The 57,671-nt window shown below is 46.9% G+C and carries 50 protein-coding genes (2 of these 50 cut by a window edge); 18 read left to right on the top strand and 32 right to left on the bottom strand.

Annotated features, from left to right (window positions below; genetic code table 11):
- A protein-coding gene (locus R8O11_RS03430; protein WP_031778865.1) for a CAP domain-containing protein crosses the window boundary here: on the top strand, positions 1–119 show its end. The gene continues 421 nt to the left of window position 1, outside the view; 119 of the gene's 540 nt are visible here — the last part of the coding sequence; the start codon falls outside the window, past its left edge; it ends in the stop codon at positions 117–119.
- Between the two features lie 79 nt (positions 120–198).
- Here R8O11_RS03430 and R8O11_RS03425 read toward each other — a convergent pair whose 3' ends face one another.
- Positions 199–618, bottom strand: coding sequence for a VOC family protein (locus R8O11_RS03425; RefSeq protein WP_005374615.1), 420 nt, complete (start codon positions 616–618; stop codon positions 199–201).
- Between the two features lie 229 nt (positions 619–847).
- On the opposite strand from R8O11_RS03425, the gene R8O11_RS03420 reads away from it, so the two are divergent.
- Positions 848–1,417 (top strand): hypothetical protein, encoded by a 570-nt coding sequence (locus R8O11_RS03420; RefSeq protein WP_033906616.1) that lies wholly within the window; start codon positions 848–850, stop codon positions 1,415–1,417.
- Between the two features lie 245 nt (positions 1,418–1,662).
- Here R8O11_RS03420 and ahpF read toward each other — a convergent pair whose 3' ends face one another.
- The 3 genes from ahpF to R8O11_RS03405 form a co-directional block, all read right to left on the bottom strand.
- On the bottom strand, positions 1,663–3,231 hold the full coding sequence (gene ahpF / locus R8O11_RS03415; RefSeq protein ID WP_015313693.1) for an alkyl hydroperoxide reductase subunit F: 1,569 nt from the start codon (positions 3,229–3,231) through the stop codon (positions 1,663–1,665).
- A 157-nt stretch (positions 3,232–3,388) separates the two neighbouring features.
- Positions 3,389–3,946: an alkyl hydroperoxide reductase subunit C gene (gene ahpC / locus R8O11_RS03410; protein WP_005395542.1), complete on the bottom strand. Its 558-nt coding sequence runs from the start codon at positions 3,944–3,946 to the stop codon at positions 3,389–3,391.
- A 305-nt stretch (positions 3,947–4,251) separates the two neighbouring features.
- Positions 4,252–4,710 (bottom strand): MarR family winged helix-turn-helix transcriptional regulator, encoded by a 459-nt coding sequence (locus R8O11_RS03405; RefSeq protein WP_020195556.1) that lies wholly within the window; start codon positions 4,708–4,710, stop codon positions 4,252–4,254.
- Between the two features lie 137 nt (positions 4,711–4,847).
- On the opposite strand from R8O11_RS03405, the gene R8O11_RS03400 reads away from it, so the two are divergent.
- The 3 genes from R8O11_RS03400 (at position 4,848) to R8O11_RS03390 (ending at position 6,126) form a co-directional block, all read left to right on the top strand.
- Positions 4,848–5,270, top strand: a complete 423-nt coding sequence (locus tag R8O11_RS03400) for an organic hydroperoxide resistance protein (RefSeq protein WP_005374640.1) — start codon at positions 4,848–4,850, stop codon at positions 5,268–5,270.
- A gap of 264 nt (positions 5,271–5,534) precedes the next feature.
- Positions 5,535–5,777 (top strand): type II toxin-antitoxin system Phd/YefM family antitoxin, encoded by a 243-nt coding sequence (locus R8O11_RS03395; RefSeq protein ID WP_005383516.1) that lies wholly within the window; start codon positions 5,535–5,537, stop codon positions 5,775–5,777.
- A gap of 13 nt (positions 5,778–5,790) precedes the next feature.
- On the top strand, positions 5,791–6,126 hold the full coding sequence (locus R8O11_RS03390) for a type II toxin-antitoxin system RelE/ParE family toxin (RefSeq protein WP_020195558.1): 336 nt from the start codon (positions 5,791–5,793) through the stop codon (positions 6,124–6,126).
- A 53-nt stretch (positions 6,127–6,179) separates the two neighbouring features.
- Here R8O11_RS03390 and R8O11_RS03385 read toward each other — a convergent pair whose 3' ends face one another.
- Both R8O11_RS03385 and R8O11_RS03380 read right to left on the bottom strand, forming a co-directional pair.
- Complete coding sequence (locus R8O11_RS03385) at positions 6,180–7,277, bottom strand: YdcF family protein (RefSeq protein ID WP_318193918.1); 1,098 nt, start codon at positions 7,275–7,277, stop codon at positions 6,180–6,182.
- A 298-nt stretch (positions 7,278–7,575) separates the two neighbouring features.
- Complete coding sequence (locus R8O11_RS03380; RefSeq protein ID WP_020195560.1) at positions 7,576–8,475, bottom strand: AraC family transcriptional regulator; 900 nt, start codon at positions 8,473–8,475, stop codon at positions 7,576–7,578.
- A gap of 184 nt (positions 8,476–8,659) precedes the next feature.
- On the opposite strand from R8O11_RS03380, the gene R8O11_RS03375 reads away from it, so the two are divergent.
- The gene (locus R8O11_RS03375; protein ID WP_318193917.1) at positions 8,660–9,520 is read left to right on the top strand and encodes a helix-turn-helix transcriptional regulator; all 861 of its coding nucleotides are present in this window, start codon (positions 8,660–8,662) and stop codon (positions 9,518–9,520) included.
- Between the two features lie 91 nt (positions 9,521–9,611).
- Positions 9,612–10,199, top strand: coding sequence for a GNAT family N-acetyltransferase (locus R8O11_RS03370; RefSeq protein ID WP_172563952.1), 588 nt, complete (start codon positions 9,612–9,614; stop codon positions 10,197–10,199).
- A gap of 110 nt (positions 10,200–10,309) precedes the next feature.
- On the opposite strand, the gene R8O11_RS03365 is transcribed toward R8O11_RS03370, so the two are convergent.
- From R8O11_RS03365 to R8O11_RS03340, 6 genes are all read right to left on the bottom strand, one after another.
- A complete protein-coding gene (locus tag R8O11_RS03365) occupies positions 10,310–10,576 on the bottom strand; it encodes a DUF2999 family protein (RefSeq protein WP_004746427.1) in 267 nt (88 codons plus the stop codon).
- Positions 10,577–10,679: 103 nt separating this feature from the next.
- On the bottom strand, positions 10,680–11,804 hold the full coding sequence (locus tag R8O11_RS03360; RefSeq protein WP_033906621.1) for a lipocalin-like domain-containing protein: 1,125 nt from the start codon (positions 11,802–11,804) through the stop codon (positions 10,680–10,682).
- Complete coding sequence (locus R8O11_RS03355) at positions 11,804–14,314, bottom strand: ABC transporter permease (RefSeq protein ID WP_033906622.1); 2,511 nt, start codon at positions 14,312–14,314, stop codon at positions 11,804–11,806. The genes R8O11_RS03360 and R8O11_RS03355 overlap by 1 nt, the downstream gene beginning before the upstream one ends.
- Entirely contained in the window at positions 14,301–15,011 is a 711-nt protein-coding gene (locus tag R8O11_RS03350) for an ABC transporter ATP-binding protein (RefSeq protein ID WP_318193916.1), read from the bottom strand. The genes R8O11_RS03355 and R8O11_RS03350 overlap by 14 nt, the downstream gene beginning before the upstream one ends.
- A gap of 226 nt (positions 15,012–15,237) precedes the next feature.
- Positions 15,238–15,483 (bottom strand): DUF3297 family protein, encoded by a 246-nt coding sequence (locus R8O11_RS03345; protein ID WP_025768686.1) that lies wholly within the window; start codon positions 15,481–15,483, stop codon positions 15,238–15,240.
- A 105-nt stretch (positions 15,484–15,588) separates the two neighbouring features.
- Positions 15,589–17,580 (bottom strand): U32 family peptidase, encoded by a 1,992-nt coding sequence (locus R8O11_RS03340; protein WP_318193915.1) that lies wholly within the window; start codon positions 17,578–17,580, stop codon positions 15,589–15,591.
- Positions 17,581–17,807: 227 nt separating this feature from the next.
- On the opposite strand from R8O11_RS03340, the gene R8O11_RS03335 reads away from it, so the two are divergent.
- On the top strand, positions 17,808–18,254 hold the full coding sequence (locus tag R8O11_RS03335; protein WP_318193914.1) for a DUF302 domain-containing protein: 447 nt from the start codon (positions 17,808–17,810) through the stop codon (positions 18,252–18,254).
- Between the two features lie 82 nt (positions 18,255–18,336).
- Here R8O11_RS03335 and R8O11_RS03330 read toward each other — a convergent pair whose 3' ends face one another.
- The 5 genes from R8O11_RS03330 to R8O11_RS03310 are packed head-to-tail and all read right to left on the bottom strand — an operon-like array spanning position 18,337 to position 25,585.
- On the bottom strand, positions 18,337–19,539 hold the full coding sequence (locus tag R8O11_RS03330) for a type III PLP-dependent enzyme (protein ID WP_318193913.1): 1,203 nt from the start codon (positions 19,537–19,539) through the stop codon (positions 18,337–18,339).
- On the bottom strand, positions 19,532–21,361 hold the full coding sequence (locus R8O11_RS03325; protein WP_054578600.1) for an IucA/IucC family protein: 1,830 nt from the start codon (positions 21,359–21,361) through the stop codon (positions 19,532–19,534). Before R8O11_RS03325 ends, R8O11_RS03330 begins: the two co-directional genes overlap by 8 nt.
- On the bottom strand, positions 21,333–22,538 hold the full coding sequence (locus R8O11_RS03320; protein WP_005374702.1) for an MFS transporter: 1,206 nt from the start codon (positions 22,536–22,538) through the stop codon (positions 21,333–21,335). The genes R8O11_RS03325 and R8O11_RS03320 overlap by 29 nt, the downstream gene beginning before the upstream one ends.
- 6 nt (positions 22,539–22,544) lie before the next feature.
- The gene (locus tag R8O11_RS03315) at positions 22,545–24,377 is read right to left on the bottom strand and encodes a siderophore biosynthesis protein PsvB (RefSeq protein ID WP_005383472.1); all 1,833 of its coding nucleotides are present in this window, start codon (positions 24,375–24,377) and stop codon (positions 22,545–22,547) included.
- Complete coding sequence (locus R8O11_RS03310) at positions 24,374–25,585, bottom strand: ATP-grasp domain-containing protein (protein WP_005383468.1); 1,212 nt, start codon at positions 25,583–25,585, stop codon at positions 24,374–24,376. The genes R8O11_RS03315 and R8O11_RS03310 overlap by 4 nt, the downstream gene beginning before the upstream one ends.
- A 251-nt stretch (positions 25,586–25,836) precedes the next feature.
- Between R8O11_RS03310 and R8O11_RS03305 the strand changes: the two genes are divergently transcribed.
- The 6 genes from R8O11_RS03305 to fecE all read left to right on the top strand — a co-directional run bounded on the left by R8O11_RS03305 (position 25,837) and on the right by fecE (position 33,926).
- The gene (locus R8O11_RS03305) at positions 25,837–27,873 is read left to right on the top strand and encodes a TonB-dependent receptor (RefSeq protein WP_213901539.1); all 2,037 of its coding nucleotides are present in this window, start codon (positions 25,837–25,839) and stop codon (positions 27,871–27,873) included.
- A gap of 120 nt (positions 27,874–27,993) precedes the next feature.
- Entirely contained in the window at positions 27,994–30,132 is a 2,139-nt protein-coding gene (gene pvuA, locus R8O11_RS03300; protein WP_017634503.1) for a TonB-dependent siderophore vibrioferrin receptor PvuA, read from the top strand.
- Positions 30,133–30,233: 101 nt separating this feature from the next.
- Entirely contained in the window at positions 30,234–31,157 is a 924-nt protein-coding gene (locus tag R8O11_RS03295; RefSeq protein WP_053308093.1) for a Fe(3+) dicitrate ABC transporter substrate-binding protein FecB, read from the top strand.
- A gap of 74 nt (positions 31,158–31,231) precedes the next feature.
- A complete protein-coding gene (locus R8O11_RS03290; RefSeq protein WP_373417389.1) occupies positions 31,232–32,191 on the top strand; it encodes a FecCD family ABC transporter permease in 960 nt (319 codons plus the stop codon).
- Positions 32,188–33,159: a FecCD family ABC transporter permease gene (locus tag R8O11_RS03285; RefSeq protein WP_017634500.1), complete on the top strand. Its 972-nt coding sequence runs from the start codon at positions 32,188–32,190 to the stop codon at positions 33,157–33,159. The genes R8O11_RS03290 and R8O11_RS03285 overlap by 4 nt, the downstream gene beginning before the upstream one ends.
- Before the next feature lie 2 nt (positions 33,160–33,161).
- Complete coding sequence (fecE, locus tag R8O11_RS03280) at positions 33,162–33,926, top strand: Fe(3+) dicitrate ABC transporter ATP-binding protein FecE (RefSeq protein ID WP_318193912.1); 765 nt, start codon at positions 33,162–33,164, stop codon at positions 33,924–33,926.
- A 113-nt stretch (positions 33,927–34,039) separates the two neighbouring features.
- Here fecE and R8O11_RS03275 read toward each other — a convergent pair whose 3' ends face one another.
- Complete coding sequence (locus R8O11_RS03275; protein WP_318193911.1) at positions 34,040–35,926, bottom strand: methyl-accepting chemotaxis protein; 1,887 nt, start codon at positions 35,924–35,926, stop codon at positions 34,040–34,042.
- 364 nt (positions 35,927–36,290) lie between these two features.
- Here R8O11_RS03275 and R8O11_RS03270 point away from each other — a divergent pair, with 364 nt between their 5' ends.
- Entirely contained in the window at positions 36,291–39,041 is a 2,751-nt protein-coding gene (locus R8O11_RS03270) for a M16 family metallopeptidase (RefSeq protein ID WP_262651630.1), read from the top strand.
- Between the two features lie 87 nt (positions 39,042–39,128).
- Here R8O11_RS03270 and R8O11_RS03265 read toward each other — a convergent pair whose 3' ends face one another.
- Both R8O11_RS03265 and R8O11_RS03260 read right to left on the bottom strand, forming a co-directional pair.
- On the bottom strand, positions 39,129–39,581 hold the full coding sequence (locus R8O11_RS03265; protein WP_081007941.1) for a bactofilin family protein: 453 nt from the start codon (positions 39,579–39,581) through the stop codon (positions 39,129–39,131).
- Positions 39,485–40,438, bottom strand: coding sequence for a M23 family metallopeptidase (locus R8O11_RS03260; RefSeq protein WP_213873729.1), 954 nt, complete (start codon positions 40,436–40,438; stop codon positions 39,485–39,487). The genes R8O11_RS03265 and R8O11_RS03260 overlap by 97 nt, the downstream gene beginning before the upstream one ends.
- Before the next feature lie 427 nt (positions 40,439–40,865).
- On the opposite strand from R8O11_RS03260, the gene R8O11_RS03255 reads away from it, so the two are divergent.
- A complete protein-coding gene (locus tag R8O11_RS03255; RefSeq protein ID WP_318146563.1) occupies positions 40,866–42,620 on the top strand; it encodes a hypothetical protein in 1,755 nt (584 codons plus the stop codon).
- A gap of 81 nt (positions 42,621–42,701) precedes the next feature.
- Here R8O11_RS03255 and R8O11_RS03250 read toward each other — a convergent pair whose 3' ends face one another.
- The 12 genes from R8O11_RS03250 to R8O11_RS03195 all read right to left on the bottom strand — a co-directional run bounded on the left by R8O11_RS03250 (position 42,702) and on the right by R8O11_RS03195 (position 55,907).
- Entirely contained in the window at positions 42,702–43,346 is a 645-nt protein-coding gene (locus R8O11_RS03250) for an START domain-containing protein (RefSeq protein WP_318193910.1), read from the bottom strand.
- A 77-nt stretch (positions 43,347–43,423) separates the two neighbouring features.
- Positions 43,424–44,608 (bottom strand): multidrug effflux MFS transporter, encoded by a 1,185-nt coding sequence (locus R8O11_RS03245; protein ID WP_318193909.1) that lies wholly within the window; start codon positions 44,606–44,608, stop codon positions 43,424–43,426.
- Entirely contained in the window at positions 44,605–45,249 is a 645-nt protein-coding gene (locus R8O11_RS03240; RefSeq protein ID WP_213970686.1) for a recombinase family protein, read from the bottom strand. Before R8O11_RS03240 ends, R8O11_RS03245 begins: the two co-directional genes overlap by 4 nt.
- A gap of 146 nt (positions 45,250–45,395) precedes the next feature.
- A complete protein-coding gene (locus R8O11_RS03235) occupies positions 45,396–46,403 on the bottom strand; it encodes a LacI family DNA-binding transcriptional regulator (protein ID WP_005374731.1) in 1,008 nt (335 codons plus the stop codon).
- A 217-nt stretch (positions 46,404–46,620) separates the two neighbouring features.
- Entirely contained in the window at positions 46,621–48,354 is a 1,734-nt protein-coding gene (locus R8O11_RS03230; protein WP_005383442.1) for a sodium:solute symporter family transporter, read from the bottom strand.
- Positions 48,347–49,342 carry an ester cyclase gene (locus tag R8O11_RS03225; RefSeq protein ID WP_258669765.1) on the bottom strand — a complete coding sequence of 332 codons (996 nt, stop codon included), beginning with the start codon at positions 49,340–49,342 and terminating at the stop codon, positions 48,347–48,349. The genes R8O11_RS03230 and R8O11_RS03225 overlap by 8 nt, the downstream gene beginning before the upstream one ends.
- A gap of 49 nt (positions 49,343–49,391) precedes the next feature.
- Complete coding sequence (locus R8O11_RS03220; RefSeq protein ID WP_064369573.1) at positions 49,392–50,366, bottom strand: ester cyclase; 975 nt, start codon at positions 50,364–50,366, stop codon at positions 49,392–49,394.
- 523 nt (positions 50,367–50,889) lie between these two features.
- Positions 50,890–52,170 carry a TRAP transporter large permease gene (locus R8O11_RS03215; RefSeq protein WP_041059739.1) on the bottom strand — a complete coding sequence of 427 codons (1,281 nt, stop codon included), beginning with the start codon at positions 52,168–52,170 and terminating at the stop codon, positions 50,890–50,892.
- The gene (locus R8O11_RS03210; protein WP_025768663.1) at positions 52,167–52,730 is read right to left on the bottom strand and encodes a TRAP transporter small permease; all 564 of its coding nucleotides are present in this window, start codon (positions 52,728–52,730) and stop codon (positions 52,167–52,169) included. The genes R8O11_RS03215 and R8O11_RS03210 overlap by 4 nt, the downstream gene beginning before the upstream one ends.
- 58 nt (positions 52,731–52,788) lie before the next feature.
- On the bottom strand, positions 52,789–53,784 hold the full coding sequence (locus tag R8O11_RS03205) for a TRAP transporter substrate-binding protein (protein WP_226082730.1): 996 nt from the start codon (positions 53,782–53,784) through the stop codon (positions 52,789–52,791).
- A gap of 266 nt (positions 53,785–54,050) precedes the next feature.
- Complete coding sequence (locus R8O11_RS03200; protein ID WP_025768661.1) at positions 54,051–55,007, bottom strand: LacI family DNA-binding transcriptional regulator; 957 nt, start codon at positions 55,005–55,007, stop codon at positions 54,051–54,053.
- 150 nt (positions 55,008–55,157) lie between these two features.
- Positions 55,158–55,907, bottom strand: a complete 750-nt coding sequence (locus R8O11_RS03195) for an HpcH/HpaI aldolase family protein (protein ID WP_005374748.1) — start codon at positions 55,905–55,907, stop codon at positions 55,158–55,160.
- Positions 55,908–56,196: 289 nt separating this feature from the next.
- Here R8O11_RS03195 and hisD point away from each other — a divergent pair, with 289 nt between their 5' ends.
- Both hisD and R8O11_RS03185 read left to right on the top strand, forming a co-directional pair.
- Positions 56,197–57,489, top strand: coding sequence for a histidinol dehydrogenase (gene hisD / locus R8O11_RS03190; protein ID WP_315957342.1), 1,293 nt, complete (start codon positions 56,197–56,199; stop codon positions 57,487–57,489).
- Between the two features lies 1 nt (position 57,490).
- On the top strand, positions 57,491–57,671 hold the start of the coding sequence (locus tag R8O11_RS03185; protein WP_025768659.1) for an SDR family NAD(P)-dependent oxidoreductase. It continues 554 nt past the right edge of the window; the window shows 181 of its 735 coding nt (coding positions 1–181); its start codon is at positions 57,491–57,493; the stop codon falls past the right edge of the window.

The raw sequence follows: 57,671 nt of genomic DNA, 5'->3' as shown, positions 1-57,671 counted from the left end.
AAGGCCACTGCCTTAATATCATGAGTGCGGATTTTGATCAGATGGGCGCGTCGCTTGTCGAAAATCACTCTGCACGCTACGGGTATTACTGGACTCAGGTTTTTGCCAAACAGCGCTAATGCGATAAAGAAGCCCGATAGATAAAAAATAAAACGCCAGCAGTCACTATCTGCTGGCGTTTTATTATTTACATCTCTTTTAGCTTGTCAGGTTACGAAGTTTTGGGTCATCCGCCAGGTATTCAACAAATTCAATCTCAAAACCGGCAGGGTCAACAAAATACACATTCTTGCGGTATGGTTCATCAGCACCAGGTTGGGCAATCGGATAACCTGCATCGGTTAGTCTTTTGATGATTGCATCGACGTTGTTGGTCACATAAGCAAAATGCGCTAGCCCAACTTGGTGCCCGCTCAACTCGCGGTTTTCTCCTTCGCCATGGTCACTCATGGCTATGTATTGATACTCGTCGCCAAAATGTAGCCAGTTTCTTGGCTTGCCACTCCATTCGCCTTTACCTTCATCACGCACGTACCAATGTGGAAATGCAGTTTGGTAAAACTTCAGCATTTCAGGGATATCTTTCACGACTAAGTTAATATGTTCTAGTTGGATCATGATGTGCTCCTTTTTGTCATTTTCTAGCCAACGATGAATATGCTAAAACCTCAAGTAAAGTTGAGGTAAAGGGCTTTTTTGATTTTATTTGTAGACGCCATGTATAAAGGTCAGGCCGCTGACACTGAAGAGTTGGCTCACACAGAAATCATTGAAACCTTGTGCAAGATTGGAAAGATGTTACATGATGGGGACTTCCAGTTAACCGTTTGATTTAAGTAAGCAAAAGATGAAGGTTTTTACACTTAATCATGATGTTGAGAATTTCCCTTTTTTACAAGAAACTCAACTAGAGATTTCTATACAATACTCGGATGGCGATTTGCGGGAGTTATGTGGTGAGCGTGTCGCTGATACTTGGATGATTATTGATTTGGAGTGGGTGAGTGATAACCACATGCTTACAACAAAACCTGATTTTGCAATCTGGCGTGCAGGCGAGTTTGCTTGTTCTGAGTCCGCATATAATCAAATAAACGAAGCTCTTGATTCCAGTTGTGAGTTTTTGCCATTACGCGTCGCTGGCGAGCGTTGGTATGCTATAAACATATTCAAAACTTGCGATGCCATTGATAAGGATCGCACTGTGTTAAATGTAAGAGCTAATGGTAAGCCAAGTCGTGTAAAGCGGTTTAAAAAATTAGTGTTGAGTAGTAAATCAATCAAATCCGGAGGCTTGTTCAGGATTGAAAATAACGGAAGCGGTGTTTACTGCAATGATGAATTAGGTGGTTTGTATGAAATTTACCATCGTTGTCAGCTAAAAGGTCTGATATTTGAAGCAGTAGAAACGAGTTAAAGCCCGCAATGTTTCACCCTAAGTGTATTTCGGCAGCTTTATTTTACTCTGTTATTTCTAGCAATAATTTGTTTTCCCCCCCAAAAAACCAAAAAAGCCAGCATTTAGTACCTGCTGGCAAAGTCTTTGGGCTTCTAGGTTTTTTGATTTTATTTCTTGTTACTCATCGCTGTCACGGTGCCCCGATTGGTTTTCAGGGGAAGAAAACACTGCACCGTGCGCTTTGTGTTCAAGAAATTTGGAGATTAACCTTGCTTACGGATTAGGTAGTCAAACGCGCCTAAGCTTGCTTTTGCACCTTCACCCATCGCAATGATGATCTGTTTGTAAGGAACCGTCGTTGCGTCACCCGCTGCGAAGACACCTTCCAGGCTGGTTTCACCACGGCTACCAACTTCAATTTCGCCGCGCTCAGAAAGCGCTACTTCTGAATCTTTTAACCATTCTGTGTTTGGTACTAGACCGATTTGGACAAAGATACCTGACAGTTCAATCTCTTTGATTTCATCTGTGTTACGGTCTTTGTACTTCAAGCTTGTTACGCGAGTACCGTCGCCCACTACTTCTGTGGTTTGCGCCATCGTGATGATGTCGATGTTTGGTAGAGAGTTCGCTTTGTCGATAAGCACTTGGTCTGCGCGAAGTACGTCTGCAAATTCAAGAACGGTTACGTGCTCAACAATACCTGCTAGGTCGATAGCCGCTTCGATGCCTGAGTTACCACCACCGATAACCGCAGTTTTCTTGCCTTTGAATAGCGGGCCGTCACAGTGTGGGCAGTACGCGACGCCTTTGTTGCGGTACTCTTGCTCACCCGGAACGTTCATTTCACGCCAGCGAGCTCCAGGGCTTAGGATGACACTCTTACTTTTCAGCGTTGCGCCGCTTTCAAGTTGGATATGAATCAAGCCATCATCTGTGTGTGCTGCGCCCATCAGTTTTTGCGCTTGTTGCTCAGTCACGACGTCTACGTCGTATTCTTTTAGGTGCTCTGCTAGGTCAGTCGCCAGTTTTGGACCTTCAGTACGTTTTACCGAGATAAAGTTCTCGATTGCCATGGTGTCCATCACCTGACCACCGAAGCGTTTAGCGACAACACCAGTGCGAATACCTTTACGCGCTGCGTATAGTGCTGCTGCACTACCACCAGGGCCACCGCCGACAACTAGCACGTCGTATGGGTCTTTTTCGTTCAGTGCTTTGGCGGCTTTCTCGCTCGCACCGTCATCCACTTTGTTTAGGATTTCAGTCAGAGACATACGGCCTTGACCGAATAGCTCTCCGTTTACGAATACGCTTGGTACTGCCATGATGTCACGTTGTTTCACTTCATCTTGGAAGAGTGCACCGTCGATCATGGTTGCTTTCACTTTCGGGTTGATCGCCGCCATCATGTTGAACGCTTGAACCACGTCTGGACAGTTTTGGCACGACAGTGAAATGAACACTTCAACTTCCAACTCTTTATCTAGCGCTGCGATTTGTTCAATCACTTCCGGCTCTAGTTTGATTGGGTGACCACCAGAGTGCAGCAATGCCAATACCAGAGAGGTAAATTCGTGACCCATTGGTAAGCCAGCAAAGCGAAGTGCTGTGCCTTTTACTGGATTGGTCACCGTCATCACTGGTTTACGTGCGCTTGCGTTGTCGTCACGTTCAACGGTGATAAAGTCGCTCATCTCTGCGATTTGGTTCGCCAGAGACAGAATGTCATTCGATGCTTTGCTTTCATCTAGACTAACCACTAGACGAACGTCTTCTTTTACATTAGCCAGATATTGTTTGAGTTGTTGTTGGATCGCTTGGTCTAACATAGTTGTTGTTACCTTAAATAAACAAAAGAGTGGTTACTCTGGATAAAATCAGTAGGGAGAGAGCAAACCAGGCAGAAGGTCGTCAAGGTATCTAACCTGGAATGCTCTCTAAGTTAAGCGTCAATTAGCATGTCAAATTGAGCTTAAATTCAGTGGCTTAGATTTTGCCTACTAGGTCTAGAGAAGGAGCTAGCGTCTCTTCGCCTTCTTTCCATTTTGCTGGGCAAACTTCGCCTGGGTGTGCTGCTACGTACTGAGCTGCTTTCACTTTGCGTAGTAGGTCTTCTGCGTCACGACCGATACCTTCAGCAGTGATTTCCATTGCTTGGATAGTACCTTCTGGGTCGATTAGGAACGTTGCACGGTCTGCAAGGCCTTGACCTTCACGCATCACACCGAAGTTGTTTGTGATGTTGCCTGTTTGGTCGCCAAGCATGTAGTACTGGATCTTGCCGATTGTTTCTGAGCTATCGTGCCAAGCTTTGTGAGTGAAGTGTGTGTCTGTTGATACTGAGTACACTTCAACGCCGCGTTTTTGTAGCTCTTCGTAGTGGTCTGCTAGGTCACCTAGTTCTGTCGGACATACGAATGTGAAGTCTGCTGGGTAGAAGAAGAATACAGCCCATTTGCCTAGAACATCTTGTTCTGTTACTTCAACGAATTCGCCGTTTTTGTATGCTGTAGCTGCAAATGGTTTGATCTTTGTATTAATCATTTTTTACTTTCCTCAGAATGTTTTAGGGTGAGCAGTTCTTGCTTTCGGAAAGTATATTCGCATCGGATTGTGTTTAAGGAAAATTGCTTGTAACTATCCTATTGATAGCCATTTCCTATTTCACTTGATAGGGAAATCCGATGTAAGTGAGTTTGCTTTGATAGGTTTTATTGAAGATGAAGGCAGATTAGCAATAGAGAATACCGATGATGACCTTAAGTGGATCGTCTGGCTAAGATCGAAAGAGCCTGCATCTCGGCAGGCTCTTTCTAATAGGAAGTGGGGAAGCGGATGCTTCTATTTTGTTAGCTCAGATTGTCGAGCACTTTGCCACACAACTTCTTCAGCATGATCATTTCATCTAGCTCTAAGGTGATTTTACACATCATGGCGTTTGGCACTGACTTGGCTTGTTCTTTGAGGACACGACCTTGTTCTGTTAGGTTTAGTACGCGAACGCGTTCATCGGTTTCACTTCGGCCGCGTTCCACATAGCCTTTTGCTTCTAAGCGTTTAAGCAGAGGTGTGAGTGTGCCTGAGTCCAAATGCAGTTGTGACCCCAATTCTTTCACGCTGGCACCGTCTTTCTCCCACAGCACCATCATCACTAAGTACTGCGAATAAGTCAGACCAAGCTCATCCAACAACGGGCGGTACGCTCGGATCACTGCATTTGCTGCGCTGTAGAGCGGGAAGCAAACTTGGTTTTCGAGTAAGAGTTTATCGTCGTTGGTCATGGTGTTGTCGGTGTAACACTGGCTCATTGGCGTTGCCTACCTGCTCATAGAGAAAGAGAGTCATAAAATAAATTGTGCACAATATAGTTGCGAACGATCTTTACTTCGATATAAGATTGCAAGCAATTAAATTGTGCACAACTTAAATTAAGAAGGACACTCGCATGACTACTCTATACAAAACTCAAGCTACTGCTTTGGCTGGTCGTAATGGTCAAGTAAAAACAGATGACGGTCTTCTCGATCTAGAGCTGTCATACCCGAAGGAAATGGGTGGCACAGGCGCAGCAACTAACCCAGAACAGCTTTTTGCAGCGGGCTATTCAGCGTGTTTTTCTAACGCGATTCTTCACGTAGCGCGTGAAGGTAAAGTAAACCTGAAAAGCGCACCCGTAACCGCGGAAGTAGGCATCGGTCCTAACGATAACGGTGGCTTTGCACTAACAGTGAGCCTAGCGGTAGAGCTAGACATGCCACAAGAACAAGCGCTAGAGCTAACGCGCATTGCACACCAAGTTTGCCCATATTCAAACGCAGTTCGTGGCAACATTGATGTGGCAGTAACGGTAAACGGCGAAGCAATTTAAGCGGTTCTTATCACTGCACAAAGACAAGAAAGCCTGCAAATACGCAGGCTTTTTCTATATTTGAAGTAGAAGTCTAAATTTAAACTTAATTTGGTTTGTTCGAAATGCACAGGTATAGTTGGCAAGATTAGGTCAAAATCTAAACGAAAAATAGAATGTGATTAGCACTTTCTATTGATTCAAATATTTCGGTCAAACCTGCAGTATAGCTCGGCTGGGTTCGCTTGTTGTTACACCAGCGAGGTTGCCGATAGGAGTCATGTGATGAGCACTGAAACGGTAAGTTATTTAAAAAAGAATGCTGCGAAGCTTGAACTGGATGAACCAATGACGATTACGCAAAATGGTAAGCCTATTTATGTCGTTGAGTCTTATGAAGAACGTCAGAAGCGTGATGAAGCCATTGCTTTAATGAAGTTTGTTAGCTTTGCTCAAAATGATGTTGCGAATGAACGTGTAAAGTCATCAGAAGATATGAAGAGCACGTTAGCAGCACTCAAAGATTGAGTTTGATACGAGCATGGAAGCAAAAGTTCTCTATACACAAACCTTTGAAAATACGGCTATTCAGAGTATTAACTATTTATCGAACTGGAGCGCTCGCAACGATGTGATTGATAGATTAATTGCGGTTCAGCAGAGGTTTGAACACAACGTTTTGAATAACCCGTCTATCTATCCCCCTTGTTATGAACTGACAACAATCGGTGTTTACGACATCCGGCAATTTAGCTTTGATGGATTCAAGCTGCTTTACCGAATTGGTGACAAAAATACTATCTATGCTCTAGTGATTCTGAGTGATAAACAAAACCTACAAAACGCATTGATTGACCATTGCATCATGTTCAAATGATTCTATGAGAGACCGCATTAACGCGGTCTCTTTTGCTTTCTGGCTCTAGTGTATTAACGCGACTCTAGCGGGTAGGAGCGGTAGCTCCACATACCGTAGGTACGCAGTGCATCGCGGTAGATACCAAGCAATTCGCCATCGCTGGCTTTGGCTAAGTCTTTCAGTGGCTTGTCTGGGTAGCTCACAGTGTCGAAAGTGATGCCTTGTGGGCCGGTTTGCCAGCTTGCGATTTCAAACAATGTTTGTCCACGGCGTACATGGCTCGCTGAGCTTATGATGGTCGCGTGTTTGATGTTATGACGCGCCAACGCGTAGCTGCTGAATAGGGCGTTACCTACCGTGCTGGTGGCGTAGTTTTCTTCAATGATGCGATCTTTGCTGATGCCTTTTTCAATCAGCCAATCCGCCATTAACTTGCCTTCGGTTTTGTGGTTCTTCGGTACGCCGCCCGTCAACACGATCAACGCGTCTGGGTTTGCCTTCGCCATGGCTAACGTGGTTTCCAAACGCTCAACCAAGATCTGGTGCATAGAACCATCTGGGTTCAGAGCGTATCCCAATGTGACGATTGCGCCTTTGTCATCCAATTTGCCTTTGTCGGCTTTCTCTTTTAGTGGCGTAGCGAGTACGCGGTCTACGGTGTCGAAGATGCGTTGGATGTCTGCCGCTTTACCTGCATTGAGCTTAGTGAGCGTAGCCATGTGTTTCGCTGATTCCGTTTGGTTGCCCTCAAAGCGCTGCCATACCGCTAAGTAAGCGTGCAAATCCACATCGTCCGGTGCGACCGAAAGAGCTTGTTCAAACAGTTCAATCGCGCGGTCTGCATTCTTGTTGTAGATCTGCGCGTTTGCCGCAGAAATCAGTAGGTCAGTGCGGTACGGCTCAAGTTTGTACGCTTCTAATAAGCGGTCGGTAACAATTTCCATGTTGCTCGGCATTTTGGCGGTAAAACCCGCATGCGAGATACGCGCAGGAGATTTGAATGCTTGTACCGCGTCATTAAGCAGTTGGTCGACAACCTGACGTTTGGTGACGATCTGTGAGTAGTCGGCGGAAGATTGGATAGCAGCATCGTTAGCCGCGATAGAGTATGGGGCAGCAGTCAGCGCAATCACGCTACCAAGAGCAATGGCAAGTAAGTTCTTCTTCATGGAATGTCCTAGAGGTGCTGTAGTACCTAGTTTTTATTGTGCCTAGCGTTGTAGGTCGAACGGGGTCGATAGAATTTTTTCAGTCTAGGTTCGCTTCATGAATAATCTGTGAAATGAATCCCAACTCAGCCGAGCGAATGAATGCGCGTGGCCAAAACGCGAAGTAGGATCACGAAAATACTGAGGTATTCGTTCGTGTTCTAAGTAATTGGATTAAAAGATAAACAGCGTTTGGAAGAACGAATTTAAGCAACCAGAGTAAGAAATGAAAAAGCCTGCAACGATGCAGGCTTTTGGTTTATTTGATGGCAGTGCAGAAGCTAACGTCTGCATGGTGCGTTTGTGGGTCGAAGCTGTGGTAAAGCTCAAAGCAAGGACGGTCGTCGTTCTCAATACCGGATTCAATCACTTTGCTCATGACATCATCCCACGCTTTTGAGTATTGGCTTGGGTCAGTAATGTGCTGGCGCATCACCGCATATTGACCGCCGGGGAAGTCTTGCAGCTCAATGCCTTTCGGAACTTCCGTGTCTTCTGGCACCATGAGACAGATGTCAGTACGACACTTCTCGTCTGGCGTGATTTCTGGGTTGTCGTGGTAGATGAAGATGCAGGTATTGCCTGCCAAACCTTTCATTCCTGCCCATTGATACAAGCGACCTGATGGCTCTTCATAGCCTTGGCCGTAAGGGCCGTTTACGCGAATGTAAGCCAGTTTTGCTTTTTCAAAGTTTTGCGTTTCCATTGTCGTGCTCCATTTGGTGAGTTCAGAGCCAGTATATGAATCGCTTGGTGTCACTTCGTTTCCATTCTTGCGCAACGTGTGTCCAATCTTGCTGTTTCGTGCTAATTCAGAAAATTGCTGATAGTTTTCGCAGTCACGAAAGGCCGTAGGTGTAACGCCATAATGTTGTTTGAAGGCTTTGGCTAAGCTCTGTGAGCTAGAAAATCCGTACTCTAGGGCAATGTTTAATACCGGTTGCTTGGATTTGAATAAGTCATCGGCGGCGGCTTCTAAACGTAAACGTCGAATGAAATCAGCCAATGTCTCGCCTTGCACGGCTTTGAAGGTACGATGAAAGTGATAAGGGGAAAGGTTCGCCAGCGCGGCCACTTCTGGCAAGTTGAGTGGTTCATTAAAGTGTTGTTCTAAATAACGAATCACAGGAACCAGTCGTTGGTGGTAGTCGACGCGCATCGGGGGATTTCCTTGTTCTGTTCAGCTTGTATTCTCTGCTCAAAGCCTACCGCAATCCAACAAGCTTGCAAGGGAGCTGGGTGAGAAATGCGTGGCGAGATGCGCGCCAATCAGTCACACTCAACGAGCAAGTGTTTAAGTAAAAACGTTGCGCCCATTATCTTTACTAACCGCTAGGACAATCATGATCGCTTGGAAACAGTCTCTGCCAGAGTACGAATGGTTCATTCATCAAGTGTGGTACTTGGAAGTGCCAGAGGGTGAAGTCATTGACCCCAAGCCGCACCTTATCCCAAACCCGCGTGCTCATTTACTCTTTACGCCACCAGAGCAAGGCTACAGCTACGACACGGGAGACACAAAGCTTGCTGGCAAAGGCTGCCATTTATTAACGGCTAACGAGCATTTGCTGTTGTTGGAAGATACGGCACCCATAAAGCGTATCGGTATCACCTTTCGTCCAGAGGGTTTATATGCCATTGAGTCACGGTTTAGTGATGTATCCCAAGTAGCTGCAATTAACCAATGCGAATGGTTTGATTGGCTCAGCGCGGCGTTTGATGAGCGCTTTCAACAGGGCCTATGGCTGCTAGAGTTGCAAGATTCACCGCAATGTTTGCTGAACTACATCAAACAACATCTAGATGCGTTAGATATCGAACCTTGCCGTACCAAACCGTTTTTGGCATCGAAAAAAGCGGTGTCCGTGATGGACGCTCAAGCGCTACGTTCACCTGAGTTAGCGATGGATATTGATGAGATAGCCAAACAGTGCGCCTGTTCTCGCAGAACGCTTGAGCGCAGTTTCAAGCAAGTGGTGGGGCTGAGCGTTAAGCAGTATCAACAAATGGCACGTCTGGAGCAGATGATTTTGACCCTCTACAAACAAGAAGCGATTGATTGGGCGGGTTTCTCACAACAATTTGGTTTCAGTGACCAATCGCATTTGATTCGTACCCTCAAACAGCAGCTAAGAAAAACGCCAAGCAAATACTTGAAAAAGCGCGACTTAACCATCGATATCTATGGCGATTTTGAGTCGTAATACATTGCTAATCAGCCCGAAAGTTGTCGCAAAAATCCAATTTTTCTCTTATCCGCTGGGCTACTATTTTCAGCAGATAACGAGGTAACACATGTCATATCAAAAACTAAAACAAGGCGAAGCCATCCCATTTAACGAATCGTTGACTATCCAACTGATTCAAGGCTCTGATCTACAAGATATTATCGAGATGTTGAACGACGATAAGGTCAATCAATATCTGTTCTTCGCACCTGCTGACAACAACCTATATGAAGGCTTCTTTGACCCTATTATTGAAAATACGGCACAAGCGAGCAAAGACGGTGTTTGGCCAGATAGCCCAACGTTCGTGATTCGTGACCAGCAAGGTCAGTACATGGGAATGTGTGCAGTGACCGCAGTGATGTTCTTAACTGGCAACTACGAAGTGGGTTATCAATTACCTACTTACGCATGGGGCAAAGGCGTTGCAACCCGTGCTTGCCAAATGATGACCGCGATTGGCTTTACTGAGCTAAACGCCCATAAAGTCAGTGCGGATTGCTACGCTTCTAATGCTGGCTCTTACAAGACGTTAGAGAAAAATGGTTTTACTCAGGAAGGCCGTCAGAAAGACTACTACAAACTAACGCAAGGCTTTGACGACAAGCTCTATTACGGCATAACCGCAGAACAATTCGCGTCTTTAAATCGCTAATAATTAGCCGACAAAAAGTAGCTAACAACAAAGTAGCCAACAAAAAAGGCCGTTAACCCACATGCTCGGGTTAACGGCCTTTTCTATATTCAGCGCTAAATGGCTAACACTTAGTTGCCTTGGTTTTGGCTTTGAAGCTTCTCTTTTGCTTCTTCAACCTTTGAGAAATCCAATCCCAACTCGTCTACGGCTTCTTTAATTAGCGCAGGGTTTTGCATCACTTGCGCCATCAGCATTTGTAGCTTGTCTTGTGGCAAACCTAGTTGGCTGATTGTTGCCATTGCCGCTAGAGGGTTTTGCGTCAGAGTCTGAAAAATCTCGTTGATTTGTTCGTCGCTGATATTGTTCTCTTTCAGCAAGGCGATAATTGGGTTCATCATATTTCCTTTCAATCATTCATTGGATGACACTGAGGTGCAGTGTATCACTCGGTTACCTGTGTTTGTACTAGCTGAATAATTGGGGTAATCACTCAACTTTTCAATACCCCGTTAGTTCCATATAACCTGTCCCAGAATGAGAGCCCTTAATGCGCACAGGGCCTTCCCAATAAGGCACTGAAAGCGGCATTTTCGCGTTCGGGTTGAGTGCAGAAACGGTTAGCTCGATTTGCTGCTTAGGAATCGACACTTGCCACTGGGTTGGATACTTTCGCCCTTGGATTTCTGTTTGCTTAGTCGCCTCTAGCTGAATGTCTTTCTGTGGGATAGCAATGCCAGAAGCATCTTGCTGCATCAGCCTTGCGCTGGAGTAACTGGCTTGTCCGGTTTTGGAATCTCGCAATTGGAACACCACCAAGCTGGTGTCGTCACTCAACCTTAGGGCAAACCAGTCCCAGCCTTGTTGTGAGTCGAGTAAGAGTTGCGAGCTCCACTCTCGGTCTATCCAGCCTTTGCCCGACACTTGATGGGTTTTGCTGTCGATCGTGACTTCACCGGAGACATCAATAAACGGTTGGCTGTAGTAATACGAAGCCACCTGACCATCGGCGCTTTTGGTGCTGTACCCTTGCTCTCCTTGTTTTTGATACGGTGCGCTGCTGGTAAGAGTGAGCGAATAGCCAAACTGTTCGGAGTTTGCATTCAATGTGGCAGGGAAGAGATCGGTGGTTGAAGAAGTCCACTGCCAATCATCGAGATAAACCCGAAATGGTGAAGTGTCGACGCCAGCGAGAGAGGCTTGATCGCGCGACCATTTTTCATCGGCGTAGTGTTTGTCTGCGGTCGTCACTGCGCTGTGCGCCATGTAGATTTGTTGAGCTTGCCATTCGGTTTTCTTCACGTCATCTTCGCCCGTTGGCGGCGCAGCAGCAAAGCGAAACTGTGTCCACTGGACGCCAAGTGGAGTGCCATCTTCATCAATTAAGTTAGCGGTTAAGTACCACCATTCATGACGAAAGTTTGGGTGTGCTTGATGGTCTGCAGGGAAGGTGAGTTCAATCCCTTTTTCTACGGGTGTGAATAAGTTGCTCTCGCTTTGTGTATCTCCACTGCCCAGCAACGTGCCCATATTTTGCGTGCCCATATTTTTTTGTTGGGCATCTTCACAACCGAATAGGAATAAGCTGCTTATGAGTAGAGTAAGCTTGCTTGCCAATCGAACCATCACAACACCTCGCTTTGCAAACTGGATACGACAGGCTTACTGACCAATCGCCACAGCGGAATCAAGGTTGCGATCACTGCCACCAAGATGGTGATTGCCGCAATGCTCAGCGCATCACTCCAATTCCACAGATAATTTAAGCTCCAACCAAAAGCGCGCAAGGTGACAATATCTGTCAGCACATATCCCACCATGGCTCCTAAAGGTAGGGCAATAACCAGCGTAAAACTGACTAAAGCGACGATCTGTCCGACCACCATGGTCATTAATTTACGACGGCTGACGCCAAGTGCATACAGCCTTGCAATAGCGGCTTTACGCGCGTCGAGTAACATGAAACAAGCACTGAACAAGCCAATCACCGCGACCATTAAAGTCACACCGTTGAGTGCGCGGGTAATGGCGAAGGTCTGCGAGAAAATATCCAACGCGATGGATTTGATTTGCGCCTGATCGTAGAGCTGATTTGGGTGCAGATTCAATTGCTCGCGCAGTTGCTCGTAGACGATTTGTGGGTCACCCGAGACTTTAATACCAAGGCTTGTTGGCAGGTCGGTAAAGCCACTCTCTTGCCATAATTTGGGTGCTAATAAGACTTCACCGTTGGGTGAGCCGTAATCGTGGAATACCGCACCCACAAGCAGGTTCTTATCTGGAACAGCATCAAGCGTGAGCTCGCTACCCAGTGATAAACCCAGTTTGACCGCAGTAGGTTCACTGATCGCGACTAACTTACCTTGATAAAAGCGTGACCAGAAGTTTTCCAAGTGCGATTTGAATACCATGGTTTGTTCTAAGGTGTCTTTGTCTTTGGTGCCAAGCAAAATCGGTAAGCCTTGCAGGTTATCGTCGACGTAGTATTGCTTGTAGACGGTCTCAACCTTATCGAACTGCCCTAATGCGCGCTCTACATCAGCGATTTCTCCTTGCGCAGGGCTGACGTAAATATCGGCGTGCAGCCTTTGTTCTAACCACTGTTTAAGGGTGGATTCAAAGCTGCCCACTAAGGTGTTCATCCCCATATTGGCAGTAACGGCGAGTAGCAGTGCCATCATGGCGAGAGAAAGCGGAGAAATCAGCTCGCGCAGCTCAGCAAACAGATACTGCATCAAACCGGAACTGGTGCGTTTTTCACACCAATTGGCTAATACGCTGATTGTTTTGGGTAGATACAAAGGAATCGACACCACAAGCACGCCGAGCCACGCCATGGTAAATCGGTGGTGCTCACTCAGCCATAAACCCGCAAGCGCAAGAATCGTTAACGCAGCACCTATCAAAAACAATTGGTTTTCGTTAGAGGCTTCAGGTGCTTGATAAAATCCGCCATGAGAGGAAAGCGGTTGGCGCACTCGCTGTTTAAAGTGCTGCCAACATGCCAATAGGGTGGCGGCTAACGTGAGCAGCAATGCTTGCGCCCACCATTGCCACTGCCAAGTGCCGGGCAGCAGTGTTGCGCCGTAAAGTTGTTCTAAAGTCAGTGCTACGGTCGGGTGCAGCCAATGGCTGAGCTGTATGCCCAACACAAAACCGAGGGAAGCGCCGATGGTAACGAGAAGAGTGAGCTCAACTAACAGCGCAGAGAACACAATGCTCGGCGCAACACCCGCTTGTTGAATTTGCACTAACAGCCGATTGCGTTTCAGCAAGCTGTACTTTACGCCGTTGTAAGCGATGAACAGCCCGACTAAAAACGCGAGTAAGCTCATTGCGGTGAGGTTGAGGTGAAAGCTGTCGGTCAGCGAACCAAGGTCTGTACTTTGGTTATTGGAAATCCATTGCCCTTGATCGCTAATCAGCTTCTGCCAATTTGCCTGCGTGTCTTTATCCCCTTTATCACCCGAATGGAAAACTGCAATGTAACTGAGCTGCCCTTGTTTATTGAGCAGTTGCTGGGCAAAGCCAATGTCCATCAACATTCGGCTACCTAACTGCCATTCGTCTGGTAGCACCACCACTTGGGTTGGAATGTCATCCAGAGTTAGGGTTTCTACTTCCCCTAAGTTTTGATGTTGAGATTGGCTCATCATCACGATCGGCTTACCGGCCAAAAGCTCAGGTAAAGGTAAAGCACTGTCGAACAAAGACACGTTTTGTTGGTTTTCTGACGAATAGCGCGAACGTGAGGAAATTGCGGCAATCAACTCACTACCTTGCACTGACCAGCGACGCCCTTGTTCGTCTCTCACTCGCCCTTCGATTACAGGTAGTGCTGCACTGAGCCCGTTTTGTCTAAGGGTGAAATAAAGAGACTCGGGCAGATAGTTTTGCCCTGCTGGTGGAATAATTAAGTTCTGAGCTTGTGCGCTAAGCTGCTCGGTAGATTCCGCATAACTTCGTTTGGCATTGAGGTTGATGGCTTGCACCGCAACGAATAAGGTCACAGCCAACACGATACCGATCAGAATCGCGGCGGCTTGCAGTGGCGCCTGCCGATAGTGCGCTGCAAACAGATTCAGGGCGAGTCGAGTATGAGTGAATCTGTTGTTTGATGGCTTAGTTTGCTTCATGGTGAAGCTCATGTTTGTTTACTTGATGGCTGTTCTGTAGCTGACTGTTATCCAATCGCAGCCGTGCTTTCATAAATTCAGCGCATTCATGGCTGTGGGTCACCAAGAGCACGGCAGTATTGCCTTGGGTGGTGATTTCACTGAGTAGTTTCATCACTTCCAAGCCTGCTTGTTGGTCGAGGTTACCTGTGGGTTCATCGGCGAGTAGAAGCTTAGGTTTGTGTGCCAATGCGCGCGCAATCGCGACTCGTTGTTGTTGACCTCCGGAAAGGGCAGAAACATGCCTGTCGAGAAGTTGGCTGATACCTAGAGTCTCGACCAAATAATCGCACCAGTCGTTCCATTTCTGTTGATTCAAATGCAGAGGGAAGGCGATGTTTTGCTGCACGTTGAGCGGCGTTAATAGATTGAATTGCTGGAAGATAACACCGAGTTTTTGATGTCGAAATCGGCTCCATTGTGGGTCTTTCCAAGCCGCCGTGTTATCGCCATCTAACCACAACTCACCATCGGAAAGCGGCTCAAAGCCAGCGATGACATTGAGCAAAGTACTTTTGCCGCTGCCACTTGCGCCCGTCAGCGCAACACTCGCTCCTGTGTTCAACGTGAAGTCGACGCCTTCCAACACGCGATGTGTCTCTTTGCCATCGACAAAGCTTTTGCTGGCGTGTTTGAGTGTGACAAGTGGGCTTTCCATTTCCTCTCCCTGTATTCAAAAGGTGTCGTTTCTTTTGGCAATGCTTATTGCTGTTCGTTCTTTAGAAACTTTAGACAACAATCAGATAAAAACAGCGATTTACATCGATTTCTTAATAACTTGTACTGAAAATAAGAGGGAAGAGATTAAATGAGGAAGGGATATGACAGGCATTAAAAAAGCCCGAGTCAAACTCGAGCTTTCAAAGATATTCAGCGTGGTCAGCTTACACGTAGTACGCTTCAACTTCGCCTTTAAGTTTGATTAGCATTGGGTTACCGAAACGGTCTTTTGCTTTAGGAGAAGCAATTTTCACCCAACCTTCGCTCACGCAGTATTCTTCTACGTCTGTGCGCTCTTGGCCGTTGATACGAATACCGATTTGGTGCTCGAAGCATTCTTTGATGAAGAATGGGCTACGTGGGTTACCCGCTAGGCGATCTGGTAGAGCTGGTTTAGCTGTGTCTGTCATTTTGTGTGACCTAAATTCCGTAAAAAGTGCGCTATTGTAGTCAGTGCACTGTATGTGTTCAAGATATGTTGAGAGTGGATGCGTTGTTTAACTTTCAAGTACCGCCTATAACCCCTTTAAATACTGCGCGTTGGCTGTTGGTTGAATCATGGCATTCAGCGTTTGGACGGCTTGTTCACTGTGATCTTCAAGTAGAGCTAAGAACGCGTCAATCAACTCAGGTTTGCTTGCTGAGACTTTTGTTTCGGTCTGGATATCACACAGATCGATCAACACATCGGTAAACAATTGCGGCAGATCGTGCAGCACTTGCAGGTTTAAGATGTTGTGCTCGCTGTAGATTGAATTGTGGCTGCCTTTTTGTTTTTGCACCAAGTAAGGATTGTCTTTTAAGTTGATGATAGACGTGCGTTTGTCACAGCGTTTCAAACAACTTTTGTTGACCTTCACCTTACGGCATCCTTCGGTTTGTTGAAACAAACATTGGCGGCTCGTGAGTAGAGTGTTCGGGTGATAAATGCTGTAGAAGCTGCGCATGTTTTTCGGACGCTTTATGTGACGCACCTGCTTCATATTCAGCTCGTTAGAAACAAACGCGCCACTTGCCGCGAACTCGTCTTGAAGGCATTTAAACGCGTATGAGTTCACCGTGTTCAGTTGTGGGCCTGCCACCCAGCCTAAGCCGAGCTCTTTTGCGATCATGCCGACACCTGAGTTGTTGGTGATCAACAACTCAGGTTGGATGGTTTCCAAAAATACGCGCGCGGCGTGGTAGTCTTCGCCAATCAAAATGGCTGGGAACCAAGGTTTGAGCATTGGGTTGGCTTGGAACAATTCAATCATCGCGCTCAGTTCACCAGACAATCCCATTGGCAATTGATAGTAAACATCAACGTCGTGGTATTCGCACAGCATGGCTTCTTGTGCTGACGAGATCAGAACCGATAATTTTGGCGCACCTTGGCGAGGTTCTGGTTGAGGTAACGTTGGCAGAGTTGGCACATCAATCGACCCTTTCAAGCTGCTGCCGGATACTTGTGTTGAAGTGACATCGAACGACTTAGTTTGCTCTGCCACTTTCTCAATGATCGCGGTTTTGTCATCGTAGAGTTTCTTTTTCACCGCTTGTACATCATCAGCAGACTGGCATTGGTAAACCTTCGAAAAATGCTTTACAGCATGGTCGCGCGGGTTGTCGATGTACATCGCCTTGCCGAAATCACCTTGCAAAAATGCGTTGGAGAAATCACGGTTGAACACCGTGTATAACTCTGTGGTGTCTTCAGAGAGTTCCAAACCCTCGCACAAGCGATCGATTTGCTGGCGCCAATTGTCGACCACGGTATAGACGTAGTGCGATTTCTTGATTCGCCCTTCCACTTTTAATGAATACACGCCAGCATCGGCAAGCGCTTCCAAGTCCCCAAAGGCGGAGTTGTCTTTCATATTGAGTGGGTAGTTGTTGCCTGTTTTGGTCGTTTCGTACTGTTCGCGACAAGGTTGGCTACAGCGTCCACGGTTACCTGATGCGCCATTGCGAGCGGAACTGATGTAGCAAATTCCGGAGAATCCGATGCAGTATGAGCCGTGGACAAACACTTCCATCATTACGTTGTGCTCGCGACCAAATTGCGCCAGATGTTTTATCTCACTGATGTTAAGTTCGCGAGATAAGTTTACTCGGCTTGCGGTGAGCTGGTTGAGAAAGAGGATTTGGCCTTCGTTATGCGTGTTCAGTTGCGTTGAAGCGTGCACATCCAAATCGGGAAAGTGATGTTTGAGAATGTAGGCCAGACCGAGATCTTGTACGATCACGCCATCGATTTTGGTGGTGTTCAGTTGGCTGAGCAAGCGAACAATCGCTGGAATTTCACTTTCTAAAATCAGCACATTCAACGTTAGGAAAATCTTACAGCTGTGCTGATGGGCCAACGTTAACACGCCATTTAAGTTATCTAAGGTGAGGTTGGTCGCTCGGTTACGAGCATTGAAGCGGTCGAGCCCACAGTAAATTGCATCGGCGCCAGCGGCAATGGCGGCTTTGATGGAATCTAAATCACCACCGGGTGCTAATAACTCAAATTGATCGCGTGTCACTACTTTTCTCTTTCTTACTAAAATAGGCTGCAAATGTTACGTATTTCACGCTTTTGATGCTCGGCTAGTTAATGCTTTATTAATCTGAATCAATTTATCCGTGTTACACGGTCGACTCTTGAGTGGGTAGAGTGCAATTCGCGATAGCGGAATCTGACTTCTATAGTTTTCCTACACTTGGTTTTTCTATATCTAGTTTTCGACTCAGAGAGAGGAAGGGACGACAAATGAAAAAAGTAATCATCGGGTTGGTCGTGGCGTTGACGTCATTGAGTGCGTTGGCTGGTGAGGGCGTGGTAACCGTTGCGAGCACACATTCAGCAAAAGATACGGCGGATAAATTTGTCGCTATCGCGCAAGAAAAAGGGTTGAACGTCTTTGCGCGCATTAACCATCAAGAGAATGCCACGAAAGTCGATATGACGTTGCGACCAACTGAAGTTATCGTGTTTGGAAACCCTAAAGTGGGCACACCACTGATGATCTGTGCGCAGGAGGTGGCGCTCGATTTACCCCAAAAAGTGTTGGTGTATGAAGATACTGAAGGCAAAACGTGGTTAGCTTACAACGATCCGATGTATTTAAAGCAGCGCCATCATATTGAAGGCTGTGACGAGGTATTGAACAAAATCAGCGGCGTGCTGGGCAATTTAACCCACGCGGCGGCGAAGTAGGGTGCAGTATTAGGGCTGCTTGTTATGTTGAAGAATAAAAAAGCCCCAATGATTGGGGCTTGAATGAAGCGAAGTATGCCGTTTAAAAATAGTGGAAGATCGGCGGTTCATGCATCAAGAAGTTTTGATGGGAGATGTTCCACGCATAGGCGCCTGCTAAGGTAAACACAACATAATCACCAATATCGACATGGGCGACGTGTTGATTGCGTGCCAGCACATCTTTGGGCGTACAAAGCTGGCCGACAAAGGTCGCTTGTGCATGCTGAATTGGGTGAGAAATCTCATGGTGTTGCTCGCTTTTCAGGATGACGAATGGATGGTCATGACTCTGCGCTGCTGGCGTGCGGAAGTGGTGAGTTCCCCCGCGTGCGATGACAAAGTTTTCGCCAAGATTTTGCTTAATATCCAGTACTTCCATCACGTAATAACCGCATGCCGCCGTGATGAAACGTCCGCATTCAAAACGCAGTGTCCAGTCTTGCGCTTGCTCTTTGGCGATGAGGAATTCCAACTTGTCGCAAAACTCCATCCACGGAAAGTGTTGCTCAGGGTTTTGGTAGTTAATGCCCATGCCGCCGCCCAAGTTGATCATTAGCTCACCGAGTTCGAACTCCTGCTGCCACGCCTTCACGACTTGGAAATAGCGCTGCATTAACGCTAAGTGGCGTTCAACATCAAGCTGATGCGACATCAAGTGAAAATGGAAGCCTTTGAGTGACACTTGCGGGAAATCGCGCAGCAACATCAAAGCATTGCTCAGTTCGGACTCGTCCAAGCCAAACGGAGTCGGCTTGCCGCCCATTGCCAACTTGCTGAGCGTGATGTCGCCAATATCGATGTTCATACGCAAAAAGATCGAAGCAGGGCGGTTGAGGCGCTCGGTTAGCGCACCAATGCGTTGCAGCTCAGTGAGGCTTTCGACGTGAATCGCATCGACATCAAGTTCAATCGCTTGTTGCAATTCACTTGGCATTTTTCCTGGGCCACCGAAGATCAATGGTTTATCGAGTTGTTGCTGGTGGAGGTGTGCCAACTCCCCGCCAGATGCCGCTTCAAAACCATCGACATACGGCGCGAGCGTTTTGAGAATCGGGCCCGATGGATTGGCTTTAGCTGCGTAAAATAGCTCGACATTTTTCGGCAAAACGTGACGCAGTTGTTTGATGTGTTCTTCTAAGGCGCTTAGGTCATACACGTACGCGCACAAGGGTTGACTTTGCTGCCGTGCGAGCGTGTGAACTTGTTGGCAAATGTGTGTCGGTAGAGAGAGTGAATTAGACATGTTGCGATCCTTTTTCGTGTTGCTGCCAAGGCGCGGCGACTTGGGTATAGCCCGACTCCTTATCGGCTTTTTGCATCAAACGCGTGGTGAAATTATTTTTGCTTGGGAAGTGACCGCCATTTAGCAACGTTTCTAGTTCCGGTTGTTTTCCATTCACTGATTGCCAATGCACAATGGCACTTTGCACCGCATTCCACAGCGTTTGCTCTAGTGGCTCATCACCTTCTGCGATGAAGAAAATCGCTTCGCTGATGTTGTTGATAAAGGTGCAGTATCCGATGCGATTCCAGCCTTGTTCGCGACTGTAGTAAACCGATTGTCGTGCGCGTTCAGACAAGTCAGTTAATGTTTCTGCTGGCCAGAACTCCGGCAGTAATTTAGTGCCTTCCAAATCACGAATCCAAACACAACACGGCATCTCTTGCTCAAAGCCAATCAGGGTGTTTTGCAAATGCGGCTCAAACGCCACCCCGTGTTTGAAGTAGTAATTAAATACGCCCGGGATCAGGCAATGCAAATAGCGTTCAAACCACAGTGTCGCGATGTCGGAATAGCGATTTTGCGTAGTACGCGCTTTGTTTTTAAGGCGTTGAGCAATGCGACTGTTGCCGTTATTATCGTAAGCAAACAGAGCGCCAGCGAGGGTTGGTTTCAAGATGTCGACTTCGCTCAGCGAGAAATTTTCGCGATACAAAATCCCAAACGATTCGCGTGCTTTGGTGTTGTCGTCCCAGTTGTGCTCAGCGACACTTTCTAGATTCAACGTGGTGGCGTAAGGCTCTGTCATCACTTTAAATACGGGGTTGTGCAGCTGTTCGTTTTCTCTAATTGGTTTGAGAATCGACGTGAGTTGCACGGCGCTGTCGAGTTCGTACCACGCGTTTTTGCGCACGCAATTGGTTAATCGTACGTTGATGGAGAATTTCGCAAACCAGTCCATGTCAGGGTGGTAGAGGGTACGAACTGAAGAGGTCGGCTGCATCTTTTCACCACCTAAACCCAGTGGCGTGATCTTGCCTTGTTCAATGGCGCGCTTCACGCTTGGGTTACTCAAAATGGTGTAGCTTTCCCAAGGATGACAAGGGTAGAGGGTCTTCCCATTGCTGGTGGCGTGTTGTGGCGCGAGCCGTTGTAGCATGCGCTGCGCAGGGTTAGCTTCTCCGTCGGAACTCAGCACATCAAGTAAGGACGTATCCACTTCAAACCAGTACAACGGGACTTGCGCGCCGACTTCTGGAGAAAACGCCAAGAGATCATCCATGGTGACGCCCGAACGACTTTTCGGGGTCGGATGGAAAGTATGCCCCCAAATCAGAGATTGTTCCGAAGCGATAAATTCGTTGTGATGCGATTTGGGCGCGACGTTGAGAAACTGCTCGGTAACCAGCACGCTATTTTCTAGTTGTTCGATCAGCTCATGGTTAAACGGGATCGCCAATACCTGCTTGAGATAGTTAAGCAAAAGCGTAAGAGTTTGCGTGGCATCCAATTTCGCCCAACCAGATCCCGGCATTTTCGCCCAAGGCAGTTCTGCCAATTTGATTTTGCCCAGTTTGCTCGCGTAGTGAATCGGCAAAACCAGCACGCCATTTTGTTGAGAAAGATGAACGGCTATCCGCTGTTTAGCGGGATAGTTGCGTTTTAACGTTTGGGGTAGCGATGTCGATTGGTAGTGCCATTCCACTTGTTGATTCGGTAGCGCAAATTCACGTAAGTAACAATTAAGAACACCCATTATCGTGTTGAGTTGGGCTTTCTCACGGTTGAGCTGCACCTCATGTGCGCGCAACTCGCTAGTCTGAGAGGATTGAGTTTGTAACATGTTGATTTCCAAATTTTGAGTGGAGAACCAGCGCGATCAAGGTGATTACGCTGACTATCGCAGAAAGTAGGAAAGGAACCTCAAGTAGCCCCAAGCTAGAAATGAAAGAAGCGCAAAATCCCGCTGCCACGCCACCCCATTTGGACATGGCATCAAAGCGAGAAAATACTTTGCCACTGAGTTTGCGATCCAGATTGCTCGCAAGATGCTGATGCAATCCGTGATAACAACACACCATCGCGATGCCGAAGATAATTCTCGCAGCAATGAGTGCGGTTTCGGACGCAATCAAATGCAAGGCAGAGCTCACGGCAAGCAATGCAAACCCAAGCCACAACGTGCGCAGCGGTTGATGGCGATTCAACCCATCTGACAACACGTGAATTTTTCCTGCCAGCAACAGATAGACGCCATGCGGCAGTGCGTACAAAAAACCGATCCATGCGTGGTTAGTGATGCCATATTGCTGCACAAACGGCGAGAAGTAAGGAAAGGTCACCACCATAGAAAACGCAAACCCGAATTGAGCAAAGAAGATCCAACGAATGGCATGCATTGCGTTTTTCTGTGCAACCGGTTTTTCTTGCTGAGGTTCTGAGTTTGGCTTTTCGAGGTTTTGGTCGGCGGGTTTATCCGCTGGCAGTGTTAGCGTGATGCCCATAGCAATTAAAGGCAAAACGCATAACCACAGGTACGCGTTGAGCGGGTTGGTCTCTGACAAGCTCCAGCCGAGCCCAATGGGCGCAACGATCAGCGCCAAGCGAGCAGATAGTTGGGTTTTATTGAGTGACTTGCCGAGTGTTTTGGCTTCTTTAATTTGACTAGATAAGTAGCTGTTCGAGGCGGCCATGGTGCCGCCAAAGGTTCCTTGAACAATAAGACCAAACACAAACATGGCGAGGTTGTCTGCCAAGCCGCACAGCGCAAACCCTGCTGCAAGGCCAAGTTGCGCACGCAAGAGTGAGAGGCGGCGACCGTAGCGATCGGCAAAGTTGCCCCAAAATCGCGCCGCCAACGCAGTACAAAACGTAGGTAGGATAAACAATACCCCTGCCCAGTCCGCATCAATGCTTGCGCCTAACGTTGGCAACACGACGGGTAGAAATAGCGGCATACCTAACGCGGCAAACGCAGCGATAAAGTGGCACAACAACACACTGTAGATGAGTTTGGTCATAATCGTTTAACGTACGCTTTTTTTGATGGCTTCTAAGTAGGCGCGTTGCGCTTCTTCGTTAGAAAGCAGCAAGAAGTTCGGAGCCGACAAACCATAGAACTTATTGATGTCACTCGCGCCGGAGGCTTCTTTCGAGAGCAAACTGCCAGAGCTCAACAAGTACTTGGCGTACAAATCAGGCGCCTCTTGCAGTAACTCGCGTGCCAGTTTTGTCTCTAACCCTTCGCCTTCCAATCGGTTGAGTTGCTCTGCAATGCTTTTGGCCACGATGGCGTAAAGCGATGCTGAAGAGGCAATGCCCTTCGCTGCCATAGATTCTACAATCGCTGCGATATCCAGTTGCAGTGTGATGGTGGTAAACATCTGACCGAGCGCCAATTCATTGTCGACTTTGATGCGTTGGTCGAGCAGTTCATCGCAATCCACTGGAAGTAGTTTTGCGCCGTGTTTTTGGGCTGCATGCTCTGTTGCAAAGTGGAAGCGCTCTGGCCAAATTCGCGCCGCGTCGTTGTCTTTCATCGCGAGCGTCATTTTGCCCTGTTGATCAAATGCAATGATGGCGTTTTGCTGGTTGGACTCCAATGCGATGCCATAACGAAGCCACAAGGTGAGGTGCACTTGGAATAATAGATCGACGTAATCTTGGAACCACGCCAGCGTATCTTGTTGATAGTAATGTTCTGCCAAATGTTCTAAGAACAAGCGGTCGTCAGGCATTGGGCTTGCTAGTGCTGCAACCGGAACTAACGCTTTGTCTTCGCAATGAGTAAGTGGGTACTCACGTACGATGTACGCGAAGGTTTTATCCTCGCCGATGTGTCCACCGTGTTTTTCGTTGCAATGGAACAAGCGACTGTTTAAATCGGCGTCCGTTTGTTCAAGGTGGCTGAGTAGGCGTTCAAACCAGTGGCCGTCATACAGTGTTGAAGGCTTGATTAAGCGAATATTTTTCGTGCCTAGCGATCGCATGATCAGCGGAACCTTGATGTGAATGTGCGGTGCCTCGTTGACGACCACAGTACGAACGGAAAGCGTCGGCGTCACGTCTAGATACGTTAAAGGCGCTTCTATCACACCTTCGGGTAAGGCTTCTAAAGATCGCAGGGTGAGCGGATGTGCAGGGAACAGAACGTGGCTCAGTGCAAAATCAGCAGGAAGCCCCACTTGCTCCATGGTTGGCCAGCAATCAGGTTGTCCGCTGGTTAATGTTACCAGTGATTTTTCAATCGCAATCCAATGCAGAGCAAAGCTTTGTGCGAACTCGGGCGCGTACTTAGCAAGGTCTTCATCGCTCAGGCCAAACTTCGCCCGCGCAGTTGGATAGTACGGATGGTCAAGGTAAGAAGCGATCTGGTCGGCTAGCAGCAGTTTTTGATGCCAAGAACCAAGCTCGGATATTGGTTGAGAAATGTGGTCTGCATGATGATGAAACGCTTGGTCACACAGCGCTTTGTGTTTCTCTGCACATTCCAGTTCTTGAAGGTATCCCGCCAGCAACTCGTGAGAGCTCTCGTGCGCCAGTGTCGTTAGTAGCGCAATCCACTCTTTGTAATGCTGTTGATGCTCGACTTGGCCATTTTTCTCCACCCACCAACCTGGTGGTGTTTCGTCATTGGCGTGACCGTAGCGCCAGTGCTGCATGTAATACGTTGGCGCAACAGGTAAATACAACGTGAAATCAGAGTTGGCAAATATCAGCCAGACTTGCTCGTCTTGAGGAACAATTACCCCTTTTGGCGCGTCTCTACTGAACTTGGCCTTCGACAAAATGCCAAACATGTCTTCGCGCAAGCAAGTGTCGATCAATCGTTGCGTTAGATACAAAGCGTTGTCATTCATGCTGCCACCTCACGAGTCGGAGCTAGATCGAAATTGCTAAGCGCGTTCTGCAGCGCTTGGTCGAGATTTCGCCCTGATGGTGAGACAATCGAAATTCGGGCGAGATAATCCTTATTGGAATAACTCTGTTGGAAGTGTTCTCCAGCGGTTTTTAGTACCTGTTGCTGGGTGATGATATCGTCATCGTGTTGGATGAACGACGTCGAACCTCCGTCAATAACACCACTGTGTTCCGCAACTACGTAGTGCACGTGCGCTGACCCATGAATTTGGTAATCGCCGTCCAATCTTCGACCCAGATGCAGACCCAAAATCGTGCTAAACCAACCGAAGGGAGCGAGATTGTTGAGCAAGAATTCGCGGCCATCTCCAATACTGCGGTAGTTAATTTCCACCAGAACCGGGCCATTTTCCGTAATAATAAATTCGCTGTGGCAAACTCCAAAACCAACGCCGAACGCTTTCAGTTGAGCCAAGCAAGCTTCTCGGTGAGCAATGCCGTTTGGTCCGTTCCAGTCTGCGGCGGTTTCGATAAAGTAAGGCGGCTCAGAGAGCGACACATCAAAACCGCCCACGGCGATAAGTTGGTTACCGTCTCCTAAAGTTTCGAGCGTAACCAACGGTCCTTGAAGAAACTGCTCCACCAGAATGGCGGCGTTTGGGTGCTTTTGCCAAAACGCCTCGCAGTAAGCATCGAGCTCGCTTTGGGAGTCACAGCGCTGTACATCTAAACTTGCCACGCCTTCTTTGGGTTTTGCTACGACAGGGAAGGCCATGCCTAATGCCACATTCGAATGGCGATGCAGCAAACAGCTTTGTGTGTTGGGTAAGGATTTTTCATTTAACACTTGTCGAGTTAAGTGTTTGTTTTTGGCCTTTAACGTGACAGACCAATCTTTGGATGGGAGGCCAAAAAATTGCGCGCAGATGGCGGTGGAAGTTTGTAAGTGATCACTATTGCTGAAAATAGCGTCTGGCTTTAATTCATGCTCCGTGATGGTTTCGATGAGTTCTAATGGGTTGAAGACATCACATTCTAGAATGGTATCCGGATTAAAGTGACTATCATGACTCGCCAACTCTAAATGGCTGAGCTTATGGTCGGTGATAAGAACGACGTGAAGGTCCATCGCTTTAGCTGCAGGCACAAAGCCGTGAGTGACTGCATCGTTAACGACATGACTTACGATAATCATCGTAGATTTCATGAGCTTTCCTAATTTTCTAACATTTTCTTCTAACGTTGATAAAGTCGCTCACGGTCGTCTTCCAATGTGCCTCTCTCGAGACGGAGGGCAGAAGTTTTAGTATTTATTGTTATGATATTTGGTTTTTTTTTGTTGTTAGTTGTGTTTTTAGGGTAAATAAATATAGAGCATAAAATTAATATTGCAAATAGAAATAATATTTGTTCTTATTTCCATCCGTTGGCTTTATAACAACTAAACGGAATTATGGAATGAATAAATTATTGACCCTGACCCCCTTGGCGGTCGCGATTGGTTCTTCACTAGTAGCACCAAGCGCAGTGGCTTCAGAAGAGACGAACTCAACCTCATCAGCAACTGAAACGATTCAAGTCTTCGGTCATCAGTACGAAGGTTATGCTGAACACATGCCTCAATCAGGCACCAAAACCGATGTGGAATGGCTTGATGTGCCACAAGCGGTATCTGTAGTAACGAAAACAGAAATGCAAGACCGAGGCGCGGTGCGTTTAGTGGATGCGCTAGATGGGGTAGCCGGGGTCAATAACACCTTGGGCGAAGGCAGCCGTGACCAGTTCATGATTCGCGGTTTTGATTCACTCAACGATATGTATCGTGATGGCTTGCGAGATGACGGTACGTTGCAGTCTTACCGCAGCTTAGCGAACGTTGAACGCGTTGAAATTGTGAAAGGCCCTGCGGGCGCATTGTATGGCCGTGGCTCGGCTGGGGGCATCATCAACTTGGTGACGAAACGCGCTAACGGTGAGAATTTTACTCACGTAAACGGTAGTGTAGGCAGCAACAACCAATATGTTGGTCAGGTCGACAGCTCAATGGCGTTTACCGATAAGGTCAACGGACGTATTAACTTGGAATATCGTCAAGCCGACTCGTACGTTGATCATGTTGATTCAAACGATTTCTTCATTGCACCGACCATTCGTGTGTTACCGGCGGAAGGTCACACCATTGATATTGACGTGGAATACGCCCATCAAGAACTAGTGCCATATCGTGGTGTGCCATCAAAAAATGGCAAGCCAGTTGATTTGCCAGTAAGCACTTACTTTGGCGGCACAAACGACTATCAGGAGTCAGACAGTCTCCGTATTGCGGTGGATTACGAATGGCGTCTGAATGATCAATGGGTATGGAACAACCGAGCGGCATTCAACCATATCGAACTTGAGCAAAAAGGCACGCGTCAGGGCAAAGTGACGGGTAATGAAGTGTCTCAAACCGTCAACAACTTTGGTTACGATCCACGTACTACGACCACTTTACAATCTGAGTTGGTTTGGGAAACCAGGGACAATCAATTGATGGTGGGTGCAGATTTCAACCAGATCGATATCGACCTAACGTTGGCAAGTGACAAAACGCTTCCTGCGCAAAACATCTACGACCCAGTCGTTGGTCCAACGCCTGATCCGGGCTTTAAGCCATTTCGTGACAATACCACCACCACGACAGGTTTGTATGTGCAAGACGTCTATACGTGGGGCGATCTTTCTTTGATCGGTAACGTGCGTTACGACTCGATGGAACTCGAACAACGAAAAGCGGGCTCAGATAAGGAAAAATTGGATGATGACAAAGTCAGCTACCGTGCTGGTTTGGTATACCGCATCAACTCCGACACATCCGTATACGCCAGTTTAGCGCGCTCTTGGCAGTTACCGTACGCTGGTATCTACATCAATCCAAAATTGGCGGAATTCTTCCACACCGACTTAAAAGAGGTGGGTGCGAAAGCGTACCTTTTGGATAACGCATTAATGTTGAATGCGGCACTGTTCCAGATTGATCAAGAGCAACCACAAACTAACGTGGACGGCGATGTGATCGATAAAATTGAAGTGCGTCACCAAGGCATTGAATTAGAGGCTCGCGGCCAAATCACCAAACAGTGGGACATCTCTGTTGGTTACAGCTACTTAGATGCGGAAGACAAAGCCACAGGCAAAAAGCCTAACGATGTATCAGACCACTTGTTCTCTCTTTGGAGCACTTACCAATTGGATGACAACTGGCGTTTAGGCGGTGGTGTGAAGTACGTGGGCGACCGTTACGCAGGTAACGACGAAGCCGTCGCACTTGGCGATTACACAACGGTGGATTTGATGGCGGCGTACACCACTGGTCGTCACAAAATCCAAGCGAACGCTTACAACATTTTGGATGAGAAATACATTCTTGGCGCAACAAACGGCACGTCTGGCTTAAACCAGATTGGCTACGGCGCACCAGCCGAGTTCATGCTCAGCTACGGATATCAGTTCTAGGCTTTTTGTGCGTAGTTAGCGCCTGTTAGCCGATTTTTTCCTCATATTGAGGATGTTTAGCCCCGAGAGCCTACGGGATGTATTCTGCCCGAGGCTCAATTTCTCGCAAAGGAGATCTTAATGTCTTACCAGAATTTGGATGGTAAAGTGCGTGTACGTGCTGGTTTGTCTACCACTTACAGTGTGCTTGCGATTGCAATCGCTTCTGCCACATCCATGAGCGCGGTTGCCGCTCCTGCTAAAAAAGAACAAACTACCGCGATGGAAACCGTCGTTGTCACTGGTAGCGTGATTGGTAAATCTGAAATTGAAGACGTCAAAGAGTACCCAGGTGCTCGTACCGTCATTACCCGCGATCAAATCGAGAAAACCGCCGCAGGCTCGATTGATAACGCGCTACAGCGCGTGCCGGGTATTAAAGTTCAGGATGAAAGCGGAACGGGCGTATTGCCTAACATTTCCGTACGTGGTTTGAAAGCAAGCCGTAGCGGTCATGCTCAGTTCTTGATGGATGGTGTACCGCTAACACTTGCGCCATATGGTCACACTGGTCAGTCTATCTTCCCAGCAACACTGTCGATGCTTGATCGTATTGACATTGTACGCGGTGGTGCCGCAGTACAGTACGGCCCAAACAACGTCGGTGGTGTGATCAACTTAGTGACCAAACCGATTCCACACACGTGGCAAACTGAAATCAGTAACCGCCTTACCGTGTTTGATGGCGGTGATGCGCCGTTGAATGATTTTTACCTACGCACGGGCGGCTGGTTAAGCGACACATTTGCACTGCAGTTGGAAGGTAACTTCCTAAAAGGTGAAAGCTTCCGTGAACATTCCGATACGGACGTGAAGAACTTTCAAGCGAAAGCACAGTGGCTATTGAGTGACACTCAAGAGATTCAAGCATTCCTGCAACGTTACGATGCTGAAACGCAAATGCCTGGTGCACTTTCGCCACAAGATTACGAGCAAGATCGTCACCAATCGAAACGTCCTTACGATGATTATGAAGGTAAGTCGACACGCTGGAGTGTTAAGTACATCCACGATTTGCCATTTGCCGACAGTGCTGAGCTAGAAGTGCTAACGTTTGGCCATAAGTCAGAGCGTCTTTTCAAGTGGGGCTTTAACAGCGCGGGTGGCCATTGGGCGGATCCGGCTCTGCCAGCGACGGACGTTCGTACCTCTCCACGTGAATTTACCGTGTATGGTATAGAGCCAAAAATGGCGATGTACTTTGGCGAAGGTAAATCCGTTACTCAAAACTGGATCGTGGGTACCCGTTATGTTAACGAAGACATTGACTACAAACTCACTCAGACTCCAATCGCTGGTGGTGCAACCAGCGTTCCGCGTGATTGGCATTTAGATACGGACGCGTTTGCTGGATACGTTAGCAACGAAATTGGTTTGTTCAATGATACATTGAAGGTAACGCCTGGGTTGCGTGTTGAGTCGGTTCGAATGACGTTTACCGATCGTGGTAAAAAACAAACAGCAGACAACACCGTGACGGAATGGTTGCCAGGTTTGACGGTGGCATACAACTTAACTGATCAGTGGGTGACGTATGCGAACGCGCAAAAATCACTTCGTGCGCCACAAATTGCCTACATCCGAGGCTTGGGTGAAGAAGGGAGCGAACTGGCTTGGAACTACGAAGTCGGCGCGCGTTACACCCAAGATGCGACCAGTTTTAACGCTGCACTTTATCGCATCGATTTTGAAGACCAACTGCAATGGCAAAGCTCAACGCAGACCTTCGATAACATCGGAAAAACACTTCACCAAGGTTTAGAACTTTCTGCTCGTTACGTGCCTGAAGTTCTACCTGCTCTGAGCTTGGGCGCAAGTTACAACTACCTCGATGCCACGCTTGAAGAAGAGGGTGCGAATAAAGGTAACCAGCTGCCTTACACCTCTAAACATCAACTTGGTTGGGATGCGACCTACGCGTTTTACGGCATGGACACCACGCTATCGGGCTTCTACTTCAGTGATTCGTATACCGATAACGCCAACACCAGTGCCGAAGACGCAACAGGTGCAACGGGCAAAGTGCCGTCTTACATGGTGTGGAACTTCAACTTAGGTACGGATTTATACAAAGACGACAAAGGCAAGTTACGCATGAATGTTGCAGTAAACAACTTGTTTGACGAGGAGTATTACTTCCGTGGGATTGATACCAGCCCAGTTGGTCGGTACCCAGCTCCGGGACGCTCTTACACACTGGATCTGAACTATCAGTTTTAAGCGTTTCGTTCACCGAGTTTGAAAAGAAAAGTCGCCAATTTACCTTGGCGACTTTGCCGATCTTAGGTACTGGAAAACACTTAGCACTGGAAAAAAGCAAGATGAAAAATAAAAAACAATTTACGATCAAACACTTTTCAACCGTTTTGCTGATGCTGTTGAGCTCAGTTTTTATGTCATTTTCCGCAAGTGCTCAGGTGCGCAGCGTGCAAGATGAGCAAGGCACTTTTGAGCTAGAAGCGATACCTCAACGTATTGTGGTTTTAGAATTTTCGTTTGTCGATGCATTAGCGGCAGTCGATGTCTCACCTGTAGGCGTCGCCGATGACAACGATGCCACACGAGTCATCCCTGCTGTTCGCGCCAAGATTGAACCTTGGCAATCGGTCGGCATGCGTTCACAACCGAGTTTAGAGGCGATTGCGGTGCTCAAGCCGGATTTGATCATTGCCGATGCCGAACGTCATCGCGCGATTTATCAAGATTTGCAGCGAATTGCGCCAACCTTGCTGTTAAAAAGCCGTGGAGAGACGTATAAAGAAAACCTCGAATCTGCACAGAAAATCGGGGTTGCGATTGGCAAGCAAGCGAAAATGACACAACGAATTGAGCAGCACAAACAGACAATGGCGGAGTTCAAACAGCATTTTGCGACACAAGAAACCATTCAGTTTGGTGTGGTTTCTGACAAAGGGATGTGGCTGCATAGCCCGGTTTCTTACGCTGGGGGCGTTTTGAGTACGCTGGGCATCCAAAGCCCGCTGGCTCCATCTGAGCAAAAAGCGTATATCCCAACCAGTTTCGAACTTTTACTAAGAACCAACCCTGATTGGTTGTTAGTTGGACTTTACTCTCAACCAAATATTGTGGATGAGTGGCGCAAAAACCCATTATTTAAGCTGCTAACCGCTGCGAAAAAACAGCAACTTGTTGAGGTATCTCCTGAACTGTGGTCGTTAAATCGCGGCATGTTGGCTGCGGAAGAAATTGCCCGCAATCTTGAAGCGTTATTGGAGCGCTCATGAGTTCGGCGATAAGCTCGGAAAGCGCGTCTTCGGTTAGCAAATCGCATTGGAAAGCGAGCTTGTTTGTCTGTGCTATGGCGTTGTGTACGCTCTCAGGCTATGCAGCCTCAATGATTGGCTGGTCCAACTTTTCTTTGAGCGTTAATGATCTGACAAGCTATTGGTTTGCGTTTGATGAGGGCAATATGCTGCATCAAATCCTCGCGACGCTGCGTGCGCCTCGTACCTATGCTGGGTTATTAATTGGCGCTTCGCTTGCGGTATCCGGAGTGCTGATGCAAGGATTGACTCGTAACCCTTTGGCGTCGCCATCCATTCTCGGCATTAATGCAGGTGCGGCGTGTTTTATGGCCTTGGCGTCCATCGGCGTACCATTCTTTAGTCAATTGAACCCAATCATCAACGCAGTACTCGGCGCGCTACTAAGTGGTGGTGCGGTCATGTTGTTGGGCGGTTTTTTCTCCGCGCGTTCTCACCCATTGCGTTTAGTGCTAGCGGGCATTGCCATCAGTGCACTGCTGATAGGGTTAACTCGTGCGTCGGTAATTTTGGCGGATGACATGGCTTACAGCGTGTTGCATTGGTTAACGGGTTCACTCTCCGCGGTAGATTCTGAGCAGTGGCAGCAACTGTGGCCTTTTGCGACTTTAGGTTTGGTGCTCGCCATGGGCTTAGCGCGAAACTTAAATTTACTCGCGTTGGGGGACGAAGTTGCTGTCGGGTTGGGTGGTAACATTCGTCTTACGCGATTAATCAGTGGTTTAGCGGTTGTGCTGTTGGCAGGAACTAGCGTAGCGATTGCTGGACCAATTGGCTTTGTCGGGTTGTTAGTGCCGCACTTGGTACGCCCGATTGTTGGTCACAACTATCACATTCTCATTCCGGTTTCCGCCTTGTGTGGCGCGGCATTGGTCACGTGGTCAGATGCTTTATCACGCGCGATTGCCTTTCCGGCTGAAACGCCAGTGGGCGTGATTACCGCGCTGTTGGGCACACCTTGCTTTATCGCGATTGCAATGAGGAAATCATCATGATGAATCAAACCAAACTGTTTGCATTAGTTGGATTGTTGCTGATTGCGTCTTCTCTCACGCTGTTTGTTGGCGCGGCGAACATGTCGGCTCAACAGGTTTTTGCATTGCTGTTTTCTTTCTCTGACTCGGACTTTGTGATTCACCAATATCGATTACCGAGAATGTTGCTCGCCATTGGCGTGGGCGCTGGGTTGGGGCTGTCAGGCGTTTTAGTTCAAGGCGTCATCCGTAATCCACTTGCCTCACCAGATTTAATGGGGATAAGCGCCGGAGCAGGACTGGCGGCTACCGCTTGTTTGGTGCTGTATCCGAATGCGCCAGTGGCAATGTTGCCGATGGTCGCCATGTCGGGAGGCTTGCTTGCTGCTGGCTTTATTGCTGTGCTGGCTTACTGGTCGAAACCAACACCAGCACGTTTGGCGCTGATTGGTGTTGCTGTCAGCGCATTTTTAGCCAGCGGTATCGATTTTCTTCTGATTGTGCACCCTATTGAAATCAACACGGCGATGGTATGGCTAACCGGCAGTTTGTGGGGACGAAACTGGCAACAAGTGCCGTTTATTTGGAGTGCTTTATTGCTGCTACTACCATTGGCGTTTTGGCTGGCTTGGCGGCTAGATGTTATGGGACTGGGAGAAGAAAGCGCCACTACACTTGGCACGAAACCAAGACAGATCCAAATTATTGCGTTGATTGCTGCCGTGCTATTGGCGAGTATCAGTGTGTCTGTGGCAGGCACGATCAGCTTTGTTGGCCTGCTTGCGCCGCATCTTGCGCGTTTGCTGTTTGGCCACAACCACAAGTTGTTGATTCCAGCCGCTGCAACCCTTGGCGCTTTGTTGGTGATTTGCGCCGATGGTTTAGCGAGAGGCTTACAGCCGCCAATTGAGCTACCAGCGGGAGTGCTGACATCTGTTATTGGCGCACCATATTTCATTTTTCTTTTGTATCGTTATAGAGGTTGGTAAGCATGTTACGAACGCAGAACTTATCCGTCGCGTACGGCAAACAGACCATCATTCCAGATCTCTCTTTGTCGATTCCTCAAGGTAAAATTACCGCACTAGTTGGTCCAAATGGTTGCGGTAAATCGACACTATTAAAAACCTTGGTACGCATCAATAAACCCGCTTCTGGCCAAGTGTTGTATGACGACAAACCACTAAGCAGCTACGGTGATAAACGCTTGGCGCGTTCGTTGTCTTTGCTGCCGCAGATTCTTGTCAGTCCTGAAGGTATTACCGTCAGAAAACTGGTCGAATATGGCCGCTCGCCTTATCTCTCTCATTGGGGCCGGTTAAGTCAACAAGACAAGACCTTAGTCGAGCAAGCAATGCAAGATACTGGCGTGATTGAGTTTGCTGACAAGCCAGTTGAATCGCTGTCTGGCGGTCAAAGGCAAAGGGCGTGGATTGCGATGGTAATGGCGCAAGATACCGACGTAGTGATGCTTGATGAGCCAACCACTTACTTGGATCTTTCTCACCAAGTTGAGCTGATGAAACTCATGAGGCAGATGAACGACAAAGGCAAAACTGTGGTGGTAGTGCTGCACGATCTAAACCAAGCGTGCCGTTACTGCGATCATTTGGTGGTGTTGGAAAAAGGTCAGTTAGTCACGCAGGGAACGCCGCAAGAGGTAATGACAGAAGGCATGTTGTCATCGGTGTTTGATTTACAAGCGAGAGTATTTAACGACCCAATCTCAGGCACGCCGATGTGTGTGGTGGTGTAGGTTTACGTCTTTCGAAAGCCATCTGCAATAAAAACGTCGTTCCTTAAAAACAACCCCCGCTAGTAACAAGTTGCTAGCGGGGGTTGTTTTTAAGAGCGTTCTTAACGTGGCGTTTAAGCCAGTTTAAATGTTGCTACTTTCGAGTTGAGATCCTCAGCTTGCGATTTCAGCTCAGCAGATTGATTCATCGATTCTTCGGCACCAACTACCAAGTGATCGGTCACATCTTTAATGGACGTGACGTTTTGCGTGATTTCATTGGTTACGTGCGTTTGCTCTTCGGCGGCGGTCGCAATTTGCGTTGCCATATCGCTGATCAGCGCAACGGCTGCGTTGATTTCATCCAGAGCCAGTGCTGCGCGATCAGCATCTTCCACCGAACCTTGCGCGAGCTGAGAGCTTGTATCCATGATGGTCACTGCGCGTTGTGTGGTTTGCTGCAAGGTCTCGATCGTCGAGCGAATCTCTTCGGTTGAGGTGTGTGTGCGTTGTGATAGCACGCGAACCTCGTCTGCAACAACGGCAAAACCGCGACCTTGCTCACCTGCACGAGCCGCTTCAATAGCCGCATTTAGAGCCAGTAAGTTGGTTTGCTCTGCGATGTCTCGAATCGTTGATAGCACGGTTGAGATGTCTTGCGCGTGCTGGTTGAGCTCACCGATGACAACGCTCGCTTGGTTGACTTCAGAAGACAAATTATTGATGGACGATTTGGAATTGATCACCAACTCATGACCGTTTTGTGTGCTTGCTGAAGAGTCTTGAGCGGCTTTAGCCGTCTGCTCTGCATGTGCTGCAATCTCTTGCGTTGCTGATGCCATTTCAGTCACAGCGGTCGCCACCATAGTGATTTCTTGTTGCTGATGGTTCAGATCGGAAACCGATTGATTCGCGCGATTCGTGCTCAGCTCCGATTGTTGGCTCAGTTCTTCCGCTTGGTGACGAATGTGACCAATAAGTTGCTGCAAACTTTCAACGAACTGGTTGAAGTTTTCAGCCAGCTCACCAACTTCGTCACGGTTTTCTACTTTGATGCGTTGAGTCAGATCGCCGCTACCGTTGGCGATTTGCGCAAGCGCATTCGAAACATTGTAGAGCGGACGGAACAAGATGTTACATAGCAGGTTAAACAAAGCCACACAGATAACGACGACGATAGTGGTTGCGATGATTTGATCCCAAACTGCATCGTAAAGTGGGGCAACCAACGAGTTTTGATCTAACACTGTGACCGTTGTGAGTTTGGTACCCTCTATGTGGCGCGCGTAAATCACATATTCGGTGCCGTTAATAGAGACGCGACGCTCTGTACCTGAACGTGCGGCAGACGTAATGTCGTTGTTGTTGAGGCCCAGCTTGCTAACCGGTTGATTCAGCAGTTTACCGTTGTTATGAGTGAAAATATTGCCCTGTTCATTGGCAATAAACATATAACCTTCACCCGGTAGGATCACTTGGTTGAGACTGTTCAGGATATCACCGATCTCTACGTCAGCACCCAGAACGACGGTTTGACCATGCAATTGCAGGGCTTTACCGAGCGACACGACGTTAGCCCCCGTGGCAGCTGCGACGGTCGGGTTATCCATAAAGACTTTCGATGGGTTGGCGATTGCATTGGTGTACCAGCCCCACTTACGAGGATCGTTATTACCTGGTGGCAAAACCACCCCATTAGCGTTGTCTTGTGACCCGTCCGGGTAAGCGAGGAAAACGTTATCGAACGCGCCAGAGTCTCGGACTTGTTTCAAATGCGTAACCAGAGAACGTTTCTCTGAATCAGAAGAGAGTGAAGTTAGTGCGCGCTCTTTAGAGAGTAGCCAGTCCTTTACGTATTGATTGTAAGATGCGCTAGTGCTTTCTAGTCGCTGTGCGACTTCGACATCGAGCCTATTTAATGAATCTCGAAAAGACAGCCCCTTTACCAGCACTCCCCCTAGAATGATGGCGGCACTGGCAGAGATTGCCAGTTTGTTTTTTAATGATAGATTTTTGAACATAAAGCGAATAATAGATCTTTGAATGATAGTTGTTGTGTTTTTATTCTCATCAGTGCTCTCTGCGCTGTTGAATATGCAGCAGAAAGTCAGATTCGAATCTGTTCAATAATTATATTTTATTGCTCAAAATAAATGCTGACTCCATGTCGCGAATTTGAGTTTTACACCAAATAAGCAAAAGGATTTGGAACGATATTATTTATGTATTTGTAAAGTAAGGATTTGTCGATTTTTGTAAATGAGAATTGATTTCAATAAATGGTGATCTTTATCACATTTGCGTGTCTGATAATCCATTAAAAATGTGAAGGTTATAGCACCGGATATATATTGATTAGCTTAATCATTGTTATGGGCAATCGTTATGCGCAGTATATTGTTAGTCCCCGCGTTATTAGTGTCAGGGTGTGCTCTGATACAACAGTCGACGCCGATTCAACCTGACGCCAACTGGCACGTGGACCAGTTATCGAACGGTATGAAATACCATCTCTATCCAACAGAAGACCAAGAAGTCTCGGTCCGTTTGGTGATGAATATCGGCTCATTCCAAGAAACATCTTCTCAAAAGGGTTACGCTCACTTTGTTGAGCATATGGCGTTTAATGGTAGTGAGCATTTTACCGGTAACGACGTTGTCAAACTTTTTGAGCAATCTGGTGGTAGCTTTGGCGCTGATATCAACGCTTTTACCAGTTATCAGCAAACGTCTTACCAACTTGACCTTGCGAATAATACGAAGCTAGAAGATGCCCTGAAGTGGATGAGAGATATCGGTAACGGACTTGAGTTTGCTCCTGAGCAAGTAGAGAAAGAAAAAGGGGTGATTCTCGGGGAATGGCGACGTGCCAATCCGGATGATAAGTCCTTTTCTATGCATGCTTACCAAGCCTCGATTGAAGGCACTATGTATGGTGAGCATGACCCAATTGGTACTCGCGAAGCGATTCAAAATGCTTCCTCAAGTAAGTTAAAGGCGTTTTACGACAAATGGTACCAGCCACAAAATGCCGAGTTGATTGTGACTGGTAATATCGACGTAGATTCACTGTCCAAGATTATCAAAAGCAAGTTCTCGAACTGGGAAAGTACCTCGGATACGGTAATAGAGAAGCGCCGTGATATTCGAGTGAACAACGAAAACAGAATCTTGCCAAGTAACACGATGGAATCACCAAGTCTTCATTTAGTGATTGAGCGTGGTCTAAGTGGCGGCACGACGATTGAGCAACAACATGAAGTGTGGCGTGATGAAGTCGCAACACAACTCATTCAACAGCGTTTGATCCGTGTACTCAGTGATGCCGCTGAACCTTTTCAATACGCTTATGCAGAGCCCTATTACTCTAACTATCAGCGTATGATGTCGGCAGGGATTTCGTTTGCACCAGATCGCCGCGAACAAATGCACCAGACTTTCATTCGTACCTTGGCGTCGTTGAGAGATTATGGTGCGACTCAATCCGAGTTAGATAGCGTTATGTCAAATTGGCAAGGTGAACTTGCAAATATTGATTCAGATTGGAGTCAGCGTAAGCCAAACAGTTACGCAGAAGCACGTGTTTTTCAAATTGGACAAGACAGTGTCAGCCAATCAAAAGAGAGTTATGCCCAGAGTTTGGCAGAATTCATCAACAACGAGAATTTAGAGAGCATTAACACACAATTGGCGGCTTTGTTATCTCAGCAGCCAAGCTTTTTTATTGGTTTGGGGAAAAGCGAAACGTCAGAACAGTTCAATGGTGTATTTGCCGCTCTAAACAGTGCCTATCTTCAAACTGGCGAAAAACCGTTAGAGATGTATGACAAAGTGGATGGATTCTTAAAGCCTACCCAGGAAGGCAGCATCACGAGCATGCGTCAGGAAGCGGGTGGTTTTCAAGTCTATACGCTATCAAACGGTGTCGAAGTGTGGTTCCAAAAAGATACTAAAGCGGGTGGTCGAGCGTATATTTACTATGCGAGCCAAGGTGGTAAAGCCGCTGTTGATCCGACGTTGTATGCCGCTTATGAAATCGCAGCAACAACGGCAATACGCAGTGGGTTAGGGGCATTTTCTGGTTCAGAGCTAGATAGCTACTTACGCAAAAACAACATTGCGCTTGGCGCGATGCTTGATGCGACCAGTCACGGAGCACAAATTACGGCGCCAAATACGCACCTAACTGATGCTTTGAATGGACTATACAACCTAGCGACGGAGATTAAAGTCGACGAGCGCCAGATGGCAGCAGCGAAGCAAGAGTTTAAACAGCAGAGCGGCGCTTTTTTTGAATCACCGATGGGAAAACTGATTCAAAAAGCAAACGGCAATTCTTATTTGCCGGGTAGTCGTCATCGTATAGTGTCCAGTGATGATGTTGAACAAGTGACTTCCGAGCAGATACTAGCGGTGCATGAGCAACTTTTCAAAACCAATGATGGTTTTAAGATGGTTATTGTTGCAAACGTAGAGCCGGAAGAAATTACACCACTTTTGCGTAAATATGTGGCCTCTATCGAAATGAAACCGAGTCGTTCGATTGATTATCACGTTGCGTTTAACCCGGAAGTGCCGGAGCGAACTGTGGTTTCGGATGGGCATGAACCTTCATCGTTGTATGTAATGCGTTTGACTAATACGAGCGATTACCAACGTACGGCAAGAGACACGGTTATCGAAGATATTTTGCAACGTATTAGTAATGCACGTGTTTTGGATATTGTGCGAGAAGAGTCTAGCCTTGATTACAGCCCGAGCATTTACACCATGACACAAGATCGCGAACCCATCTCTGATTGGCTCTTGGAGTCTCAAGTTGAGCCCGAAGACGTGGCACTTTTAGAGAGTAAACTGGGCAAAGTGTTTGATGGTTTAGCGTCAAATATTACCCAAAAAGAAGTGGATACGGCCGCGAAACAACTGGCAGTCGCGATGCAAGGATTGGATGACAACCCAGCACAGAGATCATGGGCATATACTCGTTATTTGGTGCATGATTACGGCGTCGATGTGTTACTTGACGTTGAGAAAGTGGCTAAAAGTGTGACGTTAGATGAAGTGAAAGCGCATGCAAAATCAGCTTTTGGTCCACAGGCAAAACGCTCGGTGATGGTTTTAAATCCGGCCGAATAATCACGTAGTTTCTGACGAAAATCGTGGCAATAGTAATAAAAAAGACGGCGTGAAAGCCGTCTTTTTTAAGCACTTTAATCAAAGCTTTTATGCTGATTTACGCGAAAGTCGCTTTTCATTGTTGGTGTTGTTTTCTTTTGTGATCGCACCGTCTTGAGCCTTACCCTTTAACGTTACCACTTCCTTTTCAGGTAATTCGGCTGCTTCACCAAAGAATTTGCCACCAGGTTCAATGCTGAGGTTATTGCTCCAGATCCTACCGCTTACGCGTCCCTTGGCAAGCACTTGAATGTGTTCTGCGTGACAGTTTCCGTCCATCATGCCGTTAATGATCAGCTGTTTAGCGTAAATTTCACCGTTTACTCGCCCGCTTTCTGCGACAACGAGAGTGCCTTCCACGTTAATTTGACCATCGACGATGCCATCAATCTGGACATCGTTTTCTACTTTGAGTTCTCCGCTAAGAGAACAGCCTTTGGCGATGAGAGTTGAAGCTGCTGAGCTACTCGTTGTTCCACTGTTTTGATTAAAGATTCCCATCGTATTCTTCGCTCCTTAGTAAAAATGTCTTCGAAATCATTAAGGCTCCAATCGACAAATGGTTTCGGATTCAGTGCTCGCCCAACAAATCGCACCTCGTAATGCAGGTGAGGGCCAGAAGAGAGCCCACTGTTGCCGGAAATTGCAATCAGTTGCCCTTTTTTGACGAACTGACCACTTTTTACTTTGAACGCTTTCAAGTGCGAATAAGAACTCGAAAAACCGAAAGAATGTTGCAGCCTGAGGAAGTTACCAGAGCCCTTATTACTGCGGCGGGTGACTTCCACTACCCCATCGGCAGGGGCATAAATTTTGGTGCCGATATTTACGGCAAAATCGAGCCCACGATGCATCTTGGCAACTTTTGTCACCGGATGGATACGCTTACCGAATCCGGAAGATAGCCGTACCTTGCCGACTGGAGAGCCACTTGGTATTTGGTTTAATAACACCATGCGAACGTTTGAGGTTATCGCCGCCGCATCGAGCCTAGCATCCAAGTTATTTGTCGAGGTATGTTCTCCAACCCCAAGCACTTTCTCTAATTCACCCAAACGTTCCGAAACAAGTTGTACCCGTTCTTCCCGTTCTGAAAGGTCATTTTCTAGCTCTGATTTAAGTGTTTTCAGTGTGCTGAGCTCTTCACCCATGGTGCGTGAATGTTCTGTCAATTCAGCTTGTTTTAACGCTGCATTATCAACGCGAGTGTACAAGTGATGAATTAAGATTATGGTCGCGGCCAGAGCAACAACAAAAAAAACGAAAAACGTTTTTATGTTGCGTTGCATCCTTTTACTGAAGTACCAATGTCTTGAGCCATTGATAGTTGATATAGAGATCGTCAACTGGTCTTTCATCGTCTTCTATTGCTCGTATTTGGTATACGTCTCGTCACTGAGTTAGTAGGAATGTAAGGAAAACGAGTAGGGACCGCCAGAGGCAAATTGGAAAGAAGTGTCAGGTCGTGAGGCGTTTTCAGATATTAGATAAAAGACTCAATAAAGATTTAATATTCTGCTGATTTTGGTCGTAATTACTCCAAATCGCTTCATTTAACTGAATATTATGATTTTTAAGGCGGTTATCCGAGAAATTGGATTGTGAATATTGCCAATAGCATCCGCACGCAATTCAACTTACTTCACGGTTTGCCTTATAAATGTTGGATAATTTATCAAACCGACATTCATTACATCGATAACTTGTTTATGATAGCGGTTGATATAAAGCACTATTCATTGGCTTTAAACCTAAGCGTTACATTTCGTTTAGGAACACACAACTATGACAACGGAGTTGGTCGTGAAAAAACTACTATTGGCTACAGCAGTGGTCGCAGCTGCAGGGGGCGCTGGCTACCTGTACCAAAACAATACTACCGCAAGTGATGCAGGCTCACTGTTAACGCAAGTTCCTGCAGATTCACTTATGGTGACGTATCAGACTGAACCTTTTAACCATTATAAATACATGAACGCATTCGGTACGGCGAACCAAGGCTCGATTGCAGAACTTTTTTCCGATGAACCACTGTCTCCACAACAGCAGTTTGCAGTTAACTTATTCGATGGGTACCTAGAGAGTGCTGCGTCGCCAGAAACATTAAAAGCTTATTTGGGCACCGGGGAAAACATTAATCCTGTGTTGTACACAATTGGTATGGTACCGGTGTACAAAGTGGATATTGAAGACCCTGCCGCGTTATGGAAAACACTGGATCATGAAGAGCAGATGAGCGGCGCTAAGCATGAGTTGGTTAAGCTTGGTGAAGTCGAGTATCGTCGTTACGAGATGACTGATTCAATTGACCCGCAGGACGGTATTGGCTTGGTTGTAGCCGTGGTTGATAACGTGCTTACGTTAACGGTTGATGTTCCGCAACTGGGCGTTCAAAACCCGATTAAAATGGCATTAGGGCTTGAAGCACCAAGTCAAAATATTGCTGAGAGTGGACGTCTTGAGGCGTTGCAAGCCAAATACGGTGAAAACAACAACTCTTTTGGTTACTTTGATCATCGCGAAGTGATTAAAGGTTTGACGACGAAAGATGGCAATATGTTTGCTCGTCAAATCAGCACGTTGGATGCAATAGATCCTGAACCAACTATTGAGGAAATGCGTTCACCAGCCTGCCATACTGAGCTTACTCAAGTTGCAGAAAACTGGCCTCAGTCCGTCGCGTTTGCAGAATACAAGATGAAAGGCGATCAGGCGTTCATTAAAGGTTCTTTTGTTGTTGAGTCCAACAATAAAGTGATTCTAGATGCGCTCAAGTCGATTCGTGGTGTATTGGCAGAGTCTAAAAGTGATAAGAGTTTCTTTAGTATGGCGCTTGGTTTAGACATCAATACGCTAGCGCCATCGATTGGTCAGATCTGGGCTGACTTGACCCAGCCTCAATACCAATGCTCTTTATTGACACAAATGCAGCAAGAGATGGGCGGCCAGAATCCAGCAGCCGCTGTAAGCATGGGGTCAGGCATGGTTAACGGCCTTAAAGGGTTAAGCCTGCAAATGTTTGATATCAAAGTAGATACTAATGCTCAGCATGGTGAAGTATTTAGCCAGCTAGATGGTATGTTGTCTCTTTCTGCCAATGATCCAATGATGCTTATTCAAACTGCGCAAATGTTCGTTCCTGAACTTGCTCAATTGCAAATTCAACCGGATAACCAACCTGTTAATGTCAGTGAGCTATTAGAAATGCATACTGGCGTGAAGGTGGACGTGTTTGCTCGTCTAAACGAAAACCATTTCACCCTTTACAGTGGTGATAGTGCTGCGGAAGCAAGCAAAGAAGTGATGGCGCAATCACTTTCTCCAAATGGCTTGTTCAGCTTTGATTTTGATTCAGAGCGTATTTTGGAAGTGTTAGAGAGTGCGTCGTCAATCACTGGGGAGCCGGTTCCGGATGATGTTGTCAAAAGCTTACAAGGCGAGCTTGTTGGTGGTATGACGATGGACGTGACAGACCAAGGTATTGGTTTTGAGTTTGATTACCGCGGTGCAACTAAACCTGTAACGGTTGCACAGCAGTAACACATTGAGTAGAAAAAGGCGGCTTGAAGCCGCCTTTTGTTATTATGTACCGTATTAAAAAGCGAGTGGGAAGAGCGACGCTTACTCATCTATTTGAGGATGAGAGTATTGCTGATATTCAGGTAACTCTTTTCTTAAATTACTAAATGTCGTCCATGCACTTTCTTTTGAAAGTTTGTTGATCAGCCAGTTTGGCAATAGACCTCCGGGGTCAGCAAACGCCTTGTATTCCACGAGTGTTGTATCGTTTGTGAGTTTTTGTAACTCCCAAGTCGCATCAACCGAGCGAATTCGAACATAACCATTTTGTTCAGCAAGATATGAGTCAGGTGCGCTTTTGATTTCTATGGTGAACCCCAGCTCATCGACCCAGTACTTTGAGTAGGTGACCATATCCCGATTTTTGGCAGGCCATGGTGCTTTAAACTGGGTGTAAACGATGTTCTCGGTGGCCGATATCTGATTTAAAACCCGGCTATGACTGGCATTGTCAATCCAGTTCGGGATATTGTCACTGTCTTCCAGTAGCGTTAAAAATGCACCATAGCTGGTGGGTGTGAACATCCGGGCACGGATCTCAACTAAACCGTCACTATGTTCTCGGGAGTAAATTGTGATTCCATTCTTGTCACTCTCGAACTGCCAGTTCTCGTTGGCGCTCGCGTCAGTACCAGCGGATATCAATGTGGCGAGTGTTAAGGCGCCAATTCTTATATGCAACATCATGTTAGTATCCGCCAACTTTTCCTAAATTTAAGTTTATACGATTTGTTGTAGCTATAAGGACAATAGTATGTTTTTTGTTATTGTTCTGAAGGTTGCTCAGCACTGAAGCCACGTTGAATGTTGGTGAAGGTAAGCGATGCAAATATTACGATAACGATCGCTAGATGCCATGCTTGACTCAATCCAAGCTGCACCAGAGTTAAGCTGACCAATGAGGAGACGACCATTTGTCCACCACCAGACATTGCCGCTGCGGCACCTGCTTGCTTTTTATAAGGTTGCATTACCATCGCTTGTGCACAAGGTAGGGCAATACCATTACCCAAGATCATTAATAGCTGTCCTAGCATCAGAAATAGAGGCTCAACAGGGCAGAAAAATAACCATATTGCGGCAGTGAGGTGAAGAAATGGGGTGCAAAGCAGCATTTTTTTATTGCCAATAATTGGCCTTACTCGGTTACAAATCGTGGTACCACATAACATACCCAAAGCGGGAATGAGCGCCCACATCGCGTATTGAGCGGAGGTCATGCCAATTTGATCTTGCATGATAAATGGCATCACAGAGACTGTCGTAATCATTAAGCTGAAGTTTAACCAACTGATACTGGCGAAACTCATAAAGTAACGAGACGTAAGTAAGCTCTTGTATTGGAGCAACATGTTTCGGGGTGACGGAATGACAGAACGTTTTGCGATGGTTTCTGTGAACTTAAAGGCGATGATTACCCAGGCCAGCGAGACATAGCCCAACAGAGAAATAAACACCATACTCCAACCGAAGTGGAAGTTGATAAAGCCGCCAATCACAGGTGCAATAAGTGGCGTGATTGAAGCCGCCATGGCGATGTAAGACATTGCCACTGGGAGTTCATCCCCGCTAAATCTATCTCGAGTCGACGCCCTCGCGAGTACCGCGCAGCATCCTGTACCTAACCCTTGTAAAAAGCGCCCCATCACCATCCCTGTAAATGTGTCGCTGAAGAAAATAATCATCAGCAGACCAGACATCGCAATGAGTAAACCGGTAAGTAATACTCTTTTTCGTCCTAAAGCATCTGACACTGGCCCGTAGATAAATTGAGAGGGGCCAAAGCCGAGCAAATAAATACTCACAAGTAGTTGAGCTTGGTCGAGGGAGATGGAAAAGTCTTTTGCTATCCATGGCAAAGAGGGCATGACTAACCCCATGCTCAACTGGCCAACGCTAATAATAAGACAGGCGAGTAGTATAGTATGAAAGTTGATTGGGCGACTCATGACTGGTCTCCATTCAAACAACCTTTTTGGCGTCGTGATCTTAAGCCGCCTTCGTCATCCACTTCATTTAGCTTTGCTTTGACCCGCTTCACAGTCGATAGACTGACTTCGCATTGCTCTGCTACGTTCTGCAATGTGTAGCCTTCTAGCAGTAACGTTGCGATCTGTTGGTGTTTGGTTTTGTTTGCGGGGCGGCCGCGAAACTTCTGTTTCCATAATTCTGGCTGCTCTTTAATGGCCTGTCGCCCTTGCTCTGCGGCAAACAGGCGATGTTCAGTCTGCACTTTCCCATATCCAGATAACACTGTGAGTAGTGTTTGAGTTTGAACAGAACCTGGCTCAAAAATTATTGATTCACATACGGTTTTCAATGTTACCCCTTTATCGAGTAGCATTTTTATCGTGTTCAATGCTTGACTAAAGTCGCGACCAAATGCGGTCAGCCACCAGAGCACAATCGTATCCCCAGCTCTGACGGAATCGAGCAGGTGTAAGAATGCCTCTCTCTCGGTTGGAGGCATGCAACCACGAACCTTATCCTCAAAATGCTGAGCTTCGGGCGCAAAAGCTTTTAGAGTATTAAGGTGCTCTTGGTAAGCTCGATTTTTTGGCGAATAACGAGTGTAAAGATACGTGGTCATAAGGATTATGAGCCTCTTTTTTTTGGGTTCATATAGTGTAATGGCTCATAAATATACATGGGTTCATTAATGCTTACAACACTAAATGAGCCGTTTGGGAGTCAGAGGCAAATAAAAAAGCCAACCGAATGGCTGGCTATAGCTATTTAAGCTTTTGTTGTCTGTCGCTCGATTAACTTCACTGGCACCATCATTTTTACTAGGCTTCCGTTTTTCGTATTAATTTGATCAACAATGATCTTCACGCACTCGCGAGCGAGGCGACGGAAATCCTGGCGGAATGTGGTTAGTTGATAGCTCAACCATTCTGTCTGAGGAATATTATCAAAGCCAATGACTTGTAAGTCCTGAGGAATGCTCAACCCGCATTCTATACGGGCGATATCCATGACCGCCATAGCAAGGTTATCGGTTGCACAGAACACCGCTTCAGGCCGATTTTTGTCTGCCAGTATGGCACGGACTTTATCAAGTGAGCTCGCGTAGTCATAGCTGGCTTCAATGATGCGTGGCGTCTTGCCGGTTAGGTCTTCAAATTCAGAGCAGAAGCCGCTTTGACGTTCGTCATTCGTAAAGGTTGGTACTTCTCCCGTCAAATAAACCGCGTTCTTCACGCCACTTTTGTGCAGAAGTTGCGCGGCTTGTTGGCCTGCTTCGTAGTTGTCACTGATAACGTAGCTACTCCTAGTACCTTCAACAACTCGTGCGTATTGAACAATTGGGATATTAAACTCTTCACATTCTTCATAAAGGGACTTATTGAAGGTTGCGGAAGCGGCAATGACACCATCGACGCGATACTGGAAGATATTTGGGATTGAGTGGCCCTCTTCTTCATCCACTTGCCATGGAATCAATACGGCAGAATAACCTTTTTTCTGTAACTCACTGGAAATTAATTGCAGTGTTTTCATATGGATAGGGTAATCCGCATCAGGAAACACTAAACCTATCAATTTCGATTCGTTTGTGGTCAGGCTACGTGCAAAGGCGTTAGGGCGGTAGTTAAGGGCTTTAGCCGCTTCAAAGACTTTTTGCTTGGTCTTTTCGGATACTGAGCTACCCGGAACAAACACGCGCGATACAGTAGATTGAGAGACGCCTGCCATCTTTGCCACATCTTTTGATGTGACTACGTGTTTAATTGATTTCATGAATAAAACTTAGTTGCCAGTAATTGAGGTCATAAGACTAGCATAAATAGGTACGTATTCATAAATGTTCTGACGGGGTATCCTAAGTAGAATAATGGCTTTGGAGTGTTAAAAAGCAAAATGTGGGTTAACCCATTCGATTTGATTTGAGCTAGCACTAGATCTAGAGCGTAGATACTGTCCGTTTGTTGGACGTACAGTATCTACGTAAAGAACATTAATTTGCTTGTTTGACTGCAACTTTACGTTTCGGGGAGAGGAGTGAATACCCCATGTATCCGATGCAAGCGGTAGCGACAAGAATAGAGCAGCCACGCATAAAGTTAATCAGCATAGGAGCGTTGTCGGTAAACGCGTTGATCCCCCAAAGCATCACGAGAGAGAATACAAACATCACTAGTAAGCCATAACATGGAGCATCGATTTTGCCGGGAACGACATACCAACCATCTTCCTTGATTGGTTTATTTAGACGAGCATATTCCGCTTGCTGGCCTTTCACTGTGTAAAGATGCATTTCATCTTGTTTACCCGTCAGGAGAAGGCTAGCAATGTAAGCGACAACGGCATTCACAAGGACGCCAATCACGCAATACCAAGGCCACGCAATATCGGTCGCAACGGCTACATACCAGATCACCAAGAAGCTAGCAGCAACGCCAATTAACAAGCCTTTTTCCGTAATGTGTTTTGAGTAGAAACCAAGGACGAACATACAGAAGCTCGCACCGACAAAGTAAGAGCCTGCCTTACTCAGCACTTCCAGTACCGAGCCTGTGCTGGTGGCAAACATGATCGCTGGAATGATGACCAAAATCGCCCACGCCACCGTGAAGAAACGCGATACCTTTAAATAATGCTCTTCCGACTCGTTTTGCTTGTAGAAGCGTTTGTAAAAGTCAGCCACAGAAACGGTCGCCATTGAGTTAAATGCGGAATCGAGACTCGACATACTTGCCGCCAGAATCGCAGCGGCAATGATGCCCATCAAGCCTGGCATTCCATATTCACTCGCATAATGAAGAATGATGGTGTTGCCGTTTTCAAACTCTTTACCGTCGTAATAAGCGTTGAACAGGACGCCAAGCAAGATAAAGACAAAGTAAATAAAGAAGGCCACGTAACCCATCATCAACATTGCCTTTTTCGCATCGCCCATGTTTTTCGCGGCCATACAACGTTGTACCATCATCTGGTTACCGCCATACACGGTGGTGTGGAACATCGTCATTGCGATAACGCCGGCCCATACAGTCGTTACTTGGCTTAGGTCAAAACTTGTCTGTAGGGCATCGGTCATTCCTTTCGCTTTGAGTTCTGCCATGACCTCCGTCATCGGGGCAGGCATGCCATTCCATACAGCTTCAATGATGATGAATGCGCCAATAAATAAGATTACTGCTTGAATCACATCGGTCCAAATGACAGCCGCGATACCGCCCATTACGGTGTAGATAAGGGCAATTGCAGTGACGATCATGATGCAGTACATCACGTCGATACCAGTAATGAACTCTAAAATCATTGCTGTCGCGTAGAGTACGGCTGCCGAACTCAATGCTTGTTTGATAAGGAAGATAAACGACAAAGTCAGTCGTGAAGCCTTGCCGAAGCGTCGTTCTTGATACTCGTAGATAGAGGTTAAACCGTTGTTGTAGAAAAATGGCATAAATACAGCCACGATGAAGAAGATCACCAGCGGATAATTGAGGTGAATCGCGATAACCGACAGGCCTTCTTTGTAAGACCAAGCTGGCCCGCCAAGGAACGACATGGCACTCACGTAAGTACAAACGACAGAAATACCGATCGCCCACCAAGGGATGCTCTTATCACCCAAGGCGAATTGGCTAGCTGAAGTGACTCGCTTTCCAATTACCGCCCCCAGTACTAGCGTGAGGGCGATGTATCCCCCAAGGATGCTCCAGTTAAGTGCGCCAAACTCATGCATAATTAGGTCCTTCTAACTGTTCTTTCATTTGTGCAAACACGTCATAGCCAAGTTGCAGCAGGATATGAACGATGTCGATCGCCACCCAGTTTTCCTTCAGTAAATCGCCTTCGCGTCGCCAAATATCCATAACGCGAAGTTCGATGTGTTTTCCTGTTGGTGCAAGACCGAGCCAGCCACTGTGACCAGTATGAGTACCGTGCATATGCGGCCAGCCTCCAGTGGATACGTAGTCATTTTTGGCCAAAAAATTGACCTCAATATCGACACTTCGATCAGGGAAGGCGAACACGAATGGTGCTTGGTGGTGGTTACGGAAACCTTTGATGCCGCGCGTAGTGCCAATACCTGCTGGGCCGTACCACATAAAGTCACTGTGCCAGTAGTTTTCTAAATCCATCGAGAAGAGATCTTGACCATCAAAACGACCCAAGCAAGACAACATATCTTCGACTAATTGTGCGCTCTTCTCACTTTCTTTCAGAGACACAACAGAATGTTGGATACCGTTTGACGTCGCAGGAGAAGGGACTAAGCCATCGTGGCCTAGGCTCTTTCTAAGAGGGTTGCTGCTAGCTTGATTCATCGCATCGATGAAGTCTGGAATCATGTATGATTCGGTGATTTGGTCGTTCTCCACACACACCATTTCGGTGTAACGTAAGTAGAGTGTTTTCCCTGTTGCAGGGATGCCAAACAGTGGCTGTTCAAACGTACCGATAAAGTAACCAGTAGAGTTGTACCAAGTGCGGCCTTCGTATTCGCCGTGCATCACAATCATTGGTCGGCGCTCGGCATCAGGTAAAGCATTAACAAGTGGTGAGAGGAAAGATTCGTGGGTTGCATCTGGGCCATTGAGATCGTTCACAGGGTGCGCCACGCACCATTTTACGTCAGGGTTCAAAGCTTGCAGAGCGGCCTGTTTTTGCTCTTTATCTGCGGCGTTGAAGTAGTTCTGGTAGAACTGTTCGATGATGTTGAGTGACATGTTGCTTCCTTACTGTCTGTGATTTTAATAAATAGTGTTTAGTCAGCCGTTAGCCTTGCTGAAGCAGGATTTGCTTCCAGATTGCGGTCTCGTCAAACAAAGTGAATTCGCGACGAAGACCCCAAGGGCCAAACTCAGCGTGGCTGATCCCCATGATGTAAACCTCTTTTCCTGAAGGTTTACCAAACATCCCATATCCCTCATGCTTACCGTGCAAAGACCATCGAATTGCAGCGCGTGGTGACATCATGTCGTCATCTCGGCCAATACGATGGTGAACGGTAAATTGAGCATTTGGGAAAGACGCGCGAAGTGCCATCCAAAAATGATCGACTTCCGAGTGTGATAGGGCAGTTTGACCTCCAGTGTATTCGCCGATGCAAGCGCGGTCGTACTCTTTCGGTACTATAGAGAACTCGGCATTCATAAGGCTTCTGAGAATTGCTTCATAGCGCTGACCATATTCGTTGTCGTTGCCTACGCCCAAATAAGGTCCAGGAATGTCGACTTCAGGTGTGAACGGAAATGGGCTTGATTCCACGCCACCTTCAAATTCGATTTGTTGGCGTGCAAACTCTTCTGACGTCATGCCCAGTTGTTTCGCGATATCGGCTTGATCGCGAATCAACCATTCGTCATTGATTTGGTTATTGATAGCGTGGCAATCCGCGATAATGCGGAAACGAAGTTTGCGGTTCGAGGCTTGCCCGTAGAAGCCGTTGCCACTGTGTGTTGCAGTAGAGATGATTCGATGAGAAGAAAGCATGCCTTGTTCCGGGGTGCCTGACCAAATGACGTCTTCGCCATATAGCGTGCGATCGGGAAACTCGGCCAGTGTCGCCATTGTTGCACTGATCACCCCTTCGTTTCCTTGAACGATAGAGAGTGGAGTACGCACAACAATGTCGGGAGAGTAGTAGTGTTCTAAGGTGTTTAAACCTCGGTCTTCCCAAATCTCTTTTGTGATACCAAGAATGTAGTCGGGAAAATCACGCCACTTTTCATCGAAGCCAACCATGGCCATAAATCACCTCCGTAATTGAATAATTATGTTTGAATTATGTTTTGATTACGTATTCAAAATATATCATGTTGCCATTTTGTCAATGGATTGTTTTTCGATTGTTTAAATAGCGTGCTGATGATCAGGTTTTTAACAATTGAGCAGAAAACAAACTAAAAAAGTACAGGTGAGATGGAAGCAATCTCTTATCGAGACGTGTTAATAAGAAAGGAGGTCAAAGTTTTTTGTATGAATTTTCTAATATATTATTGTTTTTTAATCGCTTAATTTTCTTGCTCTGTTTGAATGTAACCAAATGATTAAGCCAAAACTGATAATCATGCAGATCAAGGCACCCAAATGGACTTTATCGCTAATATTCAGCTATTTTGGTGTCAATTATCCTTATATCTTTCAAATTTTCCTTTTGCATACGAATGCTTAAAGGCTTTTTTATTAAATCGGAAGTAGATAACGAATAAGCCACTAGAAAGGTGTTTATCTAGTGGCTATAACAGTCATAAGCGCTCTATGAGTGCAACGATCAGGATAAAAGCGCAGGCAACGATAGCGAGATGGCAGGGATGAAGGTAATCAACATCAACGCCACTATCATTGCACCAATCCAACCCATGATGGCTTTAGAGAGCGACTCTATCGGTACTTTGCCTACCTGACTTGCCATAAACAGGTTGGCACCCAGAGGAGGCGTAACAAAGCCAATGGCCAAGTTCACGATCATCACGATACCAAAATGAACGGGGTCCATGCCGAGTGCTGACGTTATGGGCAGCAGAATTGGCGTGAGAATAACAATGGCCGCCAGCGTTTCCATAAAGGTACCGACGAGCAACAACAGGACATTGATGCAAAGCAGTATCAGCAGTTTGTTTTCGGTAATCGATAGAATGAACTGAGCGATCTCGGTCGGTAGACGTTCTAGGGTCAATATGCGGCCAAACGTCACGGACGCACCCACAATGACGAGTACTGCGCCAACTAACAGTGACGACTCTAGAATGATTTTCACAACTTGCGCTGGTTTGAGCTCTTTATAAACAAACATGCCAAAGAATAAGCCATAGAGAACTCCGATGGCGGCTGATTCGGTAGGCGTAAAGATACCGGAATAGATGCCGCCGAGAATGATTACGGGTAGTAGCATTGCCCAACTGGCTTCTTTTAGCGCATCAAGACGCTCTGCCCAAGTGGCTTTGCGTTCGTTACCTGTGTAGCCACGCATTTTGGATACGATTAAGCAGTAGCCAATCAATACCATACCGACGACCAAGCCAGGAATGATGCCCGCCATGAACATCTTGGTGACCGAGACTTCAGCTGTGATCGCGTAGACGATCATCACCACAGAGGGTGGAATAATGACGCCAATTCCGCCGGAGGACGCGATTAAAGCACCTGCAAAGCTGCGGTCGTAGCCTTTCTTCACCATCGAAGGAATCATCGTCAGGCCGATAGCGGCAACAGTGGCAGACCCTGTACCAGAGATGGATGCGAAGAACATACACGCCACAATGGCCACGATACCAAGCCCGCCAGTAAAGTGGCCAAAGAAGACCTCCGCCACATGCAATAATCGTTTTGAGATCCCTCCTTGGCTCATAAGGTTACCTGCTAAGGTAAAAAGAACGACGGCGAGGAGAGGGAAGGAGTCGAGCCCTGTCACCAAGCCTTGTACTAAAAACTCGATGTTAAGGAATGGCAGGCTTAATATCGCGACCATACTGGCTGCCGCCAGAGCAATACCGACCGGAACGCCAATGAGCAGAAGCAGACCAAAGCTGCCAAACAAAAGTGCAGACGTCATGCGTTAAACTCCAATAGTCGGTTAGAAGTACGATACTTTGCTTTGATATGGCGATAGCGTTGGCGAGAAAAGCGAACTCGTTCATTGCTGGTGGAGCACGCGTTTACACGTTGATAAATGCTTGTCACTAGGCGCGCGCAGCTTAATAGTGCGCAAACTAAAACAGAGGCATACAAACACGCAATAGGAATTTCCATTGCGGGTGCAATCTGACCGAGTTGCAGGCTGCGATTGATCACCTTAAATCCAAACCAGGCGACAGTGGCACTAAAGGCAAGGTAGATAAGATCAGAAACAATCAAACTGAATTGCGTCCAATTGCCCGGAAGTTTATCGATGAACACACGAATGCGGATGTGTCGATCATCTCGGATACAATAGCTGATGCTCAGGTACATCGCCCATACGAATAAATAACGTGCCAGCTCTTCAGCCCACGCGATCGTTGCGTCAAATAGGCGTAGTGCGATTTGCAAGCACAGTAAAGTTGTCATCGTTGAGATCGCGATAACGATAAGGGTTGGTTCTAGGTATTTGTCTAGTAAGCGAAACCACTTCATGTTCACCTCCAAAACGAGAAAGCACGACCTGTTGCCAGATCGTGCAAAAGAGTGGGAGTTATAGGCGTTCTATCTCGGCCATCACGTTGTCAAACAAGTCTTTACCCGTTTTACTGCGCAAGTCCTGGTACACGGCCGCATTCATTTTCTCTTTCATGATGCTGCGTACCTCGTCTGGGACGATGTTAACCGTCATGCCTTTTGCTTCGAGCTCTTTGATTACTTCTTGGTTTTGCTGCGCGGCGAGCTCACGCTGTTTTGCGATGGTTTCTTTGCTTACTTCACTGATCAGCGCTTGTTGTGCGGCCGGCAGTGAATCCCAAAACGATTTGTTCATGAACAACACGTAGTTGGTGTATATATGGTTAGTTAAAGAGAGGTACTTTTGTGCCTCGTAAAAACGTTCGGCATAAATAGAGTAGATAGCACTTTCTTGAGCGTTAATCAGGCCTTGTTGTAACGAGGTGAAAATTTCTCCCCAAGACAGAGGTGTTGGCGCAGTACCAATAGATTTCCACGCGCTTATTTGAGTGGGGTTAGATGCCGAGCGAATCTTTAGCCCTTTCAGGTCCTCAATACTATCAATTGGCTGTTTGTTGTTGGTCACGCTACGAAAGCCGACCTCCATAAAGCCAAGTCCATGAAAGCCTTTTGATTCCATAGCATTCAACAATGGTTGTCCGATCTTCTCACTGTCGAGCGCTTTGTGTGCTTGCTCTTCGCTATCAAAAAGGTAGAACACGTCGAGCACGTTAAACTCTGGGACGTAGGGAGAGAGTAAAACTGACGCACCAAACGTCATTTGTAAGTTGCCTTGCTGTACGAGTTCAGTCGTCTCACGCACATCGCCTAGTTGTCTTGCCGGATAGATTTCAACTTCTATCTCACCGTTTGAGCGAGCTTCCACTTCTTGTTCGAAATAGAGCATTGCTTTGTGTACGGGAGAGGTTTCTTGACTGTCATGAGCAAGACGAATAACACTGGTTGCAAACGTATTCATACTGCTAAATGCAAGCCCCAGTGCGGTAAGTGAAGTAAGGATTGCTTTCTTCATCGTTCTTCCTTGTTTCTGGTATGACCTGCCATGGGCATTCGTCGGCAAGTCACACAACTTTTTATGTTTTTATAAATTAGTTGAGCAATTCATATCCATTTTGCATACGAATCCAAAATAAAACATTAAAGTAACAAGTCAATAACAAGATTGATGAATTGATGAGGAATTAAATAACGATTGGTGAAAATTTAATCGTGATCACAGAAAATGCCTTACTCGAAAGCAAGACATTTTGTTTATGAAGAATGAATAAAATGGATTTATTAAATGGTGCTACTACGTTCGATCAAGGTGCCTTGCTCGAAAAGGTATTCGCCAGTTGCATCCAGGTTGCCGTTGATTCGATTCATCAAGTCTTCAACCGCTCGTTTAACAATTTTGTCGACTGGTTGAGCAATGGTGGTCAAATCATAACTCGGCCATGCAGACATCGGAATGTTATCTACACCCATCACAGAGAAGTCTTGGGGGATCTTTGCTCCGGCTTGTCGCAAGCCATCCATCACACCCATGGCGAGGATGTCGTTTGCACAAAAAATTGCATCGGGTTTGCTAGTGTGCGACAAGATCGCTTTCGCCGCTTCTAAGCCTGCTTCAAAGCTGTACTTGGCTTGGATAAAGGTTGGTGACGGGGAGCCGAGTTCTTGCAACTTTGAAGAGAAACCCAGCCAACGCTCTTCACTGGTCATGGAGCCAGCATCGCCACTGATATAAGCACACTGTTTTGCGCCTTTCTGCGTTAAATACTCGGCTGCTTGTTGGCCCGCCAATCGGTTATCAATACCAGAGCTATTGGCATTAATACCCTCGGCGTAGCGGTTAATCAAGCTTAAATGAACGCCAAACTTTTCGCATTGGGCAAACGCGCGTGAGGTTAAACGGCTGGTGGCGATAACGAGTCCGTCCACTTGGTATTCAATGGCGCGTGAAATGGCGAGATCGAGGTCGTCCTTGTCGATAGGGCAAAGCACAACTTGTCCGCCTCGCTTTTGAATTTCGACAGCCAAAGCACGAGATTGCATGTCGTACATTGGGTTTGATTCGCTATCTAACGCAATCGCCACTAAGCCTGAACGATTCGAAATCAGACCTCGGGCGATGGCATTCGGTGTGTATCCGAGCTTAGCTGCGGCATCCATCACCATTTTGCGTTTCTTCTCGCTAATACTCGCAGTCGGGCTGAATGCTCTAGATACCGTCGATTGAGAGACGCCGAGCATCTTCGCGACGTCGATCGAAGTTACTTTCGCTTTAATGGTGATACTCCTTATTTAAGGCCATTGAACCTTCTCATACGTGCTGAGTGTATGGGCTAGGGGATTTCTGTGTCTAGAGCATTACATTGATAAGGCGTAAATATCAGAGAAAACTCAAGAATTCATCACATTTCTCTCTTGTTTGAAGCCATCAATGATCATTTTGTGTTCAGACCCAACACAAAAGAAGCTAACGCCGAGTTCACGCCATTCCCGAGCTTGTTGAGCCGTCGCGACAAACATGCCAACAGGTTTATTGGCGGCTCTGGCCGCTTCGATTACTCGCATACTTGCTTGTGCGACTTTCTCATCATGAACGCTATCAGCACCATAAGCGACAGTGAGATCAACTTGGCCAATGAAGAGCGCATCAATTCCTTCAACATTGGCAATCGCTTCAACATTTTCAACCCCTTGAGGGTCTTCAATTTGTGCAATGACAATCGTATTCGCACGGCTGTCTTTTAAGTGTTCAACCATGGGCTTAGTGGCGTATTGCGCTGCTCGACTGGAACCAGCATACCCTCGGCCACCTTCTCCGTAATGGCAGATTTTCGCCAGTTGCGTCGCTTGCTCAGCAGTACAAACATGGGGAATTTGTACACCCGCCGCGCCACAGTCAAGCGCGTTCAAAATGGTTGAAGGGGCGCTGTCTTGTACTCGTACCACGCACGCGAGGTCATTCGCTCTAGCCGCCATGATGCACAGATCAAGCGAGGAACGATCGAAAGGTGCGTGCTCTGCATCCAGTACCACAAAAGGCAACTCTGCCAGTGCCAATACCTCGATAATGTGAGGGTGAGGGGTTTTAACAAATGTACCTAATAGCGTTTCTTTAGTCAGACGTTGTTTAAAATTGCTCATGATTATCTCCTTTGCAAAGGTATGCAAAAACTAACACGGAGAAATGTAAATTATGAGTAAAAACGATGTGATCTAAAACTCATTTTTGATTAAAAATTAAACTCAATCAAGGTCCTTATTACTTGCTTTTATTTGTTTAAATTAATTAATACAAAGGCTTAAGGGTTGTTTTTGTGGTTTGTTGACTTAACTTGTCAAATGTTAATTAAGTGTTTAATCTGATTTTGCATTCGTATCCAAAAGCATAAAAATAACCGTTCGTCAGCCTCAATGTTCAAGGAGAAAACCAATGGCACGCATTTTAAAAAACGGAATCACTGAAGAAGCATCAGCATCAAACGACGCAAAAGTGCGTCAGATTGTTGAAAGCATTCTTGCTGATATTGAATCGAAAGGTGATAGCGCTGTACGTGAGTTGTCTGAAAAGTTTGATAACTGGTCGCCGGAGCAATTCCGCCTGTCAGAAGAGCAAATCCAAGCCTGTGTGGATGCGCTTGATGAATCGACTCGTCATGATATCGAGTTCGCTCAGCAACAAGTTCGAAACTTTGCTCAAATTCAACGTGACTCAATGAAAGACGTCGAAGTAGAAACCATGCCTGGTGTGGTACTGGGGCATAAGAATATTCCAGTGAACAGCGTGGGTTGTTACATCCCTGGCGGTAAATACCCATTGGTTGCATCCGCTCACATGAGTGTACTGACGGCGAAAGTCGCGGGAGTAAAACGTGTTATTGCTTGTGCGCCTCCATTTAACGGCCAGCCGAATGTCGCGATTGTCGCTGCGATGGCAATGGCGGGTGCGGATGAAATCTACTGCTTCGGTGGTGTTCAGGCGGTAGGAGCTATGGCATTGGGCACGGAGACTATTGCGCCAGTCGATATGATTGTAGGGCCGGGTAACGCATTTGTAGCAGAGGCAAAACGTCAGTTGTTTGGTCGCGTTGGTATCGATTTGTTTGCAGGGCCAACGGAAACTCTTGTCATTGCTGATAAGAAAGGCTGTGACCCGGAATTGGCAGCGGCAGACTTGCTTGGTCAGGCTGAGCACGGTTACAACTCTCCAGCTGTCTTGTTGACCAACAGTGAGACATTTGCACAAGAAACCATCAAAGAGATTGAACGTCAGTTAACCATTCTCCCTACGGCTGAAGTTGCGGGTAAAGCGTGGGCAGATTACGGACAAGTGATCGTATGCGATAGCTACGAAGAAATGGTGGAAGTGGCAGACGATATTGCGTCTGAACACGTTCAAGTTATGACCGAAGATCCTAAATACTTCCTAGATAACATGACCAACTACGGTGCCTTGTTCCTAGGTCGTGAAACCAACGTTTCTTACGGCGATAAATGTATTGGTACCAACCATACACTGCCAACGAAGAAAGCGGCGCGATACACCGGTGGTCTTTGGGTAGGTAAATTTATCAAGACCTGTACTTACCAGCGTGTAACGGAAGCGGCATCCCTAAAAGTCGGTGAGTACTGCTCTCGCTTGTGTGCACTAGAAGGTTTTGCTGGCCACAAAGAGCAAGCGGATATTCGTGTGCGCCGTTACAAAGGCAAAGTGGAAGAGGCGTAATATGTCGAAACTTGCCTTAGTCACAGGCGGCAGTGGCGGACTGGGTGCCGCCATTTGTCGCAAGCTAGCTGAATCGGGATATCGCGTAATTCTGACTTACAACAGTAATCAGAAAGCGGCCGAGGATGTGCTTTCCTCGCTGCCACGTAACGAGCATCTAGCATTCAAATTGAACGTGGCAG

This window comes from Vibrio sp. 1288, from assembly GCF_033344475.1.
Note: the sequence above shows the minus strand (reverse complement) of the source record. Positions and strands in the feature narration are given on the sequence as shown.

Coding starts and splice junctions, on each gene's coding strand:
- R8O11_RS03265 (WP_081007941.1), bottom strand. CDS start 39,581: ATGGGAATCTTTAATCAAAACAGTGGAACAACGAGTAGCTCAGCAGCT.
- R8O11_RS03220 (WP_064369573.1), bottom strand. CDS start 50,366: ATGGCCATGGTTGGCTTCGATGAAAAGTGGCGTGATTTTCCCGACTAC.
- R8O11_RS03325 (WP_054578600.1), bottom strand. CDS start 21,361: ATGTTACAAACTCAATCCTCTCAGACTAGCGAGTTGCGCGCACATGAG.
- R8O11_RS03310 (WP_005383468.1), bottom strand. CDS start 25,585: ATGAAATCTACGATGATTATCGTAAGTCATGTCGTTAACGATGCAGTC.
- R8O11_RS03350 (WP_318193916.1), bottom strand. CDS start 15,011: ATGGAAAGCCCACTTGTCACACTCAAACACGCCAGCAAAAGCTTTGTC.
- R8O11_RS03230 (WP_005383442.1), bottom strand. CDS start 48,354: ATGCATGAGTTTGGCGCACTTAACTGGAGCATCCTTGGGGGATACATC.
- R8O11_RS03205 (WP_226082730.1), bottom strand. CDS start 53,784: ATGAAGAAAGCAATCCTTACTTCACTTACCGCACTGGGGCTTGCATTT.
- ahpF (WP_015313693.1), bottom strand. CDS start 3,231: ATGTTAGACCAAGCGATCCAACAACAACTCAAACAATATCTGGCTAAT.
- R8O11_RS03290 (WP_373417389.1), top strand. CDS start 31,232: ATGGCGTTGTGTACGCTCTCAGGCTATGCAGCCTCAATGATTGGCTGG.
- R8O11_RS03395 (WP_005383516.1), top strand. CDS start 5,535: ATGAGCACTGAAACGGTAAGTTATTTAAAAAAGAATGCTGCGAAGCTT.
- R8O11_RS03315 (WP_005383472.1), bottom strand. CDS start 24,377: ATGAATGACAACGCTTTGTATCTAACGCAACGATTGATCGACACTTGC.
- hisD (WP_315957342.1), top strand. CDS start 56,197: ATGGCACGCATTTTAAAAAACGGAATCACTGAAGAAGCATCAGCATCA.
- R8O11_RS03225 (WP_258669765.1), bottom strand. CDS start 49,342: ATGTCACTCAACATCATCGAACAGTTCTACCAGAACTACTTCAACGCC.
- pvuA (WP_017634503.1), top strand. CDS start 27,994: ATGTCTTACCAGAATTTGGATGGTAAAGTGCGTGTACGTGCTGGTTTG.
- R8O11_RS03295 (WP_053308093.1), top strand. CDS start 30,234: ATGAAAAATAAAAAACAATTTACGATCAAACACTTTTCAACCGTTTTG.
- R8O11_RS03375 (WP_318193917.1), top strand. CDS start 8,660: ATGATCGCTTGGAAACAGTCTCTGCCAGAGTACGAATGGTTCATTCAT.
- R8O11_RS03370 (WP_172563952.1), top strand. CDS start 9,612: ATGTCATATCAAAAACTAAAACAAGGCGAAGCCATCCCATTTAACGAA.
- R8O11_RS03330 (WP_318193913.1), bottom strand. CDS start 19,539: ATGTCTAATTCACTCTCTCTACCGACACACATTTGCCAACAAGTTCAC.
- R8O11_RS03210 (WP_025768663.1), bottom strand. CDS start 52,730: ATGAAGTGGTTTCGCTTACTAGACAAATACCTAGAACCAACCCTTATC.
- R8O11_RS03235 (WP_005374731.1), bottom strand. CDS start 46,403: ATGAAATCAATTAAACACGTAGTCACATCAAAAGATGTGGCAAAGATG.
- R8O11_RS03420 (WP_033906616.1), top strand. CDS start 848: ATGAAGGTTTTTACACTTAATCATGATGTTGAGAATTTCCCTTTTTTA.
- R8O11_RS03380 (WP_020195560.1), bottom strand. CDS start 8,475: ATGCGCGTCGACTACCACCAACGACTGGTTCCTGTGATTCGTTATTTA.
- R8O11_RS03245 (WP_318193909.1), bottom strand. CDS start 44,608: ATGAGTCGCCCAATCAACTTTCATACTATACTACTCGCCTGTCTTATT.
- R8O11_RS03335 (WP_318193914.1), top strand. CDS start 17,808: ATGAAAAAAGTAATCATCGGGTTGGTCGTGGCGTTGACGTCATTGAGT.
- R8O11_RS03425 (WP_005374615.1), bottom strand. CDS start 618: ATGATCCAACTAGAACATATTAACTTAGTCGTGAAAGATATCCCTGAA.
- R8O11_RS03400 (WP_005374640.1), top strand. CDS start 4,848: ATGACTACTCTATACAAAACTCAAGCTACTGCTTTGGCTGGTCGTAAT.
- R8O11_RS03285 (WP_017634500.1), top strand. CDS start 32,188: ATGATGAATCAAACCAAACTGTTTGCATTAGTTGGATTGTTGCTGATT.
- R8O11_RS03305 (WP_213901539.1), top strand. CDS start 25,837: ATGAATAAATTATTGACCCTGACCCCCTTGGCGGTCGCGATTGGTTCT.
- R8O11_RS03250 (WP_318193910.1), bottom strand. CDS start 43,346: ATGATGTTGCATATAAGAATTGGCGCCTTAACACTCGCCACATTGATA.
- R8O11_RS03405 (WP_020195556.1), bottom strand. CDS start 4,710: ATGAGCCAGTGTTACACCGACAACACCATGACCAACGACGATAAACTC.
- R8O11_RS03390 (WP_020195558.1), top strand. CDS start 5,791: ATGGAAGCAAAAGTTCTCTATACACAAACCTTTGAAAATACGGCTATT.
- R8O11_RS03215 (WP_041059739.1), bottom strand. CDS start 52,170: ATGACGTCTGCACTTTTGTTTGGCAGCTTTGGTCTGCTTCTGCTCATT.
- R8O11_RS03345 (WP_025768686.1), bottom strand. CDS start 15,483: ATGACAGACACAGCTAAACCAGCTCTACCAGATCGCCTAGCGGGTAAC.
- ahpC (WP_005395542.1), bottom strand. CDS start 3,946: ATGATTAATACAAAGATCAAACCATTTGCAGCTACAGCATACAAAAAC.
- R8O11_RS03360 (WP_033906621.1), bottom strand. CDS start 11,804: ATGGTTCGATTGGCAAGCAAGCTTACTCTACTCATAAGCAGCTTATTC.
- R8O11_RS03240 (WP_213970686.1), bottom strand. CDS start 45,249: ATGACCACGTATCTTTACACTCGTTATTCGCCAAAAAATCGAGCTTAC.
- R8O11_RS03255 (WP_318146563.1), top strand. CDS start 40,866: ATGACAACGGAGTTGGTCGTGAAAAAACTACTATTGGCTACAGCAGTG.
- R8O11_RS03355 (WP_033906622.1), bottom strand. CDS start 14,314: ATGAAGCAAACTAAGCCATCAAACAACAGATTCACTCATACTCGACTC.
- R8O11_RS03270 (WP_262651630.1), top strand. CDS start 36,291: ATGCGCAGTATATTGTTAGTCCCCGCGTTATTAGTGTCAGGGTGTGCT.
- fecE (WP_318193912.1), top strand. CDS start 33,162: ATGTTACGAACGCAGAACTTATCCGTCGCGTACGGCAAACAGACCATC.
- R8O11_RS03365 (WP_004746427.1), bottom strand. CDS start 10,576: ATGAACCCAATTATCGCCTTGCTGAAAGAGAACAATATCAGCGACGAA.
- R8O11_RS03320 (WP_005374702.1), bottom strand. CDS start 22,538: ATGACCAAACTCATCTACAGTGTGTTGTTGTGCCACTTTATCGCTGCG.
- R8O11_RS03260 (WP_213873729.1), bottom strand. CDS start 40,438: ATGAAAGACCAGTTGACGATCTCTATATCAACTATCAATGGCTCAAGA.
- R8O11_RS03385 (WP_318193918.1), bottom strand. CDS start 7,277: ATGAAGAAGAACTTACTTGCCATTGCTCTTGGTAGCGTGATTGCGCTG.
- R8O11_RS03275 (WP_318193911.1), bottom strand. CDS start 35,926: ATGTTCAAAAATCTATCATTAAAAAACAAACTGGCAATCTCTGCCAGT.
- R8O11_RS03195 (WP_005374748.1), bottom strand. CDS start 55,907: ATGAGCAATTTTAAACAACGTCTGACTAAAGAAACGCTATTAGGTACA.
- R8O11_RS03200 (WP_025768661.1), bottom strand. CDS start 55,007: ATGCTCGGCGTCTCTCAATCGACGGTATCTAGAGCATTCAGCCCGACT.